Annotated in this window: 47 protein-coding genes (2 of these 47 running past the window's edge); 9 read left to right on the forward strand and 38 right to left on the reverse strand. The window is 42.3% G+C overall.

Annotation, left to right across the window (positions count from 1 at the left end; all coding sequences use genetic code 11):
* The 4 genes from GLV98_RS07105 to GLV98_RS07120 form a co-directional block, all read left to right on the forward strand.
* On the forward strand, positions 1 to 989 hold the 3' portion of the coding sequence (locus GLV98_RS07105; protein WP_160913504.1) for a PucR family transcriptional regulator. 262 nt of this gene lie to the left of the window's left edge; the window shows 989 of its 1,251 coding nt (coding positions 263-1,251); its start codon lies off the left edge, out of view; its stop codon occupies positions 987 to 989.
* Positions 990 to 1,094: 105 nt separating this feature from the next.
* A complete protein-coding gene (gene ald / locus GLV98_RS07110; protein WP_160913506.1) occupies positions 1,095 to 2,225 on the forward strand; it encodes an alanine dehydrogenase in 1,131 nt (376 codons plus the stop codon).
* Between the two features lie 307 nt (positions 2,226 to 2,532).
* Complete coding sequence (locus GLV98_RS07115) at positions 2,533 to 4,233, forward strand: M4 family metallopeptidase (RefSeq protein WP_160913508.1); 1,701 nt, start codon at positions 2,533 to 2,535, stop codon at positions 4,231 to 4,233.
* A 13-nt stretch (positions 4,234 to 4,246) separates the two neighbouring features.
* A complete protein-coding gene (locus tag GLV98_RS07120; RefSeq protein ID WP_160913510.1) occupies positions 4,247 to 5,446 on the forward strand; it encodes a M14 family zinc carboxypeptidase in 1,200 nt (399 codons plus the stop codon).
* Between the two features lie 19 nt (positions 5,447 to 5,465).
* Here GLV98_RS07120 and GLV98_RS20340 read toward each other — a convergent pair whose 3' ends face one another.
* The 7 genes from GLV98_RS20340 to GLV98_RS07155 form a co-directional block, all read right to left on the reverse strand.
* The gene (locus GLV98_RS20340; protein WP_160913512.1) at positions 5,466 to 5,615 is read right to left on the reverse strand and encodes a hypothetical protein; all 150 of its coding nucleotides are present in this window, start codon (positions 5,613 to 5,615) and stop codon (positions 5,466 to 5,468) included.
* A gap of 200 nt (positions 5,616 to 5,815) precedes the next feature.
* Positions 5,816 to 6,355, reverse strand: a complete 540-nt coding sequence (locus GLV98_RS07130; RefSeq protein WP_160913514.1) for a hypothetical protein — start codon at positions 6,353 to 6,355, stop codon at positions 5,816 to 5,818.
* 11 nt (positions 6,356 to 6,366) lie between these two features.
* Positions 6,367 to 7,992 (reverse strand): sodium:solute symporter, encoded by a 1,626-nt coding sequence (locus GLV98_RS07135; RefSeq protein ID WP_160913517.1) that lies wholly within the window; start codon positions 7,990 to 7,992, stop codon positions 6,367 to 6,369.
* The gene (locus GLV98_RS07140; RefSeq protein ID WP_202409952.1) at positions 7,985 to 9,145 is read right to left on the reverse strand and encodes a glycerate kinase; all 1,161 of its coding nucleotides are present in this window, start codon (positions 9,143 to 9,145) and stop codon (positions 7,985 to 7,987) included. The genes GLV98_RS07135 and GLV98_RS07140 overlap by 8 nt, the downstream gene beginning before the upstream one ends.
* A gap of 2 nt (positions 9,146 to 9,147) precedes the next feature.
* The gene (locus tag GLV98_RS07145; protein ID WP_202409953.1) at positions 9,148 to 10,872 is read right to left on the reverse strand and encodes a sugar phosphorylase; all 1,725 of its coding nucleotides are present in this window, start codon (positions 10,870 to 10,872) and stop codon (positions 9,148 to 9,150) included.
* A 139-nt stretch (positions 10,873 to 11,011) separates the two neighbouring features.
* Positions 11,012 to 12,202 carry a CdaR family transcriptional regulator gene (locus GLV98_RS07150; RefSeq protein ID WP_160913519.1) on the reverse strand — a complete coding sequence of 397 codons (1,191 nt, stop codon included), beginning with the start codon at positions 12,200 to 12,202 and terminating at the stop codon, positions 11,012 to 11,014.
* Between the two features lie 408 nt (positions 12,203 to 12,610).
* Positions 12,611 to 13,552: an LCP family protein gene (locus tag GLV98_RS07155; RefSeq protein WP_160913521.1), complete on the reverse strand. Its 942-nt coding sequence runs from the start codon at positions 13,550 to 13,552 to the stop codon at positions 12,611 to 12,613.
* Between the two features lie 231 nt (positions 13,553 to 13,783).
* Between GLV98_RS07155 and GLV98_RS07160 the strand changes: the two genes are divergently transcribed.
* On the forward strand, positions 13,784 to 14,122 hold the full coding sequence (locus GLV98_RS07160) for a VanZ family protein (protein ID WP_160913523.1): 339 nt from the start codon (positions 13,784 to 13,786) through the stop codon (positions 14,120 to 14,122).
* Between the two features lie 22 nt (positions 14,123 to 14,144).
* On the opposite strand, the gene GLV98_RS07165 is transcribed toward GLV98_RS07160, so the two are convergent.
* The 12 genes from GLV98_RS07165 to GLV98_RS07220 form a co-directional block, all read right to left on the reverse strand.
* The gene (locus tag GLV98_RS07165; protein WP_160913525.1) at positions 14,145 to 15,200 is read right to left on the reverse strand and encodes an acyltransferase family protein; all 1,056 of its coding nucleotides are present in this window, start codon (positions 15,198 to 15,200) and stop codon (positions 14,145 to 14,147) included.
* Between the two features lie 41 nt (positions 15,201 to 15,241).
* The gene (locus tag GLV98_RS07170) at positions 15,242 to 16,015 is read right to left on the reverse strand and encodes a glycosyltransferase family 2 protein (RefSeq protein ID WP_160913527.1); all 774 of its coding nucleotides are present in this window, start codon (positions 16,013 to 16,015) and stop codon (positions 15,242 to 15,244) included.
* 17 nt (positions 16,016 to 16,032) lie between these two features.
* Entirely contained in the window at positions 16,033 to 17,385 is a 1,353-nt protein-coding gene (locus GLV98_RS07175) for an exopolysaccharide biosynthesis polyprenyl glycosylphosphotransferase (protein ID WP_160913529.1), read from the reverse strand.
* Between the two features lie 49 nt (positions 17,386 to 17,434).
* Positions 17,435 to 19,078, reverse strand: a complete 1,644-nt coding sequence (locus GLV98_RS07180; RefSeq protein WP_160913532.1) for a glucosamine inositolphosphorylceramide transferase family protein — start codon at positions 19,076 to 19,078, stop codon at positions 17,435 to 17,437.
* A gap of 16 nt (positions 19,079 to 19,094) precedes the next feature.
* Entirely contained in the window at positions 19,095 to 20,156 is a 1,062-nt protein-coding gene (locus tag GLV98_RS07185) for a glycosyltransferase family 4 protein (protein WP_337193727.1), read from the reverse strand.
* 24 nt (positions 20,157 to 20,180) lie between these two features.
* Entirely contained in the window at positions 20,181 to 21,422 is a 1,242-nt protein-coding gene (locus tag GLV98_RS07190) for an O-antigen ligase family protein (RefSeq protein WP_160913536.1), read from the reverse strand.
* Positions 21,394 to 22,887, reverse strand: coding sequence for an oligosaccharide flippase family protein (locus GLV98_RS07195; protein WP_160913538.1), 1,494 nt, complete (start codon positions 22,885 to 22,887; stop codon positions 21,394 to 21,396). Before GLV98_RS07195 ends, GLV98_RS07190 begins: the two co-directional genes overlap by 29 nt.
* Before the next feature lie 30 nt (positions 22,888 to 22,917).
* Complete coding sequence (locus tag GLV98_RS07200) at positions 22,918 to 23,553, reverse strand: CpsD/CapB family tyrosine-protein kinase (RefSeq protein WP_160913540.1); 636 nt, start codon at positions 23,551 to 23,553, stop codon at positions 22,918 to 22,920.
* Positions 23,537 to 24,292, reverse strand: coding sequence for a YveK family protein (locus GLV98_RS07205; protein ID WP_160913542.1), 756 nt, complete (start codon positions 24,290 to 24,292; stop codon positions 23,537 to 23,539). Before GLV98_RS07205 ends, GLV98_RS07200 begins: the two co-directional genes overlap by 17 nt.
* A gap of 32 nt (positions 24,293 to 24,324) precedes the next feature.
* The gene (locus GLV98_RS07210; RefSeq protein WP_202409954.1) at positions 24,325 to 25,329 is read right to left on the reverse strand and encodes an NAD-dependent epimerase/dehydratase family protein; all 1,005 of its coding nucleotides are present in this window, start codon (positions 25,327 to 25,329) and stop codon (positions 24,325 to 24,327) included.
* A gap of 274 nt (positions 25,330 to 25,603) precedes the next feature.
* Positions 25,604 to 26,584, reverse strand: a complete 981-nt coding sequence (locus tag GLV98_RS07215) for a hypothetical protein (protein WP_160913545.1) — start codon at positions 26,582 to 26,584, stop codon at positions 25,604 to 25,606.
* Between the two features lie 280 nt (positions 26,585 to 26,864).
* On the reverse strand, positions 26,865 to 27,629 hold the full coding sequence (locus tag GLV98_RS07220; protein ID WP_202409955.1) for a tyrosine-protein phosphatase: 765 nt from the start codon (positions 27,627 to 27,629) through the stop codon (positions 26,865 to 26,867).
* A 675-nt stretch (positions 27,630 to 28,304) separates the two neighbouring features.
* Between GLV98_RS07220 and GLV98_RS07225 the strand changes: the two genes are divergently transcribed.
* Positions 28,305 to 29,417 carry a hypothetical protein gene (locus tag GLV98_RS07225; protein WP_160913549.1) on the forward strand — a complete coding sequence of 371 codons (1,113 nt, stop codon included), beginning with the start codon at positions 28,305 to 28,307 and terminating at the stop codon, positions 29,415 to 29,417.
* A gap of 233 nt (positions 29,418 to 29,650) precedes the next feature.
* Positions 29,651 to 32,044 (forward strand): immune inhibitor A domain-containing protein, encoded by a 2,394-nt coding sequence (locus tag GLV98_RS07230; protein WP_237417063.1) that lies wholly within the window; start codon positions 29,651 to 29,653, stop codon positions 32,042 to 32,044.
* A gap of 59 nt (positions 32,045 to 32,103) precedes the next feature.
* On the opposite strand, the gene GLV98_RS07235 is transcribed toward GLV98_RS07230, so the two are convergent.
* From GLV98_RS07235 to GLV98_RS07280, 10 genes are read right to left on the reverse strand one after another with little or no spacing between them, the layout of a single operon-like run.
* Entirely contained in the window at positions 32,104 to 33,105 is a 1,002-nt protein-coding gene (locus GLV98_RS07235; RefSeq protein ID WP_160913551.1) for a sugar kinase, read from the reverse strand.
* Complete coding sequence (locus GLV98_RS07240; RefSeq protein WP_160913553.1) at positions 33,102 to 33,734, reverse strand: bifunctional 2-keto-4-hydroxyglutarate aldolase/2-keto-3-deoxy-6-phosphogluconate aldolase; 633 nt, start codon at positions 33,732 to 33,734, stop codon at positions 33,102 to 33,104. The genes GLV98_RS07235 and GLV98_RS07240 overlap by 4 nt, the downstream gene beginning before the upstream one ends.
* 12 nt (positions 33,735 to 33,746) lie before the next feature.
* Complete coding sequence (locus GLV98_RS07245) at positions 33,747 to 34,589, reverse strand: SDR family oxidoreductase (protein ID WP_160913555.1); 843 nt, start codon at positions 34,587 to 34,589, stop codon at positions 33,747 to 33,749.
* Positions 34,555 to 35,640, reverse strand: a complete 1,086-nt coding sequence (locus tag GLV98_RS07250) for a mannonate dehydratase (RefSeq protein WP_160913557.1) — start codon at positions 35,638 to 35,640, stop codon at positions 34,555 to 34,557. The genes GLV98_RS07245 and GLV98_RS07250 overlap by 35 nt, the downstream gene beginning before the upstream one ends.
* Positions 35,637 to 37,052 (reverse strand): glucuronate isomerase, encoded by a 1,416-nt coding sequence (uxaC, locus tag GLV98_RS07255; protein WP_160913560.1) that lies wholly within the window; start codon positions 37,050 to 37,052, stop codon positions 35,637 to 35,639. Before uxaC ends, GLV98_RS07250 begins: the two co-directional genes overlap by 4 nt.
* Positions 37,045 to 39,462 carry a TIM-barrel domain-containing protein gene (locus GLV98_RS07260; protein WP_160913562.1) on the reverse strand — a complete coding sequence of 806 codons (2,418 nt, stop codon included), beginning with the start codon at positions 39,460 to 39,462 and terminating at the stop codon, positions 37,045 to 37,047. Before GLV98_RS07260 ends, uxaC begins: the two co-directional genes overlap by 8 nt.
* 18 nt (positions 39,463 to 39,480) lie before the next feature.
* On the reverse strand, positions 39,481 to 40,779 hold the full coding sequence (locus GLV98_RS07265; protein ID WP_160914482.1) for a TRAP transporter large permease: 1,299 nt from the start codon (positions 40,777 to 40,779) through the stop codon (positions 39,481 to 39,483).
* A 9-nt stretch (positions 40,780 to 40,788) separates the two neighbouring features.
* Positions 40,789 to 41,277, reverse strand: a complete 489-nt coding sequence (locus GLV98_RS07270) for a TRAP transporter small permease (RefSeq protein ID WP_202409956.1) — start codon at positions 41,275 to 41,277, stop codon at positions 40,789 to 40,791.
* On the reverse strand, positions 41,278 to 43,074 hold the full coding sequence (gene uidA / locus GLV98_RS07275; RefSeq protein ID WP_160913564.1) for a beta-glucuronidase: 1,797 nt from the start codon (positions 43,072 to 43,074) through the stop codon (positions 41,278 to 41,280).
* Between the two features lie 54 nt (positions 43,075 to 43,128).
* Positions 43,129 to 44,148 carry a TRAP transporter substrate-binding protein gene (locus GLV98_RS07280; protein ID WP_337193728.1) on the reverse strand — a complete coding sequence of 340 codons (1,020 nt, stop codon included), beginning with the start codon at positions 44,146 to 44,148 and terminating at the stop codon, positions 43,129 to 43,131.
* 124 nt (positions 44,149 to 44,272) lie between these two features.
* On the opposite strand from GLV98_RS07280, the gene GLV98_RS07285 reads away from it, so the two are divergent.
* Positions 44,273 to 45,457, forward strand: a complete 1,185-nt coding sequence (locus GLV98_RS07285; RefSeq protein ID WP_160913566.1) for an ROK family transcriptional regulator — start codon at positions 44,273 to 44,275, stop codon at positions 45,455 to 45,457.
* Positions 45,458 to 45,729: 272 nt separating this feature from the next.
* Here GLV98_RS07285 and gndA read toward each other — a convergent pair whose 3' ends face one another.
* The 8 genes from gndA to GLV98_RS07325 form a co-directional block, all read right to left on the reverse strand.
* Positions 45,730 to 47,142, reverse strand: coding sequence for an NADP-dependent phosphogluconate dehydrogenase (gene gndA / locus GLV98_RS07290; RefSeq protein ID WP_160913568.1), 1,413 nt, complete (start codon positions 47,140 to 47,142; stop codon positions 45,730 to 45,732).
* Between the two features lie 40 nt (positions 47,143 to 47,182).
* Complete coding sequence (zwf, locus tag GLV98_RS07295; RefSeq protein ID WP_160914488.1) at positions 47,183 to 48,628, reverse strand: glucose-6-phosphate dehydrogenase; 1,446 nt, start codon at positions 48,626 to 48,628, stop codon at positions 47,183 to 47,185.
* Between the two features lie 504 nt (positions 48,629 to 49,132).
* Positions 49,133 to 50,650: a tripartite tricarboxylate transporter permease gene (locus tag GLV98_RS07300; RefSeq protein ID WP_160913571.1), complete on the reverse strand. Its 1,518-nt coding sequence runs from the start codon at positions 50,648 to 50,650 to the stop codon at positions 49,133 to 49,135.
* Positions 50,651 to 50,666: 16 nt separating this feature from the next.
* Entirely contained in the window at positions 50,667 to 51,125 is a 459-nt protein-coding gene (locus GLV98_RS07305; protein WP_160913573.1) for a tripartite tricarboxylate transporter TctB family protein, read from the reverse strand.
* Between the two features lie 55 nt (positions 51,126 to 51,180).
* Complete coding sequence (locus tag GLV98_RS07310) at positions 51,181 to 52,188, reverse strand: tripartite tricarboxylate transporter substrate-binding protein (protein WP_160913575.1); 1,008 nt, start codon at positions 52,186 to 52,188, stop codon at positions 51,181 to 51,183.
* 264 nt (positions 52,189 to 52,452) lie between these two features.
* Positions 52,453 to 53,130: a response regulator gene (locus GLV98_RS07315; RefSeq protein WP_202409957.1), complete on the reverse strand. Its 678-nt coding sequence runs from the start codon at positions 53,128 to 53,130 to the stop codon at positions 52,453 to 52,455.
* Positions 53,114 to 54,715 (reverse strand): ATP-binding protein, encoded by a 1,602-nt coding sequence (locus tag GLV98_RS07320; RefSeq protein WP_160913579.1) that lies wholly within the window; start codon positions 54,713 to 54,715, stop codon positions 53,114 to 53,116. Before GLV98_RS07320 ends, GLV98_RS07315 begins: the two co-directional genes overlap by 17 nt.
* A 171-nt stretch (positions 54,716 to 54,886) precedes the next feature.
* Positions 54,887 to 55,309 (reverse strand): hypothetical protein, encoded by a 423-nt coding sequence (locus GLV98_RS07325; RefSeq protein WP_160913589.1) that lies wholly within the window; start codon positions 55,307 to 55,309, stop codon positions 54,887 to 54,889.
* A 125-nt stretch (positions 55,310 to 55,434) separates the two neighbouring features.
* Here GLV98_RS07325 and GLV98_RS07330 point away from each other — a divergent pair, with 125 nt between their 5' ends.
* On the forward strand, positions 55,435 to 56,304 hold the full coding sequence (locus GLV98_RS07330; protein WP_160913591.1) for an immunoglobulin-like domain-containing protein: 870 nt from the start codon (positions 55,435 to 55,437) through the stop codon (positions 56,302 to 56,304).
* Between the two features lie 62 nt (positions 56,305 to 56,366).
* On the opposite strand, the gene GLV98_RS07335 is transcribed toward GLV98_RS07330, so the two are convergent.
* Positions 56,367 to 57,671 carry the 3' portion of an S-layer homology domain-containing protein gene (locus tag GLV98_RS07335; protein ID WP_160913593.1) on the reverse strand. 681 nt of this gene lie beyond the right edge of the window, so 1,305 of the gene's 1,986 nt are visible here — the last part of the coding sequence; its start codon lies off the right edge, out of view — the gene reads right to left on this strand; it ends in the stop codon at positions 56,367 to 56,369.

The following is a 57,671-nucleotide window of genomic DNA, read 5'->3' on the forward strand; positions in this document are numbered from 1 at the left end:
CGATCATTGTCAAAACCATTGATTCCATTGGTCTTGGGCACAGGTTAGCTGTCTCTGTCCGCAAAAACAATGAGATTCTTGGGTTTATATGGGCACAGACAAATGATCTCTCCGTAACAGCGGAACACTTGGAAGAGATGAAAGAAGCCGCCCAGTGGGTCAGCCATCATCTACTAAGGCAGCAGGCGAAAAAGAAAAAAACTGATGAAAACCGAAAAGAATTCTTCTGGCAGCTGCTGACAGGATCCCTCCAAAATCCAGCAGAGGTCAAACGGCTTGCCAAAAAATTTCATATGAATTTACAAGGACAGCTTTGTGTAGCCGTGTTCGAGTTCACGGAAGATATGAGTCAGGCGGTTGAGCGCCATGCCTATTACTTAACAGAAACGCTCCACCAAACCCGGATTGTGAACCGGATCTTTGATGACCAGCAGCTCATTCTCCTTGTCCGTACCGATAATAAGGAAGATGCGAATGAAATGAATCAGGCTTTCATTCGTGAATTCACACAAAAGATGAAGGAGCGTCTGGACTTTGAGGATTTAAAAGGGGCGTTCGGGCTGATTTATGACTCACCGACTTTAATCAGTGATAGTTACAAGCAAGCGTTGAAAGTTCTGGAATTGAAAGAGCAATATTCCGCAGGCCTTCAGCACGTCGACAATTACCAGGATCTTGGTGTCTACCAATTCCTCAATGAACTGTCCTCCCTTCAAAAACGGGAGAATTATAAAAACGATGCCTTGACCAATATCCGAATATACGATGAACGTCATAACTCCATGCTCTTGGAAACGTTGAAAGTTTTCCTTGAGAAGAACAGCAATGTCCACCAGGCAGCATCCCATATGCACATTCATACGAATACATTGAACTACCGCTTGAAGCGGATCAAAGAAATCGGGAACATTGACTTCAAGGATATGAACCAGAAGACAATGCTTTACCTTGATTTACTGATCTATGAGAACGAACAGGAGGATTTGTGATTTTACACAAATCCTCCTGTTTATTTTTTCACTTTCAACTAAACAAAAAGTCAGGATTGCGAGCTATACTTTGGTTACATTCAATTTGAAAGGTGGACGTTCCCCATGATTATCGGAATTCCAAAAGAAATTAAAAATAATGAAAACCGCGTTGCGATTACGCCTTCAGGTGTCATCAATCTCATGAAAGCCGGACACACGATCCGCATCGAAACCCAGGCCGGAACGGGAAGTAATTTTACCGACGAAGAATATCGTGATGCTGGCGCTGAGATTGTTGAAACCGCTTCCGATATTTGGTCGAATTCAGAAATGGTTATGAAAGTAAAAGAACCGCTTCCATCTGAATATGGTTACTTCCGCAAAGGACTTATTCTTTTCACATACCTTCACCTTGCAGCGGAACCTGAACTGACAAAAGCTTTAGTAGAAAACGAAGTAACTGCGATTGCCTATGAAACAGTTGCTGTCGATAACAAACTTCCTCTTCTAACTCCAATGAGTGAAGTAGCCGGGCGTATGGCGACACAAGTAGGAGCTCAATATCTTGAAAAATCCTTTGGCGGAAAAGGAATCCTGCTTAGCGGAGTTCCTGGTGTATCCCGTGGAAAAGTCGTCATCATCGGTGGAGGCATCGTTGGTACGAACGCAGCGAAGATTGCCATCGGCCTTGGTGCTCACGTAACTGTATTGGACTTGAACCCGAATCGCCTGCGTGAACTGGATGACCAGTTCGGCAAAGACATCCAAACGATGATGTCCAATCCGTTCAACATTGCGGAAGCGGTCAAAGAAGCCGATCTAGTCATCGGAGCAGTCCTGATTCCAGGAGCAAAAGCACCTAAACTTGTGACAGAAGACATGGTTAAAGAAATGAAAGACGGCTCTGTCATCGTAGATGTCGCGATCGACCAGGGCGGAAACTTCGAAACGGTCGATCACATTACGACACACGATGATCCGATTTATGAAAAACACGGCGTCCTTCATTATGCGGTTGCAAACATCCCAGGAGCTGTCCCACGTACATCGACGATCGCTCTTACAAACGTAACGATTCCATACGCTTTGCAAATCGCTTCCAAAGGCGTAAACAAAGCGGTGGAAGATAATAAAGCGATTGAAGCAGGTGTAAACACAGCGAATGGTCACCTGACTTATGAAGCGGTAGCTCGTGATCTTGGTTACGAGTACAAACCAGTAAAAGAAGCTCTTCAAACTCCAGCACACGTATAATACAACAAGCTCCCCCACAATCGTGGAGGAGCTTTTTTATTGAGAAAGAAAACACTTCCAAATATTTACGTACCAAGTCATACAAATAATCCCATTTAATCCCTCCGTAATTTAGTCCTATAGTTGGAATCTATTTCGTTACTCGAAATGTTCGTATGACGGTGATTATGTCTAATAACCGTGATTAAAGTCTTAGGCTAATCTTCCATTCGACATTATTTTCAGAATATACAAACAGTTCAATCTACTCTGTATACTTTATCCTCCATTACCTATAATTGGTTACATTATTACGAGGAGGTTGGTTATGAAGAGAAAACACGTAATTCCAATGGCCGTCTTATCATCTGCTCTTTTGATGGGAACGGTCGCTCCGACACAGTCACATGCGATCAGTGAGAACGCAAATCCAAAAGCCCATGCACAAATCCAGCAAAACAGTGTACATAAGGATAAAGACAATCGTCCATTCTTTGTACAGGAAAAACAGAAAGAAAAGTACGCAAAAGCCAACGAAGCCTCTGCTAAAGCACACCTGAACAAGAATAAGGAAAATTATAAAATGAATGATCCTGAACATAGCTTAGGACAAGCAGAAGTGACGAAGGATGACCTAGGGATGACTCACGTCAAACTTCAGCAAGAAAAGAATGGCGTACCTGTAGAAGGCCACCAAGTGACCGTCCACTATGATAAGGACAACAAAGTCCAAGCCGTAAACGGGCAGTTCAACGAGGCGATAGAACAACAAGACCTTTCTACGAACGCTTCCCTAAGCAAAACAAGTGGGTTGGAAATCGCCAAGGAGTCGGTAGATGCACCAGAACAACTCGTGGAGTCTCCGTCATCCACTCTTGTCATCTATCCGATTCAAGATGAAAATTACCTTGCTTATAAAGTGAATGTGAACTTCCTTGGGGAAGACCCAGGAAACTGGTTCGTTTATGTTGACGCCAACACTGGAGAAGTGATTGATAAATATAACGCGCTCATGCACGCCGATGGATATCAATCTTCTAAAGGATCCGGAACAGGTGTCCTCGGTGACCACCGTAACCTACACATTACTCACACCAATGAAAAAGGTGTGGAAGCGAACGGAACCGACTTTTACCTGTATGATAAATCACATGAAAATTTAGACGGCATTTACACATACGATGCACAAAACAGCTGGGACTACGCTGCCTTGCCGGGCAAGCTGTTCTCTTCTCCAAATGCTTCATTTAATGATGATTACGAGCAGCCTGCCGTCGATGCCCATTACAACTCTGAACAAGTGTACGAGTACTATTTAGAAGAACACGACCGCAACTCGATCGATGGAGAAGGAATGGCCATCAAGTCTACGGTCCACTATGGTGAAGATTACAACAACGCCTTCTGGAACGGCCGGCAAATGACGTATGGCGACGGAGATGGTGAATTCTTCATCCCTCTATCTGCAGGGCTCGATGTCGCTGCACACGAAATGGCACACGGTGTAACCACTTACTCAGCAGGTCTTAAATACCGCTTCCAATCCGGGGCTTTGAATGAAGCTTTCTCTGATATTTTCGGAGCACTCGTCGATGAGGACGATTGGGAAATCGGTGAAGATATCATGGCAGAGGAAGCAGTTGCTTCCGGACGGACATCCTTAAGAAGCCTGAGTAATCCTAGCAAATTCCCTGTAGGAGCAGACTATGTACCGTATGGAGACGGCAACGGCATGTATCCTTCCCACATGGATGAATACTATGACCTTCCTTTGGATTTAGATAACGGTGGTGTCCATATTAACTCTTCCATCATCAACCATGCGGCTTACATCACGGGTGAACAGATTGGAAAAGAAAAACTTGGACAAGTCTATTACCGTGCTTTGACTGTCTACTTGCAGCCGGAATCTGACTTCAGTCATGCAAGAGAATCGGTCATCCAATCAGCTGCCGACCTCTATGGTGAAAATAGTGAAGAAGCTCTAGCTACTGAAGATGGATTCAATCAAGTTGGAATTACAGAATAAGGAGGAATAGTTTATGAAAAAACAAGTATTTGCTGTCGCTAGTTCCATTGTATTGGCTTCCAGTGTGGCCATCCCTACATTTGCAGCCGGAAATCACCCTGGTACACCCGAGCAGCAAACCTATAACAGCTCCGGTTGGACAGACTATGCTCAACTGACCAAAAAATTAGAGCAGATTGAAAAATCCAGCCAAGGGACCGTGCAAGTCGATGTTGTCGGTCAATCCAATCAAGGACTTGATATCTATCAAGCCCGTGTCGGTCACGGCGATAAAGTCATTCTTATCGAAAGTGAAATCCACGGCAATGAAAAAACAGGAACCGAAGCCATTCTGAATCTATTAAGCTATTTAGGCTCAAGTAATTCCCCTCACGCACAAAAAATCAGAGAAGAGGTAACACTTGTTACTCTTCCAAAAATGAATCCTGATGCTTCGGAGCTCGACAGGCGCGGAAATGACATGTCCTGGTCAGAAGTCGTCGAAGACTTCCCTCAGCTGGCTGAGGCCGGTGGTCCAACATGGAATTACTATACCGCCCCCAACATTCAGGGGGACAATTACGCAGCTAATCCAGGATTTGATGTGAACCGTGACTTTAATCCTGATTTGGATTATGTTCCCGAAGCAGAAGATGTGCCGGGTTCTTCTTCAGAGCCAGGCTGGTACATTACACCGGAAGCCCAAACCGTCCGTGATGTATATAAAAACTTGCAGGATGAATTCGGAACGGTCGATGTTTTCATAGACCTCCACCACCAGGGACTCTATTATGTAGATGGCACAAGTGACCCCGTCACCTTGTCTCTATCCGGCCAGTTCGTCCCTGATCCAAACTCAGAAGATGGAGCGAAATACTCCGAGTACGCAGACAACTACGATTATGATTACTCCCGCCAGTTGAATGTCGCTGCCTATGATGCGCTTCAAGAAATGGGGAACTCGCCATTCGATAACATTACTCTCTACAGCCAGGGACTGGACCTTCCAGGCACAGCACTAGGTTCATTTGCCCTTAACGGCAGTGGCACGGTCCTTTTCGAAGTGACGGGCCAAACGCAGAGTCTCGGCCAGAAGAAAAAAGGGATGCTCGTAAAAGCCGTAGAAACAGGACTCAGGGGGATTATTGACGGTGTAGCTGAAAACACGGTTGAAGATTTAAACCCTGAAGACTACGAAGAGATTCCTGAAACAGCTTACCGTCCAAGTCTATAACCATAAAAGCGAGGAGTTTTTAAATTCCTCGCTTTTTATCGTCTATTAAATCAAGCGGATCAGTTCTCTCACAGATCGTCTCATTGTCCAGAGCACGTACAATTCTTTGTGTAGAATTGATGTTGTAATGTAAAAAAGGTTCAAAACCTGTAAGCAATAATTTCATCATGTTTCAAATCTCCTCCTGCGGTTAAAAAACTTCCTCTCTCTCCTTTCATGATAGCAGAAGAAATGACCTGGCCGCACACTTGTGCACCATGAACGGAGATGTAAGGGCACCACTATGGCGGATTCTTTTTTTCCACCACTCCGAATTTCCTAAAGAATGAGAAGAGACAGCCCAAATTAAGAGCTGCCTTTTCTCTATCACTATCCTATCTCTTGTTCTTCTTCACACAAATAAGTAAGAACGGTTTCTTTCATCGGTAGATCGACTTTTCCATTCAATCCATCCAAAGCAATGACATCATATCTCTGATTCCGATCCTTTATATATCCTATCCAGTAAGGCACATACAGCAAAGTACGGCCTGTGATTGTGACATCAATTTTTTCTCTTCTCTTTTCCTTTGAAAAAAGTTCCCAATAAAGGACCTTTCGAGCATGTTCATCCTCCAGTGTCTTTTTGACAGGTATAAATTGCTCACAGGATTCTTCCCTCTCATAATCTACCGGAAGAATCGCACTCATTTCACTCAAAGGTTCGATTGCGATCCTCCCCTCCAAACCATCAGGCAGTGCATGAGAGACGACTCTGTAATCGAAACACCAGAATGGAAGGAAGACTTGCTCCATAGAAAGGAGTCGTTTCGTTTTCTTCATTTTCTTCCACCAATTTGAATAGAGGTGGTCAGACATTTTTCCAATTGCCTCGTCACGCTCAACAACTGATTTCAAATAATAAGTCACAAAACATCCTCCTATAGATTTTGCAAGTAAAGTAGGAAAGCGAAAACGACAAAGAAGTAGAGAACAAGATAAAGCGGCCACATTTTCGTTTTCTTCTCTTCTTTGATCTCTTCCACTGAACTTGCAGCCTCAGCTCTAGCTTCAAGAGATTTTTGAACGTCTTCCTGCTCTCGACCTATTGTTAATCCGGCTATTTTCTCTTTAGATGGAGCCTTCGTAAATAGACTCACGGCGTACCCGATTCCAACGGCAACCGCCGCACCTACAAGGTTATTGTACAACCAAGAAATTTCAGCAAAAACGGTAACGGCCCAAACAGCGACCATGCCAGCAATAACCCCCGCGAAAGCACCTGTTCCACTGACTCTCTTAGTGAAAATGGCCAAGATAAACACACCTAGTAACGCCCCGTAGAAGTAAGAACCGATCTGGTTGACAGCCTCAATGACAGGTCCAAGATTCCCAGCAAAGAAAGCGAAAATCGTTGCATAAATTCCCCAGAAGACTGTGGCATAACGGGAAGCTTTCAAGTAGTGCTCTTCCGATGCATTCTTCTTCATGAACTTACTATAAAAGTCCCGCACACTTACAGCGGACAACGAATTCAATGCTGAATCCAGACTGGACATCGCTGCAGCAAATACCCCTGCAATGATCAGACCAGAAATACCCACCGGCAGCTCATTTACAACGAATCGTGGGAATAACTCATTCAAGTTCTCAACGTTCGGATCGCCGGCATATTGATAAAAGATGTACAGCAGGACACCAATCAATAAGAATAATAGCATTTGCGGAATCATTAATACCCCGCTTAGTACTAAAGACAGCTTACTTTCACGAATGGATTTACTCGTCAAAACTCTTTGAATTTGACTTTGATCTGTTCCAAAATAAGCAGCATGCAAGAAGAAACCACCAATGACACCAGCCCATATGCTATATTCCACAGAAAGATCTGTAGAAAAGTCGATGGAGTTCAGCATTCCTGTTTGAGAGGCTGTAGACATAATCTCTCCCCAGCCGCCTGGAACATCTTGAAATATGATGAAAACACTAAGTCCAGCACCTATCCAAAGGACGAACATCTGGATAACGTCTGTCCAGATGACCGCACTGATGCCTCCAAGTACGGTATATGAAACAGCAATAACAGCCATCAAGATAATCATTAAGCTGACATCAAGGCCTGTCACAACAGATAAAACCAGTGCAGGTGCATACAATACAACCCCCGTCGCCAGTCCACGGGCAATGAGGAACAAACCGGCCGTCAACGTACGGGTCTTCACATCAAACCGTCGCTCTAAGTATTCGTATGCCGTATATACTTCTGTTTTATAGAAGAACGGTACAATGGTCGCAATTAGGAAAGCCATTGCTAATGGCACATTAATAAAAGTGATTATCCTTGTCAGACCACCATCATATCCCCAACCAGGAGCACCAATAAACGTAATGGCACTTGCCTGTGTAGCCATAACAGATAACCCAATCGCCCACCAAGGAATGCTACGTCCACCAAGAAAATAGTCTTTGGTAGATTTCTGATTCTTTCCGAACATCGCACCAATAGCTGCTGTTCCAAGTACATAAACAATAAAGATCACGTAATCAATCACTGTAAAACTACTCATGTATTTCCACCCCGATCGTTCGATTTAAGAAATAAACATCCAAAAAACGCTCCGTAGCTCTTCTAATTAACTCAGGTCCTTTTCCAACGGCTTCGTCAAGTTCCATCGGTCTATCAACAATAGGAAGAATCGCAAGCAATCCTTCTTCTTTCGCCCCGCTTATTTCTCCGTCGTACATACCAGTAAAAGCAATACATGGAACCCGATGTTTTTTAGCTAAACGGGCCAAGCCAACAGGTCCTTTTCCATATAAGGACTGACGATCCAGCTTACCTTCACCTGTGATCACAAGATCTGCTTTTTGGATATGCTTCTCTAACTCTCCAAGCCTCGCAATCAATTCAAAGCCGCTTTCCACCTTAAGGTTGTCCAGTAAACTGAACAATGTGAATCCGAAACCACCCGCAGCCCCGCTACCTTCTTTGTCCCTAACCAACCTTCCTGTATGGCCCTCCAGCACGGAGGCATAATGAGACATTCCCTCTTCAAATCTTTCCACCCGGGATTTTGTCACGCCTTTTTGTGGACCAAAAACCTCTACCGCTCCTTCTTGACCTAAAAGAGGATTGGAAACATCAGACGCAATGAGCCATTCCACATCAGATGTCATTGAATAGGAGTAATCGCTTTCAATTTGAGAAACTTTAGATAAGTTCCCTCCAGTCATTTTCAACTCCTTACCTTCGGCATCATAAAAATTAACACCCAAGGCTTGGAAGCATCCTGCCCCTGCATCAACGGTAGCACTTCCCCCTAAACCTAAAATAATCCGTTTCGCACCAAGGTCGAGAGCTGATTTAATCAGCTCTCCTGTGCCGAAGGTAGAGGCTCTTAAAGGATCCAACTCCTCCCTTTTAAGCCTTGGTAACCCGGAGGCTTGTGCTGTTTCAATGATGGCCGTTTTCGTTTCTGGAACCCACCCATATGCGGCAGTCACTTTTCTACCCAAAGGATCTTCCACTTGCTCTTCAATCCAATCCCCATGGAGAATTTTCACTAAAGCTTCAACGGTTCCTTCTCCTCCATCTGCAATCGGCATGGACTGCGTTTGAATCGCAGGATTGAATTTGGAAATGCCTTCACAAATGGCATCACATGCTTCCGCACTGCTCATAGACCCTTTAAAAGAGTCCGGAGCAACTAATACATTCATCCTTATGCCTCCTTCAGCCACATCGCTTGATAAGGTTCAATAACGATTTCACCTTGTGATGATGTGTAAGCTTTCCCACTTATAATATCTACGATTTGATCACTGTCTAACGTACGATAAATCTCTCCCGCGTCTACGGCTACTTGTTCTCCCGATACATTAACAAGTGAAACGAGTCTTTCACCATGATCTTTTGCTGTTCGTACGATTGTGAATAAACGATCATCCATGAAAAGCACGTCTTGTTCAGCATTCGGATGGAAAGCCTTTTCTTTCTTCCTTTTTTCAATTCGGTCCATGAACGTTGAAAAGACCCGCTCTCTAAGACTTCCTTTATCGTCCAGATCTTTTTTCAAGCGTTTGTAGTCTAGTTTTTCTCTATTGATGGAACGATTACGCCCAGTTTCTTTCACTCCGTCTAAGTCATTCAAGGAACCTAGCAAGCTATGGATATAGATGCCTGGTACTCCTTTAACCGATAAGAGGATCGTTTGGGCAGCAAGGAAGCGCTTGACGGCCTCATTCGGAGATTCTTCAGGCTCTGTCAAGGCGCTTAAGTAATTGATGTTCAACTCGTATGGACTCTTCGTCCCGTCTCCATTATCTTTATAGGAGACAAATCCTCCGTTATCTTTTGCGCGTTTTGCTAAACGTTCTACTTCTTCATCTGCCAATATTCCTTCAACTGGTCTTAGGCCTACGCCGTCATGGGAAGCTAGGAAGTTAAAAAAGGATGTATGTTCACTCGTAGCTTCTAACGAGTCCGCCCATTCAGACAAATGCTTCGCACTACCAGATACAAACGAATGTAACGTCAGAGGCGGCAGCGGAAATTGATAGACCATATGAGCTTCATTGTGTCCATCACCTAAGTAACTGATATTATCTTTGTGAGGTACGTTCGTTTCTGTAATAATGATCGTTCCAGGCGATATCTCTTCAAGTACATGTCTCATGACTTGAACAACTTTATGCGTTTCTTCTAAGTGAATACTTGTCGTACCTAATTGCTTCCAAAGGAAACCTATGGCATCCAACCGAAGGTATCGCGCTCCGTGCTGGACATATTCTGCTAAGACCTCCATCACCTTAGTAAAAAGCGCTTCGCTTTCATAATTCAAGTCGATTTGATCATCACTGAACGTTGTCCATACATACTTGATTCCATCCTTGTGGTCCACCTTTGTCAAAAGCGGAAGGGCACGAGGACGTACGACAGTACTATAGTCGAGGGAAGGATCTGACTCTACGAAATAATCCTGATATTCCGGATCCCCTTCCAAGTACTTTAAGAACCACTCACTCTTACTCGAAATATGGTTGATGACAGCATCAAACATCAAATCATAGTGCTCAGCAAGGTTGTGAACGCCCTCCCAATTCCCGACCTCAGGGTTTACTGCTAAGTAATCCTGAACAGAAAAACCATCATCTGAAGTAAAAGGATAAAAAGGAAGAATGTGGACGGAGTTGATTGTTTCACCCACATATTCATTTAAGAACTCTTTCAAAGTTGTCAAAGGAGTCTGGTGTGGATCCTTTATCGAATCTCCATATGTAATCATCATCACGTCACGCTCATCTACCCACTCTTTCTTTTGAGGTGACTGTTTATATTTATCGATGATTTGCTGGACAGCTTCGTAAAGACGGCTCCCTTTCTCTTCTCCATAAACGTCATAAAGGTTCTGTTGAATCGCTTCTTGTGCACTCATTGTACGGTTCATGAGTAACCCTCCTTAATATGTTAACGCTATCATAAAATAAATAGAAATAGCTTTCTATGTTACACAAGACAATAATATAAACGCTTTCAACTTTTAATTTTGTTACGCATAACAAAAGAGACTCCAGTAAGAAGTCTCTTTACGTAATTTTATGAAAGGCGAGAGCAATCTGAAGGAGGCTTGAATCGTTAATATCCCTGGGATCAAAGCCGGTTAAGTCCTTCACCTTCTTCAAACGATACTGCAAGGTGTTCTTATGAATGTGAAGGGTTTCAGCCGTAGCTTTGATGGAACCCTCTTCTTTATAAAAAGCCTCTAACGTATCAATACATTCAGGAATTTTTTCCAAAAGAGCAGGATTTAATTTACGTTTAATAAAATCTTCCCGTATTGATTCAGGTACGTCATACATGAAAGACTCTACTCCTAGATCTTCATAGTAGAAAAGTGATCGGCTATAATCAACACCAAACCGTAGTGCGCGATCGGCCTCATCCACAGACTTCCACATGAACCCTGGATTTATACAAATACTTCCAATACCAGCCACACTCTCTTGTTCGTACTTACTTTTTAGAGCTTGCTGGATTTCATCTATTCTTGCCGTAATTCTATCTTTCTGCTGAAAAGATTCACTCGTTTCATTTACAGCTAGTAGCATCGTATAACGGGAGCTACCATCGGGAATCAATACGTGTTCATGATCATCCGGAAAATGCATGGAGATTAACTTTTCTAAATCACGCCGATATCTTTGCAAATTTACTTCTTCTTGTACATTCCCTTTCGATTGACCAATTTTCCGATACCAATACTCTTGGAATCCGACCATTTCCAGCAAAACAGCTACCCGAGGCTTGTGAATATTAATACCGAACATCCACCCTCTTGAAGCAAAGAGCTTCTCATCCTGAAAGGAATTTCGAATCCATTCATTCACAAACGTTTCTCTTGCCTGGTTTTCCAATTCAACTTGTTCATCGAGGTAAGCTTCCTTAATTAAAATTTCGGTCATCCTTTTCAATAAATCCCCCAGTTGTTTCACATCAGCTGGATTACCGGTAATACCAATCACACCTACAATTTGTTCATGCAAACGGACAGGCAGGTTAATACCAGGCTTAGCCCCTTGATAAGTATTTTCCGAGGAAATAATTACAGGACGTTCCGTTTTCAATACATCAGCCGCCCCTGCATGGTAATCACCGACCCTCCCTACATCGAGGCTTGCGATTATCCTTGCTTCTTCATCCATGAAGTTAATATTCCGATCCATTATTTTCTCAGTCTCTTGTACAATCGACTGAGCGACTTCTTTTGGGATAAGCATTTATTTTCTCACACTCCATTATTTCCTCGTTTCATCTTTAGTAACTTACATACTACCATACCTTTAATTCTTTAAATTCCTCGACACATAATATCAAAAGCGGCATTTATTATCCTCTTCCATTTTTCAGAAAATCTATAATTCTTTACAAATAGACAATAATTTCCCGGGTAATATTTTGTTTGTCAATTTATGACATACCTATAAAAGAAGAAAAAACACCCAAGTGTAAATCTCATTAGTAAAACATGAGAAGACAAACACTTTTCCCTTTACACAGGCCCCTTTTCAATATGGTCATCACTTTTGGCCAGTACCCTGTGTCCTCGCTTCGTTTGAAGAATCTTTCTAAAGCTTGGAATATTATAATACCGAAGACATTGAAAAAAGCTACTCAAAAAGAGTAGCTTACGAATTAAAGTCAAGAATCATTTCACGTACATCCTGCACTTCCTGATCTGGAACTTCTAAATAGTAGATTCCATTAATTTTGGTACCAGTACCTGTCATCTGATAGGTAGACAGATTTTCTCTCGCCCCACTATAGTTCTTCATCAAATCCTGCATCGTACTGAAATCCATATTGGTAGACACATTCTTACCAAGAACGTCCATGACATTACCAATTTTATTAATGGATCCAACATTCATCCCTTTATCAACAATTCCCTGGATGACTTTACGTTGACGTTCGTTACGTCCGAGGTCACCCTGAGGATCGTCATAGCGCATACGAACATATCCTAGAGCTTCTTTCCCATCCATGGTCAGTTCACCTTTTTTATAATGGAAGTTATTCTTTCCATACCATTCGATATCGTTTTGGATGGTAATACCACCAACGGCATCCACCATTTCTTCCAAACCTTCCATGTTCACCTGGACATAGTAGTCAAGGTTAATATCAAGGAAATTTTCGACAGTTTGTATAGCCATATCTGCTCCACCAAAGGCGTAAGCATGATTAATTTTGTCCAGGTTGCCCGCCTGAGAAGAATCGCCGACCATCTCTGTACGTGTGTCACGAGGAATGCTGATGATTTGGCTTCGATTGTCATTCGGGTCGACAGACAATACCATCAAAGCATCGGAACGCCCGGAATCTCCGGCTCTTTCATCGACGCCCATGAGCAAAATGTTGAGCGATTCTTTTTCTTTTCGCTTCTTCTCTGTCAATTCATGATCGATGGATGAGACTTCTTTGTGCATCTTTGAATCCACCGTGTTCTTCGCTCCACTGTATAGAGAGTAACCATATACACCTGCTGGGACTAATAACAATACCAATAAAACAAGCGTGACTTTCCACCATCGAGTTTTTCTCTTCTTATGTTTATCCGAACGTTTCATTTACAATTCTCTCCACCTTATATCACTTTTTCCTTCTATTATATAGCGAGAAGGAAAGACTTACAATTCTACAATTATAAAAACATCTAAAATCTCCCATACTATTAAAAAGTTTATGGAAGGAGATTCATTGATGAAAAAAGCAGTGATAACAATACTACCCATTCTCTATATGATTCTTATTTGGATCCAGTCGAGCCTTTCTATAAAGACGATTAAGGAGTGGATGTTATGACACTAGGATTTTTTCTAGAAAGCCTACACCTCGTTGAGTTTGCATTTTTATACATTTTCATCGTCCTTGCACTCCAAGCTCATAACCGCTTTTCGAAAACAACTAATATGCTGGCGGCGATTTTTGCCTCTTTTTACGGATTGATTGACGAAATCCACCAGCTTTTTGTAGACGGTCGGTCGTTTACGGTTAATGATTTAATAAAAGATTGGTGTGGAGTATGGATCACTTATTTTGTGGTTCATCTAAAATATTTAAGATGGGCCAAACATTCTCATGGTACAACAGATGACTCCGTTGAAAGTGAATATGCTCTATTCAAGCAGAAACCTTAATTATATTTCATTAAATGAATTTCTATTTCGCAAGCAAATGAGGAACTGGTTGAGATACTTTCTTCTTACCAAGGACCTTTCTTCTCAAAGTCTCTACCAAAGGTTTTTCCACAATGTTATAAACCATACAGCACGAAGCAGTGACCAAAAAGATGATCATGATCAACCCGAAGAATGGATGAAAAATGTCAAAGAAATTCAACTCCACAAATATCATTAAATATCCTTTAATAAAAGGGCCATGAGCAATGTAAATGGAGTAAGATGCTCCACCTAGGTAAGATAAGAAATAAGGGACATTTCTCTTGGTCTTATCCTTTTCTGCTATCCCATACATAATTAACATAGAACAAAATCCGTAAGCTAGTGGTAATGGTATAAAGGTAAAGGAGTAAACATTATGGGTCCATACCAAGAAGTAGCCAGCCAACCCTAGTCCAATACAAAGTCCAGCATATCTATTTGTGAAGTGAATGGATAGGTAAGCTACGAGCGCTCCACAAAAGATTTCCACTATACTAATACTGAAGATGGAGCTTGGAAGGAAGGAAAATATATTCATTTCTCCAAGAAGAGTGAATCCAATCATTAAGCCTATCAAAGGTTTCATAATCACTGGTTTATACATATAAGCAAAGAATAAGAGATAAAAGAATACGATGTGTGTCAGTGACCACGCTGAACTTAAAATGGGCTCATTGGTTAATAAGAGAAACGACTTGAGGGTGACCTCCATACTATAACCTTCTTGCAGCATGGGAAACATAATGGGAACAATTAAAGCCAATGTGGTAAAAATCCAATATAAAGGAAAAATCCTCAAACTTCTTTTGATCAGAAACTGAATGGCTTTTTCCTTATTTCCAGCATGCTTGTTATAGAGGTAATAAATCATGAATCCTGTGACAATAAAAAAGAAATCTACGCCCCCTGTACGTTCCCATTGGGCTACATTAAACCAATCATACCCAATTTCCTGATAAAAGTTATTGTTCGCATGTCCGATAAGTACAAATAATATAGCAAGAGCTCTGGATATCTGGATGATCTCCAATTTACCGGAATTGGATGGTTTCATGATCTTCATCTCTCCTATGTTTACTTACTTATGATTTAGGTTCAAGAAGTTCGCGTATGTTTCCTCATCGCACGGACGGAGTAGTTCAAAAAATACCACATCGTCGAAGGAAGATTACTATGACCGACTTTCCTGTAAGTATTCCAAGTCTTCCGAGCTGACTTCCACTTGTTGCTGGATAGCGATTCATTGCATTTTCTATATAATGACAGTTCTTCATTCAATCCATAAGCAGTCACCCCTTGAGAGAGAATGGACATCCACAATCCATAATCTTCAGAACAATCTCTATAGAGGGGCATTTGCACCCTCCCTAACTTTTCTTGGTTCAGAACCACGGTCAGAGTTCCAATTGCTGTATTCTTAAGTAAATCTTTATACGTAATCTGACGAGGCACATGGAATACGATTTCTGTCAGTTTCCCTGCTTCCAGCATAATCCTATAGGCAGTATAAGAAAAAGAAAAATCATTTTTATGCATGAATGAAATTTGTTTTTCTAGTTTTTGAGGTAGCCAGCAATCATCACTGTCTAAAAAAGCTAGATATTTACCACCTGCAGCTAGGATCGCTTGATTCCTAGCATAAGCAGGTCCACGGTTTCTCGTTAGTTTGATAAGTTTAATACGTTTATCTTCCGATTGTTTGGCTTCAATAAGTTCTACTGAATGATCATTAGAGCAGTCATCAACGATAACCATTTCCCAATTTGTGTATGTTTGAGACTGAACAGATTCAATCGCCTCCAATATAAAATTTGCTGAATTATACGAAGGAGTAATGACGGAGACTTTCCCCATACTATTAAAATCCATTTGAACATCTCCCCTTTTTAATGAATCGCTCTTTTCTTACCTACGCTTTTCATAGAACCTTGCATATCCACACCTTGAGCCTGTTCGCGGTGGAAAACCACTTTCAACGTTAAAATTAATATTTTCCAATCTGAAGACAAGCTATAATTTTTCACATAAGCTAAATCAAACCGCAATTTATCTTCCGCTGACGTGGTGTATTTTGCGTGTACTTGAGCTAAACCTGTAATGCCTGGCTTAACTTCAAGTCGGTGATGGTAATCAGGAAATTGCTTATTGAACTGTTTTACAAAATATTCTCTCTCTGGTCTAGGACCAATCAAACTCATCTCACCTTTCAAAACATTAAACAATTGCGGAAGTTCGTCTAGTCTTGTCGCTCGAATAAATGAACCAATCGTAGTAATCCTTGGATCTTTAAAGGTTGCTAAAACAGGTCCTGTTTTATTCTCTGCATCAGCAACCATACTTCGAAATTTATAAATCCAGAAAGGTTTCCCTTTGATCCCTAACCTTTGCTGTTTATACAGGGCAGGGCCCGGAGATGTTAGAGGGATGAGCCCTGCTAATAATAGAAGGATTGGGCTTGTAAGTAAGATTAAACTTAAGGATCCAATCACATCCATCCCCCTTTTCAGTAATTGATGGATCGGATGAATATGAAAAGGTTGGATAGAGAAGACGATTGTATCTTCAAGCTGATAAGTTTCCGCCCCCTGAATACCTAATTCATAAAGTTCAGGTATCACCAATGTTTCCTTCCCATACTTAGTGGCAAGCTGTACCATTTCCACTTTTTCTTTTGCACTAAAACCAGAACCGATCAACAACGCATCCGTATCCTTCCCATATTCTTTTAATACATCTTCATCTATTGTTTGAGAAGAACCACAAATCCGATACCAGTCTTCATTATTTTCAAGAAAATGATCCATCTTTGAATCCTCGTCGCCAATTAACCAGATCCTCTTTACCGCTCTTTTCCTTATGAAAGACCAGGCAAGCGACCTTACGAGTAATAAAAGAAAAGTCTGGAGGCTGATCGAAACCATCAAATAGCTTATACCGAAAGTGAACCATGATGTGAAAACGATTCCCAAACTAATGCACACACCTACAATGGTCATTGAAAAAACGACGGAATACATAAGATCCTTGAGCGATTTTCTCTCCCAGTTCTTATAAGAGTTGGAAAATGTAAAGATCATATAGGCTATTCCTAATGCGAGAGGAAGTGATGCTGTGTGAAACGGAAAATCAATGATGGATCTAGCTCCAAAAAAATGATAGATTATCCAAAATCCACAAAAGAGCAGTGCCATATCTATAAAAATAAAGGGGGTAAAGTTTCCTTTAAACGACTGGTTCATCTGGTCCCTCTCCTCTCTTAACTATCCTGCACCCTCTCAATTAAGAATTTTAGTTCTTAATTGAGAATGAACGTATAAAATTCACTCTTTTATTACTAGATTTCACCACTTTTTCAAAAGGCTTTGACTTTAACAAATAAAGCTTTTTAAACAAATTTATTGGATGATAATCGATTCGCTTCCCATCAACTAAAGATAGATTCTCTCTTGCATATGACATCGTGTGTAATCCGTCTGGGTAAAGGCTTTCAGGTGACTGATGCAATTGCGATACTGGTTTTTCTTTGAATTCATCGGGACTTAACTTCTCTACCTTATTTAGAACAATACTCCCACCGTATGTGACCGAACAATCTTGCGCAGGCCTGTATAATACATCATTTAGAACAAAGGGGGTACCTGCTGGTCTTGCTGATCGAATATCATACTTGACCGGGTTTGCACCATGCTCTTTCCATTCACCGAGAAGGTGATCGGAATAAAAGATATGCAGCTCATAATTCTCGGTTTGGAAGGATGACGCTCTGGTACAAAACAGCCACCATCTTCCATTCCAATGGATAATAGTAGAATCTACAGCTGCCATGCCTTTCAAAATGGTTTTGACTTCCCGCCATTCTTTAGTCTCATTATTCCATTGGTGGAGCGTCACTTTTTTCGATTCTGATGTTTCAGGAATACAGTAGGAGTTATTCCCATCCTCTACAATATAAGGATAAGACATATGGGTGGGTAAGTTCATCGTTCCCTTTCTCAGAATGTACTTCCCCATATCTTCCCCATCGTCCCTTAAATGGAATTCACTAATAAAGCCTTTAACAACTCTATGATCCACTTCTTCGAAAATCAGACGCAACTCTCCATCTGCTTCATAAGCGAATGGATCTCCATAATATAGTTTTTTATGGGGGAATAGCCATTCAATTTCTAATGGATCTTCATTCAAGAATTCATGCAAGGATTGATTCACGATCCCTATATTCCAGTACTCGTATCCAAACAAGCGCTTATACCATCTTTTAGCTTGATGTTTTCCTATTCGCAGTGAATACCTTATTCGTTTCAATACTGAGAGAGGGGGGTTCTTTTCTATAACCCATTCATGTGAAGCAGGAGCGTTTGGGATACCTTTGTTTATTTTCCTACACATCTGTGCCGGCCATTCTAGTATGGCCTGTTCTAATTGTGTCTTGTGTTTTTTAGCCGAAAAAAGAATCGTCGGGAGTGAACCCTTCATCAAATTTTGAACTTTTCCGTTAGGGAGTAGCCGATCAAAAAACACTTCCGTATAGGATGATTCTTTCCATAACTCATAGAAAATTGGTTCTTTCTCTTTTAAGTGGCGGAAGGTCCACACCCCGTACGATGGTAGATTAAGAAATTCGCCTTCAAATCTTATATCACTTAAATCTAAATAAAAACTCAAAGGATAAGTTCTTAAATGTAAGAGGTCCCTTTGCTTTAGTACACCCTTATCAACTTTACATGTCTTGAGACTACTATACGGGAACAAGTCTTTTATATTTTGGTCTTGATTTTTATATGACTTGTGCTTATCCCTATCATGAACCTTAATAACTAACGAACATTCTAGATTTTCCATTTCTTTTAGCTTATGAAGCATTTCATATTTCCATTTTTCTCCTGAAAGTGAATCGATAATAATGCCAAACTTCATTTTTCCAGCCTTCAAAACACCCTCCCCCTCTCTAAACGACATCTTTCCGATCCAAATATTCCTGTATTGTCTCACCTACCATTTTATTTAACGAAAACTCCTCTTCCACCCGCTGCCGTGCCTTCATAGATAATTCACGATGCTTCGTAGAATCCGCGAATAACGTCAAAATCTTTTCATGGAACGCTTCGGTTGAATGTTCGGTAACGAGATAACCCGTTTGTCCTTCAAGGAGTGCTTCACTGATCCCACCCCGGTCTATGGAAATGATGGGAGTTCCTACAGCCATCGACTCCAAAATGACCATTGGAAAAACCTCTCGATTTGAAGTAAGCAGCATAACATCCATGTCTCCGATAAACTTTTCTGGATTCTTGATTGAACCAAGCATCTTTACGTTCCCAGATAACCCATACCGGTCAATTAAAGTTTCCAAGTTCTTTCTTTCCGGTCCGTCTCCACCAATAACAAAGTTTACATTTTTCATACCTTTGAACTTCCTGGCAATTTCAATAAAGAACTCAAGGTTTTTTTCTTTAGACAACCTAGCCAAAACCCCAACATTAAAAGTCTGATTTTCTCTTTTTTCTCTAAAAATAAATTGCTCCAGGTCTACTCCGTTATAAATCGTTTTAATGATTTCTTTTTGAACCCCGGATTCTAAGAGCGATTTTTTTTCGAAATTGCTCACGGTAATGATTCGATCCACAAACCTATTCATTAATGTGGAAAATATTTTTCTGCTTTTCAGTTCCAACCAGGTGATATTGTGCTTCGTATAAAGAAGTTTAATCGGCCTGCGTGTCACCATCTTCAGAGCAACTCCGTACAAAACCATCCGCAAACTATTCGCGTGAATTAAAGAAATTTCATGGAGCTTCATTACTTTTTTCAACTTTAACAAATTGCTAAAATGTTTCTCTCTTTTTAATTCAACGTAATGGTCCTTATTTGTAAGCCTATCTTGCAAATCACCTGGACCAGCAGCATAGTAGAAATTGAGGTCCGGATGCTCTAAATGATTTTCGAGCTTGCAGAAGTAAATCTCTGCTCCTCCGAAGCTCAATTTATCGGTTAGGAACAAAACATTCACTGTCACCACCTCCATTACTATCAGTCATGAAACTTTTTGTACCGTTGTCATAGAAAATGTACTTTCCTGCGTCCCAGACTTACATCGATTTAAATAGGTAGATAAGATCGCCAAGACCATAAAAAAGATGTCATTGATGATTACAGATAGAAACCCCATTTGAAGGACCATTCCAATAACTGTTAAAAAAAGATATGGTTTATGTTTGTAAATTTTATATTGATACAGTTGATAAACAACAAGGAATAAAAATAGGAGATAAAAGAATATCCCAAGCAGGCCAGATTCTGAAAGTACATCCAAGAAAGTGTTGTGTACGGAAAGGTTATCTCCATACTCAAAGGAGTTGTATTCCGCAAAGTTAAAGGCTCCAATTCCTACAACTTTATGCGTGGTGAAATATTCCCAAGCCCGCCCCCACAACTCGATCCGCCCGCTGCCTCCGTCATTGGTAAAGTCGTTCATTCTCGATTCTAATATGGAAAGCAAGTCAAACCTCAAATATACGATGGCTATATAGCAAGCGAAGGAAACGGAAAGAATGACCCCCATTGTCATTTTCAATTGTTTGAATGGGTGGTTGATCAATCCATATAAGACGAAGAGAGCCATCATAACAAGTAATCCCCCTCTGGAAAAAGTGAGGATATTCGTAGTAATACACAAGATTAACCCCGCTTTGTTCAACCAACCTTTTGAGTTACATAAGTAGTAGGCAAAGAATACAGTATTATAAAAAACGAAAAAGTTAGGATCTTGGAGTAAGCCAATTAATCTAGGGTAGTTTCGATCGATCATCAACCCGAATTGAGAAATCCGGATGCCCTCGGTATCAAAAAAATAACCGACACTTTTAAGGCCAATCACGTACAAAAGAAGACTTGCCGTATTAAAGATCAGACCTACATATCCAATACTCTTATCAATAATCGATTGATGGACGCCTTCTAATATAGATTTCATTACCAAGTAACAAGACAAATAGATAAGAGCACCAGCCATTATCCTTATACTTGATGCCGGATATAGCGAGAATGCACCCGTAAACGAGTAAATCAGATAGAATGCGAGCATCGCCACTTCATACAATTGCAGATGATAGAACCGGAACTGACTGATCATAATTACAAAATAGAGGAGGGAAAAAATCATATAAGGTTTTAATGAAAAACCTATGTGAACACCATAATTGGCTAAAGTGATCAGCAGGAATAGAAAAAACACAGTCCAATTTCTTCTAAGATCCGTTGGCTTTTGAAGGCCCATTTTCCACACCTCCTGATTGCTTTGGCACCTGTCCTTGTTTGTATTTCAAGAATAACTGTTGAGCATAAACATGGAGTTTTTGCCTTAATTCAGTGTCCAGCAAAGGAAGCAGCAGCACAAGGATTGAATGGAGGCTCAGCGCAAGCATGGCATGAAGAATACCCAGCCATTCTATAATAAGCAAACCAGCAAAAAAATAGGATAAATAAGGAAATAATGATCTTTTGAACAGTCCCCATCGATTTGGTGAACACAACCAAAAACCTATAAGAGCTAAAACTTCTATAGCCACTCCAGTAACGGCAGCCCCGATTACTCCATAAGAAAGACTTAAGGTTATATACAGACCTACACCGACGATAACTGTGACCAGTTGTATAAATGTACGGGAGTTTTGTTTTTCCATCGTTGTCAAACCGTCCGCTAATGCTATATTTATGGATTGAAGTAACAGCATAAGTGAAAGTACTTTAAGTGGAAAAGCGGCCCCTAACCACTCTGTCCCGAACAAGATCTTGATGACATATTCAGATAAGTAAAAAAAAGGAAGAACCATCATCATACCGACCAAAGACATGATTTTCGTCTGCGAAATTTGATGGTCAAGATGTTCTTTCAAGTTTTGGTGTTGGAAAGAACGGAATAAAACGGGATAGTAAGCCCCCGCTACAATAAAAGGGATTTGCTGTAAAGCTTGCGGGATTCGATAAGCCACCGCGAACAAACCCACTGCAGCAATTGGAATCGTTTTCTCAAGAATGATCGGCCCAATATGTGGCAGCATGACGAACAAAAGTCCACCTAATGTGAAGGAACCCAAGTTCCTGAATAGTCCTCTATGGAAAGGGTAGGAAAATCGAATAGATACGTCCTTCATCACTAAGATCAGACCAAAAATTCCTGCGGTTAAATAAGACAATCCATATAACGTACACATGATGAGAGGGTTTAACTGAAACCCCATCCCGATCACCATTGCTGTAACAAGGCAAAATGACGAGACCATACGAATCAAGCCGTAGTACTGCATTTTTTCTATAAGTTGATAGAAAGTCGTTCCTATACTTTGTAAAGCCACACCAGTGACCATAGGAATAATTAAATAGTAAGCTGTCCGAATCAACTCCCCGTTACTTGAGTTGAACAAGTGAATGACAGAGAAACCTATGAAAAAGGTGGCAACAAGAAGAGCCAACCTCATCTTTACGTAAGAAGAAATCAGGGCCGATAATTTCACGCCTGGCTTAGATCCTTCGCGAAGCGTGATATCGCTTAAACCTGCATCAGTAAGGTACCCCATAATCATGGCAAAGGCTAAAGCTACACTAAACGTTCCATAATGGTTGGATTGGAGGTAGGAAGCCAGGACAATAAGAGCAGCAGCATTCAAAATACTAGATAAAGCCGTACTGTAAAAAAGATGAAGGATATTTAATCCAATAGAATTTTTCTTTTCCTTGCTCATCTGCTGCTCCCCCTTCTTCCAGGTTTTCATTTATCCTGTTTGTAAAATAGTCCCCAAGACTTCTCTACCAGACCTTTCAATGGCATCTACTGTGGTTACTAACTTTTCTTTCTTACTCTTATTGGTACGGGCGACCAAAATAACACCTTCACAATAATCGGTTAACAATTGAGTATTGGCACTAGATAAAAAGGGTGGAGCTGTAAATAAAACGAGATCGAAGGCCTTCTTACATTCTTCAACAACCCCTTTAATTTTTTCAGGCATCCACATTTCGTGGGAAAACCTCTGTGTCATTCCAGTCGTTAAGAGGCATAGGTTAGGGACCATTGTTTCCCTGATCATATTTCGTACACCTCTCCTTTCCTGAACCGCATTAGCCCAGCCCCATTCATTCTTATTCTGAAAAAAAACATGGAGAGCAGGAGACGAGAGATCCGTATCGACCAATAACACCCTCTTACCTTGTTGAGCCATTGCCATAGCTAATTTCGCAGATACTAAAGAGTTTTCCGTATGTTCATCTACTGATGTAAGTATCAAAGCTGAAGGTTCGTGCCTGATGAAACGATTCAATCGTATTTGAATCATGCGTATCTGCTGAGTGCTCACATATTGTTCGTTGAGCATGAGTCTCTGTTTGACCTTCTCAGACACTGACCTCATTTTTTTTCTCCCCTTCTACAACTTCTATTTTTCTATCTTTCTGAATCGGTTTCTTCTCATGTTTCCTCTTTCCTGGTGTTCTCTTTTTCAAATGAATCTCACCAAGGACCAGAATCCCTAATTCTTTTTCTACTTGTGAAACAGTTCGGATTGAATCGTCTAAATGTTCCCTCAAAAAAGCGACTCCTATTCCAGCTAATAACCCAATCACTATACCAATTCCTAAGTTAAGTGCAGTGCTGCCTACTTTTTCGGCGGTGGTTCCATTAGGAGAATCGCTTAAGATATATATGTCTTGTACACCAAACAATTGATTCATCTTGTCTACAGTAGTAACAACGATTTTGTTCGCTATTTCTTCTGTATCATCCGCATTACTTCCTCTTACGACAACATTTACAATCTGGGAATTCCTTGTATTCTGTACGACCACCTGTTTTTCTATGTCTTCATAACGGATACTAAATTCATTACTGACTGAATTTAGTACACTTGGGCTTTTAATAAAATCGATGGTAGAGGCAAGCAACATGTTAAGTTCTCTCGATTCCGCATATTCCGTCGTTTGTTTATTCAAATCACCGACAACGATACTCTCCATTGATTCATACGTAGGCTTCATGACAAATATCGAAACAGCTCCGACCAAAATAAACACGAAAAAGGTGACGAGAAAGATTGTAAGGACTCTCTTCTTAAGAACAGAGAAAAAAGCTTTGATATCCATCTGATCTTGCATGACAACCTCCACCTATTCATTAAAGTTTATATCTAAAAAGTGTGCACTTGATGTCTTTCACAATATTTCACTGTTAATTGAATGCCGTCCGATAATGTATAAAACGGCTCCCAATGGAGGCATCGTTTAGCCTCCTGGTTGGAAAGTAGACTATGACGGATATCACCCTGACGTTCGTCCTGAAAAGAAGGCATCATGGGTTCACTTAAGTTAAAGTACAGTTCTTCAATGAGATCCAATATAGAAGTTTTAGTGCCTTGGCTGATATTAAACGTTTTTCGATCACCATAATGACAAGCAGCTACGTTCGCTTTGGCTACATCTTTAACAAAAATAAAATCTCTCGTTTGCAACCCATCTCCGAAAACAGATAATGCCTCCCCTCTCAGGGCTTGATCGATAAACAAGGCCACCACCCCTGCTTCTCCTTTTGTATTTTGCCTCATTCCATAAACATTGGAATAGCGAAGAATGGTGTAGTTCAGACCGAATATGTTAGAAAACATTTGAATGTAGGTTTCTGCATTTCTTTTTGACAATCCATAAAAAGATAAAGGATTTACAGGATGATCCTCACCTATAGGTAAATATTCAGGTGCTCCATAGACGGCAGCTGATGAAGCAAAAATAAACTTCTTCACGCCATATTTCACGCAGGCTTCTAAAAGGTTTACTGTTACTTTGATGTTTTCTTCCGCATCAAATCCGGGATTTTTCATTGAGTAAGATACTGAAACTTGAGCCGCTTGATGAATAACGATATCCGGCCTTTCCTTGGCAAACACTAAATCCAAGTTATCTTTAAGGTCCACATTATAGTGATCGACACGGTCAGACATGTTCTCTACCTTTCCTGTTGATAGGTTGTCTAGAACGATTACATCGAAATTATCTAAAAGTAACTCATCTACGATGTGCGATCCAATAAAACCAGCCCCACCTGTCACTAATACTTTCACTAATTCCACCTGCCCATCCGCGATTTCTTTATAAAGAACAAACAGATTCACGTTCTTTATAAAGTATATTACGTTCATTATAGAGTGCTAATCCTGAAATTCAAAACCTCAAATCCTCCTTTTTTGTTCTCGATAAGACACTTTTCGTGGAGAATACTTCCAATACCTCTCTTTTTTTATCTTTTTCGTTCTTTCTAAAGAACAAAAGAGTGATCAGTTTCTAAAGAACCAAACTGACCACTCTTTAATCTAAGGTTTAAATATCTCAACCCTCTGCTCAAACGTCTTGGGCGAAGAACAGTAAAAAGTTATTACATATATTAATAACCCCTTTTATAATTCGAAAAAACTGCTAAGGTCCAGGGACGGATTGCGACGGATAGTAGGAGTTGTTATCCCCTTGATCGACAATATTTGCTTCATTCACATTAGAAATCAGACTGTTCCTCATGGACTGAGCAGAGAAATTAACGATCTTACTTTCCGTGGCATATGATTCCACGTCCCATATCATCCCTTGAAAGCGATTATCTGATCCAGATACACGCAAGACCTCTTCTGTGGCATCTGACAATTGAATTTGAAAGTCAGTAAATTGATTCCCAGACACCTCATTAGGAATAGATTTTGAACTCTCTATAACAATGCATTGGACACAATCATCCAGCGTTAGATTGATAAAACGATTTCCATTAACAAAGTTATATTTTTCATTTGGAATTTCAGCTTTCATGAAAACTCCTGTTTGAAAACCTACAATCTTCAACGATAAAAAATCGACAAAACTAATAAACTCATTCGATTGATCAGCTACAAGAGCTATAGCTGTTCCCGTGTTTTCCTCACTCGTATTTATAATGTTCAACCCCTCAATGCGTGAAGTTTCCCACGACCAGAACTTTTGTCCACCATCAAAATAGAGGACTTCAGAAGAGAAGGTTTGATCAGACACCTCTATGATTCCATTTGTGATTGAGGCATTTTTCATAATTTCAAATACCTTAAAGTCACCTTGAACCTCTATAGTCGTATTTTTTCCCAGTTCCAGCTCAATGCCTTGTTTTAATACGATTCCTTTATGAAGGATGAAACGTTGATTCCCTGTCAACTTAACTTTGCCTACTCCATGTTTTACACCATATTCAATTGCTTCTTGGATAGCCGTTGAATCATCCTGATCGTCATTTCCTTTGGCACCAAAATCCTCAATATTCACTCCCTCTTTCAGTGAATCTTCCTCTAAGGATGGGTGTTGATTTTCATATTTTTCGTAAACAAATAGAACGCCGAGGATAAGTACTGCTAATGAAAGCATAAAAACCTTGTAATTCAACGCATACGCTCCTCAAAAATATATTTGGTAAGAAAGGCCCTAGCTTGAATGCTATAACTGATTAGAGAGAGAACTTGTATAAGGCAGAAATAACTCGCACCTAATATGCATCCACATGACATGGACTATTGTTTAAGAACAAATAAAGACTGAAAAAACGCAAGCTTCTCTAATAAGAGCTTGCGTTTTTTCATGACATGAACGACAGGCTTTGAGTGTATAATTTCTCTTAAACTGGACCATTGCTTCAGAAAATAGGTCATCTATGTCTTCCTTTTGCTTAAAAAATTCCCAGCCGTTTTTTTGTTCTAATGCGCTCAGGTGGATCCGTATAAACCATCTCTCCCTCAAGGACGACGTGAGCATTTTCCATGAATTGATACATGAGGTCCGTACCGAACTTCTTCTCAATTTTGCTGTAAGCTTCTTTCATGAAAAATCCACGTTTTTTGGAGTCATGGGCATTAGAGGCTACAAGGTGAGTCAGATTGAATTCAATCATTTGATAAGAAAATTTTTGGACTTCTTTCCCTAATTTTCCTGCTATACTTGCAGCGGTTACTTGAGTGATAGCACCATTTTTCACAAAGTTATAAAGTTCATTCGGTTGCTGTCGAATCATTTTATTGCGCTCTGGATGAACGAGAACAGGCTTGTAACCAAGCAATTGAATCTCATACATCATCTTTTTAGCATAATGAGGAATTTCATGATTTGGCAATTCGAGAAAAACATAACCACTGTTCTTATTGATAGAAAGCATTTCCTCCGATTCAAACGCTTCAAGTTCCCCATTGAGTCTTATCTCCTGCCCAGGGAGCACGGTCAATTCAATACCTTGTTGAAAGAGTTCATCATTCAACTGAGCGGTTTTTTGGATGACAAGCGACTTTGGATTCCTATACCGTGTATGAAGATGATGGGGAGTAGCAACGACCGTATCGATTCCTTGTTCAACAGCCAATCTGGCCATCTCGACACTTTCCTCCATCGTCTGTGCCCCATCATCTAATCCAGGTAAAATATGACAGTGCAAATCGATCATTTTCATTCCACCTCTTTAGTATTTTCAAACATAGATTAAACAGGTTGATATTTCCTAACACCTAAGATAATTAGCAAATGATTTCATGCACTTGTTAAGTAGTTACTAACCACCAAACAGCATCGTTAAACAAAAAAACCAATAATTCCCATTACATTTAACCTCGCGATTGAGAATTGCCCTGAGTGCATTGAACTATACACAACACTGGTATTGGTATATCGTTGGTATTTACTCCTTCACCTGTATTTTTTCAGAGTTTCTTCGTTGTTCTTTATTAAGAATGGTATAAATTGATTATATAACCTTAGGAGACATATGGAAAACCTCAAATACTCCCATATTTCACTTTAAAGAACAGATTTAACAATAAATCTTTAAAATACTCGATATAACACTATAATAAGTAAATTTTTTCCTTGTTTATTCTTATGAAAGAACATATTTCATTAAGACTCACTTTCAGCCAACATAGGAGGTTTTACACCTCACGACAAGAGTTTTAACATCGCTGTTCATGTAAGGTGAGACGTAAGAACCAATTGTATTTATTTTTCATATAATACAGTCTTAACTCTTGACGGATTTTTAAGGTAGGAATGAACATATCAAATTTTTGTTAAGAGAGCTTTTATAGTAAATAAGATGGAAAATTGAAAAGAAGAGGTGTACCAATTGGTATTTTCCAATGAAGAACTTCAGAAAGAGATTAACAATTTGACAAGTGCCATAAACGGGATCGTTTCACTTTTATCCTCACAGTATGGGGAAAGTAACACTGCGGTTTCCCCACCAGTCTATATTAGAGTATCTGACTTTTCAGGAGTAAGTGATGCTGATCGGTTACAGAAAGCGATTGACTATGCTGAGCAACATTCCATTAAAACCGTATTTTCTGATGATCTTAGTTTTTATCTAGAGAGCACAATTACTATAAAAAAAGGGGTACGACTTTTGTCTGCTTACTCAACGGTTTACATGTTGGGAGCAAATGTGGATGGCTTCATCATAGAACAAGATGCCTCTTTTTTAGGTGGAAAAGTCGCTATTGACGTATCTGGCTATACAAAAAAAGCCATTTCTTTGAATGGATCACAAAAGTTCTACAACACGTGGAACAATACACAGATTGATGATATTACGATCCTGAACTGGATGGGGGATAACGGAGGCACTGGGATTTACCTTTACTCAGGAGGAAACGAACACGAAATTTCGTTTGTAAACTTCAGCAACATTAAGGTCGTGGGCTTCGAAAAGGGAATTCATCTTCGCGCGACAAAACCTAGTACCGGCAGGGCTTGGGTAAACGCAAATAACTTTGATAATGTCGCCATCGAAGATTGTGTTCACATGATTGTGCTTGAAGGAAGCGAAACGGTCCCATTTGAAACAACAGGAAACATATTCTCAAATCTTCAAATCCAACCTTCCAATTCCACTAAAAAAATCATTACTGCTAGTGGTCAAGATAACAGATTCACAGGGATGGTTTGGGACTTATTTGAGATCCCCCATTCGGGGCCTGTCGTAGATTTCACGACTAGATCGTCTTATAATTTCGTTGACTTATCCAGAAATGTGCCACTGGATCGTGTTAGTGATAAAGGAAGAAAAAATCTTGTCATCAGTCATGATACAACTATAGTTGAAAAAAGAACGAGTGACCCCCAGAATCCTGTGGAAGGCCAAGTATGGTTAAGAACAGACCTTAACCCAACAACAGATGCTGTATATCGAATCATGACCAGCGCAGGAGTTATGTACCTCCCTTTAAAATCAGTATAATAGTGAATTTCTAAAATTCACTAGAAACTCATATATAGTATAAATATCTATATATGACATTTAAAATTAAATTGTGTCGAATGATGAACACCCAAGACTACAACTTATGACAATTGGTAGTCTTTTTTTCTTATTTTTCTGAATAATTAACAAATAATATTGATTATTCTCTCTTTTTTGCTAAATTAGAAAATGTAGGATAAAAAGGGTTTCTAAAGAAAGGGGTCATTTTATTGAAGAAAACGTCAAAGATTGTAACATCCGCTTTAGCCTTAGCGCTCGCTGTAGGGCCAATGAGCGCCAGTGCTTTCGAAATGCCGACGACCGGTCATGAGAACGTACATAAAACTCATTCACATTCTCAAGGAGGCATGCCTTTCGACGGAGCGATTGCGAATGACGAACGATTGATCGAGATGTTGAAGGAAAGTGGAAAAATCGCGAAAGACGCTTCACCTGCCGAAGCTGAGAAGGGCTTGAAGAAGTTCCTGGAATCTAAACAGGCTTCTGCTGAAAAAGCGAAAGGTCATTTCGCTGATGAAGAAGCAGACACTAAGGCAAAATTAAAAGAAGAGATGAGCAAGAACAGTTTGACGAAAGGGAAAGGAAATAAACTTGGACAAGCGAAGGCTGATGCTCCTGATAGCGTAGAGGAAGAGGCTTACGATGGTAAAATGCGAACAGACAAAGTTCTAGTTCTTCTCGTAGACTATCCTGATAAACCTCATAATTCCATGACTGCTGATGAAACAGATATGTATTATGATGGCGAAGGCGCTTATTCTCGTGAACATTACCAGGACATGCTGTTCGGTGATGGCGGCTGGACTGGTCCAGACGGGGAAAACTATGTATCTATGAAACAATATTATGAACAACAATCTGGTGGAAGTTATTCTGTTGAAGGAGATGTTGCTGGCTGGTACACGGCTAGCAAACCTGCTGCTGAATATGGCGGTAACGACCCTCAACCAGATGGCAGTGATGTAGATGCAAGGGGATTAGTAAAAGAAGCTCTTGCAGCCGCAGCCGCTGATCCATCTGTTGATATATCTGAATATGATCAATGGGATCGCTATGATCTGGATGGTGACGGAAACTATCTTGAAGCAGATGGACTTGTCGATCACTTGATGGTCATCCACTCTGGTGTGGGTGAAGAAGCTGGTGGAGGTTCCCTTGGTTCTGATGCGATTTGGTCTCACCGTTGGAGTTTATCGGAACCTACAGCACTTGAAGGTACAGAAGCAGAGGTTCCTTACTGGGGAGGTTCGATGGCTGCATTTGATTACACTATCGAGCCTGAAGACGGTGCGGTTGGAGTCATGGCCCACGAATTTGGACATGACCTTGGTCTTCCGGACGAATATGATACTCAGTACACAGGTGCTGGTGAGCCGGTCAGCTACTGGTCCATCATGTCTAGCGGAAGCTGGGCTGGTGATATTCCTGGTACAATGCCAACAGGGTTCAGTCCTTATGCGAAAGAAATGCTTCAAACTTCGGCAGTTGTAGACAACGAGGGGACACCAGGAAACTGGTTATCTGGTACAGAAATCAATTTAGATGACATTAATAAAACGGGCAAGGAGTTCCTTTTAGATGAAGCGAATACAAAAGGAACAAACAATGATGTCGTCAAGGTCAACTTGCCGCAAAAAGAAACAGTCATCAATGAACCTGCTAGTGGTGAATATGAGTACTTCTCTGGTAGTGCTGATGGCCTGAATACTAAACTATCAACCCCAGTAGACCTAACAAATGCTGAGAGTGCTGAATTCAACTTTAAGGCATGGTATGACATTGAAGTAGATTGGGATTATGCGTACGTTACAGTAAACGGGGACCCAATCGCGAGTGATATTACAACAGACACTAACCCGCATGGTTCTAACCTTGGTAATGGTATAACTGGAAGCTCGGATGGTTGGATTGATGCTTCATTCGACCTTTCTGCTTACGCAGGCCAAGAAGTTGAAGTGGCTATTGAATACGTGACAGATGCGGCCGTATCTAACCCTGGTCTTTATGCAGACGATCTTTCCATCGTAGTTGATGGAGAAGAAGTTTTGTTTGATGATGTGGAAGGCGAACCTAAATTCGTCCTTGATGGTTTCACGAAGAATGATGGAATTAAACGCTCTGACCACTACTACCTACTAGAATGGCGCAGTCATAACGGTGTAGATGAAGGATTAGCAAACATCCGCCGTGGAGATAGTCTCATGACATTTGATGATGGACTTGTCGTTTGGTACGTGGATAACCAATACTCTGAAAACTGGACTGGCATTCACCCTGGGGATGGTTTTGTCGGCGTTGTCGATGCAGACCAGCGTGTAAACAAATGGAGTGATGGAGCTGTAGCAGGCACACGTTACCAAGTGCACGATGCCGCATTCAGCTTGGATAAGTCAGAGAAAATGTATTTAGACTACACAGATCTTCTTGGTGTAACCTTGAAAGATAATTATACGAAGCGTACCCCTCTTTTCGATGACAGTGCAGACTACTCGAACAAAGGTCTTGTTGATGCAGGTCGTAACGTACCTGAGTATGGACTGAAGTTCAGAGTCACTGGTCAAAGTGAAGATGGTACAGTTGGTAAAGTGACGATTTTCAAATAATAGGTTGAACTAAAAAAAGTCATTGAAGAGTAAATCTTCAATGACTTGTTTATTCTACATTACCGAACCACATCATGCAGGTGAGCGTTCATAAATCCGAACACCTCATCTTCAGAAAATGAAGAATGATCTCCTTTCACCGTGTGCTTTAAGATACTCGAGGCCATTCCAAAATCGAGAACGGACGTCTCATTCAAATCTTCCACCATTCCATGCAGAATTCCTGCGGCAAAACTGTCTCCGCCACCGATTCTGTCCAGCACCTGAATGGAATGTTTCTGACTTTCAAAAAGCTGATCGTTCTTAAACAGAAAGCCCTGGAGCTGATGATTCTGTGAATCCCTCACTTCTCTGTTCGTACAGGCGAATAGAGAGATTCCGTATTCCAAGGCAGCTTTTCTGAAATACTTTTCCAAAAGTTGCGGATGGAAACTTTCCTCAGGACCTTCATTCATAATATTGGTGAAATCCTTTTGCCCAGCAAAGCAGACATCCACATAAGGAAGAATCTGTTCGAAAGCAAGCTTCGCTTCTACCTCACTCCACAATTTGCTTCGATAGTTACAATCAAAACTTACGAGGACATTCCTTTCCCTCGCTTCTTTAACAGCTTTCAAAGTTAACTCCTTCAAGGAAGGCGATAGGGCCGGCGTAATGCCGGACACATGGAACAACTGACAAGAATCAAAGATCGCCTCCCAGTCCCATTCTTGACTCGCGACTTGCAAAAAGGAAGAATAAGCGCGATCATACGTCACCTTTGCTGAACGGGGACCATATCCTTCTTCAACGTAATAGACACCGAGTCGTCCCTCTTCCCTTTTCACCCATTGATCGTCAATGTGACGCTCACGTAGGAAATTCCTCACATTCTCTCCTAGGTCATTGCCAGGAAGCGCTGATACGAACGCGACCTCATGTCCCAAGTTTGCTAGATTTACAGATGCATTGAGTTCTGCCCCACCGATGGTAGCTTTGAATTCCTTCGTTTCTTTGACTCTTTGAAAACCAGGGGGAGTCATTCGCATCAAAGGTTCACCCAGAGTGATGATTTTACTCATACGAACACCTCTTCAACCGCTTCGATAAACAACTTTGCATTCGCGGTCACCGTTTCAAAATTCCCTTGCTGAGCAGGTTTAGTAATCTCTCCCCCGACTCCTACGTGAACGGCACCGTTTCGGAACCAGTCTTGGATATTATCAAGATTCACACCGCCCGTAGGCATGATTTCTACTTGAGGGACAGGGCCTTTGACCGCTTTGATGTGGGAAGGGGAAAAGGCTTGCCCTGGAAACAGCTTCACGATGGATGAACCGAATTCAAGCGCTTCGATTGTTTCATTCACGGTCATGCATCCTGGAATATAAGGGACTTGATATCGATTACAAAGCCTGGCCGTCTCTTTACTGAAATTCGGCCCGACGATATATTCGGCACCTGAATGAATGGCTAATTTAGCGGTTTCAGAATCAAGGACAGATCCTGCTCCGATGATGATTCCTTCATGGTTTGAAAAATGCTGGATTACTTTTTCCGCCTGTGGAATCGTGAACGTGAACTCGAGACTTTTAATTCCGCCTCTAATACAGGCCTCTGCCGTTTCGATGGCCTGTTCGGGTGAGTTTCCACGAACGACCACGGTTAATTTACTGTTCAGCAATAGTTGATACACATCAAGTTTCTTCATCTTCTTTCCTCCTTATACTCCTGAATAAGCAGAAAAACCACCATCGACAGGAACTACGATTCCATTCACAAAACTGGATGCTTTTGAGTCGACCAGCCAGAGAATTGTCCCGGCCAACTCTCCCGCCTCTCCGAATCGATCCATCGGCGTCTGGGTCAGGATTTTATCGGCTCGCTCTGTGTAATCTCCCTCTTCATTAAGCAGAAGGTTCCGGTTTTGTTCGGTAAGAAAGAACCCCGGAGCTATGGCATTAACTCTGATCCCAACTTTAGAAAAGTGGACCGCCAGCCACTGGGTGAAATTGCTGACTGCCGCTTTAGCTCCGCTGTAAGCCGGAATTTTCGTTAGTGGAGTAAAAGCGTTCATGGATGACACATTAATGATTGTACTCCCGTCATTACCTGGCATATCTTTAGCAAACACCTGAGTCGGAACTAAAGTACCTGAAAAATTCAATCGAAAAAGATCATCAACTGCTTGAGGAGACAGTTCAAAAAAGGACTGCGACTCTTCGGCACCGCCTGTAAAATACTCACTGCTTGTTGTTGCCTTCGGATGGTTTCCGCCTGCACCGTTGATCAGGATATCGACCTTTCCCCATTCTTCATTAATGCTTTTTTTGACACCTTGGAGACTGTCCGGATCGAGAACATCTACACTGTACCCTCTAGCTGTACCTCCAGTTTCATTAATGGAACTAACGACCTCGTCGATCTTCTTCTGGTTTCGTGCAAGAACAGCGACCTTGGCGCCGCATTGAGCTAACGTTCGGCTGAGAACGGATCCTAAGACACCACTCCCACCCGTGACGACGGCGACTTTATGATTGAGATCTACTTGAAATGGCAGCTTCATCTTTATCCTCCGTTCTTTGATTCATTTTCCATGTATCGATGATTCCATTTAAATACGTCGCCCCGAGGGCTCGATCATACAATCCATATCCGGGACGTCCTTCTTCTCCCCAAATCATTCTGCCATGGTCAGGGCGTATCGGACCTTCATACCCGCAGTCGATAAGTTTCCCTATAATTTCTATCATTGGTAGAGACCCCTCATGAACCGAATGCGAAGTTTCCTGGAACGATCGATCGCCTGTCCATCGGATGTTCCGAGCATGGACAAAATGGATGCGTCCACGTGCAGCTTCTATGATTTGAAGCAGATCATTCTCCTCTTCAGCTCCGAAAGATCCTGAACAAAAAGTGAGTCCATGGTGTGTGCTTTCCACGCTTCCAAGAATACGTTCAATATTTTTACGATTCGTTACGACTCTTGGCAATCCGAAGATGTTCCATGGTGGATCGTCCGGGTGGATAGCCATATTTACATCGGCCTGTTCCGCTACTGGTATCACTTTTTCCAGGAAGTAGATAAGATTCTCCATGAGCTGCTCTTCATCAATGGTTTGATATTCATCCATAATAGCCTGCAATTCCGTAGACTGATAGGAGAGGTCCCAGCCTGGAAGCGTCAATGTTCCATCCAAAGGATTCAAGCTTCGAGCTGTAGATTCTTCATAGGCAAGAGCATGGGACCCATCTGGTAGAGGCTCAGTCAAATTGGTTCTCGTCCAGTCGAACACTGGCATGAAGTTGTAACACACCGTTGAAATGCCAGCATCACCGAGGTTTCTTAACGTTTGTTGATAGTTGGAAATGTAATGATCCCGCGTCGGTCGCCCTAACTTGATATCTTCATGTACGGGGACACTTTCAATAACAGTGAGCTCAAGCCCATTGGATTCTATCGTATTTTTCAGCTCTTTGATTCTCCCGAGCGGCCATACTTCCCCGGCAGGGATGTCATAGATAGCTGAAACGATTCCTTTCATTTGAGGAATCTGCTTGATCTGGTCCAAAGTGACAGGGTCATCCTCTCCATACCAGCGAAAACTCATTTTCATAGAATCACTCCATTCTTCAAACCGAAGTATTCTTTCGCATTATAATAAGAGATATCTTTCACGTAAGCTCCCAGCCATTCAACATCTGACGGCACTTTACCGTCTTGTGCCCATGTACCGAATAGGTTGCAGAGAATCCTTCTGAAATACTCATGTCTGGAGAAAGATAAGAAAGAACGGGAATCTGTAAGCATCCCGACGAAATGTTTAATCAACCCGACATTGGCAAGGATTTTCATCTGATTTTCCATGCCATCGATATGGTCGTTGAACCACCAGGCGGTTCCGAATTGAATTTTGCCTGCCGTGCTTCCGTCCTGATGGTTACCAGCAATCGTAGCCATTACATAATAATCCTTCGGGTTTAAGCAATAGAGAATCGTTTTAGGAAGACCGCTCCCATATTCAATGGAGTCGAGCATATGGGATAAAGGCTTTGCGAGCGACCGGTCCCCTGGTGAGTCATAGCCCGTATCTCTACCTATACGCTCGAGCATTTTCGTGTTGTTGTTTCGCATTGCCCCGATATGAAGCTGCATAATCCAGCCTTTTTGGTTGTAGAGGGAGGCGAGGAATTGGAGCGTAAATGTCTTATACTTCTCCACCTCAACATTTGTCAGGCTCTCTCCACGCATTTTTTTATCAAAAATCCCTGCGACTTCTTTTTCATCCGTTTGTGCGTAGAACATCTCATCAATGCCATGATCAGAGGCTTTGCATCCATGATTATCAAAATAATCGACCCGTTCAGCTAATCCATCCAGGAAGTCGGTGTACTTTTGAATATTCTTATTCGTCACTTCACTCAGTTTCTGTACCCAGGCATTGAAATCTTCTTTATCGATTTTCAAACCAGGATCCGGCCTGAATGATGGAGCGACTTGAAACGGGTGATTTTCATTCTGCAATTCTTTGTGAAACGTCAGTTCATCCGTAGGGTCATCGGTCGTGCCTACAAACTCGACGCGGTCTTTTTTCAATAGTTGTTGCGTGGACATTCCAACACTTTGAAGCTTTTCATTTGCCACGTCCCAAATGCGGTCCGCTGTCTTCGAATTGAGGTAGTCATCGATTCCGAAATACCTTTTCAGTTCCATGTGCGTCCAATGGAACAACGGGTTGCCGAGCGTGTTCGGAACCGTTTCTGCCCATGCTTTGAATTTTTCCTTTGCATCCGCATGGCCGGTTATATAATGTTCATCGATGCCATTCGCTCTCATCAGACGCCATTTGTAATGATCACCACCGAGCCAAATATCCGTAAGCGTCTCAAACGTGACATCCTTAGATATTTCATCCGGAGGCAGATGATTATGAAAATCAATGATTGGAAGGTCCTTGGCAAAATCATGATACAGCCTTTTCGCAACATCGTTAGTCAGTAAGAAATCGTCTGGAATAAAATTACTCATCTCTTTCACCTTCCTTTAAAGATTTCACATTCAAGTCTGTATAAGATTCATCAGACAAACGCACGCCGTTCACAACCACCGTACGTGTTTCATTTTCCGGGAAATAGATGCGCACCTTTTCATACACAGGTTGATAAGAACCTTCCATACGCACTTCCACCCTTACTTCTTGGTCATCCGTTACCGTTTTTACGGTCAGCCAGCTCGCCACACCCTTTTCATGATCGAGGGATTCTCCATCATCATCATAAAAGGATTTCACGATCGCAGCTTCACCTTTGGCCGGATAAAAGAGTAATCCACGTGAATCGTCTTCTTTATGACGGAAGGAAATTTCTCCATCCCGAATCGGGAAAACGGCGCCCCCTTGAGCAAATAGAGGAACTTGATGAAGGTCAGCGTCAACGGTCAACGTTTGACCACCCTCATGCCACGTTTCTGCGTTCATGTCATACCACCCACGCTCATTTGCAGGCAGATACACATTTCTCATTGTTTGCCCTTTCTCCATGACGTTCGCCACTAATAGATCGTCTCCGACCATGAACTCATCATTTTCCTCGAACGTCTTTTCATCCGTTTCAAAATGATAGAACGTCGGTGTCAGTACAGGCTGCTGCTGTTTATGGGCATTGTATAAGAGGTGATAGAAATAAGGCATCCATTTGACCCGCTCTTTCATCCAGTGGCGGATGGTTTCGATATATTCTGGATACATCCATGGAACATTGACCGTCTGATCTTCATTCCAAGAATGGATTGTAAAACGCGGGTGGAAAATGCCATTCTGGATCCACCTGATCAATAATTCAGGTTCCGGTGCTTTCCCTGAAAAGCCACCGACGTCGTGGCCGAAATTGTAAATGCCGGACAAGCTTAAACTGAGACCCATCTTCAAGTTATAACGAATCGTCTTCCACGCGGTGTAGTTGTCGCCGGACCATGTTTGTACATAGCGGTGCATCCCTGGACCACCGGAGCGGGATATGAGATACGGACGACGGTTTTTATCGTATTCCTGTTGAGCTTCCAAAGACGCTTTCATCATAAGGAGCGTTTGAATCGGTTTGATTTTTGATACAGGTAGTGGTTCACCGAAGCCATGAGCCATCGCCCGCTCATCCCACACTTCGTATTCGTTGTTATCATTCCAAGTGGAATCAATCCCATAGCGTAATAGGGCATCTTTCACCTCATCCTTCCACCATCGTATGGCGGTCGGGTTGGTGTAATCCACATAAGATCCGACAGCATCCCAAAATTGCGAAACCTCCGGGGAATCACCCGTGTGATCTTTAATGAACAGGTTCTCTTCGGCCGCTTTTTCATATTGTGGATGATCCGTAAGCAGAACGGGTTTGATATTGGCACACACTTGAATGCCATTCTCATGAAAATATTCGTTCATCCCTTCCGGATCTGGCACTTTGGACCGGTTCCAATGAAAGACATAACGCTTATCTCCGATGGATGTGTAACCGGAAGAGAGCTGGAAGGAATCACAGGGAATGTCGTATTGTTTACACGCATCCACAAATTTTTTAAGCTGCTCTTGAGCATCAGGCGCATCGGTATAAGTCATCGTAGAACCCGAGTATCCTAGACTCCATTTCGGTGGAAGGACCATCTTCCCTGTCATCCATGTGTACGTTTCGACGACGTTCTTCACCGATGGACCGAGAATGAAATAATAGTCGAGTGTCCCTGTCTTCGCCTGATAATAACGGTAAAAGCCATGGTAATTGTCCAATTCTGCTCCCATATCGAAAGTGCTGTCCGAATAGTTGTCGTAATATAAACCGTAAGCCGTACTTGTTTTCGGTGATTGAACGATATAGAAAGGGATATGCTTATACAATGGATCGGTGCGTTCTGCATCATAGCCCATCGCATCGATGGTCCTCATCTGGTAACGCTTGTGATGTCTGTTCATGTCTCCACTTTTTTCACCGAGTCCATAGTAACGATCCTCTTGATCACGCTCCATATAGTGGAACACGCCTTCACCAAGCTGATTTTCGAAATTATAACTTTGGGTCTTGCGGTCACCGGCGACTTTTAACCACTCTCCGTCCCTTTTTTCATACCAATCGATATAGAAGCCGTGAAGGTGGATCTTTGCCAGCAATTTTGAAGTAGAAACCAACACGTGACCATTTTCTTCGACTACTTCATAAGCAGGGAGAGAAAAAGCAGAAACATCTTCCCTGGGCCTTCCTTCAAAGGGGACATCGTCCATGCCGGGTGCAATGGCCCACGTTTTTCTTTCATCCAGGTCACTTCCAGAATGATGATGGACCCGGAATACAGTTTCTTCTAATACATGAAGTGAAATTTGATTATTTTCCGATTCAAAAGTGACCCGGTTGTTTCGACCATCTGTCCAAGTAAACGATAGCTGAGTAATCATAAGAACTCTCCTTTTTATTTACAAAAGTCCGAACAATTCTGGCAGGGCCAGACTGATCCATGGAATATATGTGACGAAAAGTAATGCGATAATCAGAGCAATGAACATGCGCGTCAGCGGTTTGAGTACAGACTCGATGGAGACGTCCGCCACACTACAACCGATGAATAACGCACTACCAACAGGTGGCGTCATAATTCCAATGCATAGATTGAAGACAAGCACGATTCCGAAATGGACCGGATCCATGCCCAACTGCATCGCAATCGGAAGGAAGATCGGTGTGAAAATCAGTACAGCCGGTGTCAAGTCCATAAACGTTCCGATAATCAGTAGAATAATGTTCATGATCAGAAGAATAATGATCGGATTCTCTGATGCCTGCAGAAGAAGGTCACTGATCGCTGTCGGGATTCCTGTGAACGCCATGACCCAAGACATGATTGACGAGGCTCCGACAAGGAATAGAACAATTCCTGTCATCACAACCGTTTCGCGAAGAATATCTGGAATGTCTTTCAATTTAATTTCACGATAGACAGCCGCCAAAATAATGGAATACAAGACCGCAACGGCCGCACCTTCTGTCGCCGTGAAAATCCCTGCCACAATTCCTCCGATGACGATGACAATCAGCAACAAGCTCGGAATCGCATCCAAAACGACTTTGAGACCTTGTTGGAAAGTCGGACGTTCAGCGACTGGATAAGACTGCTTCTTCGCGATAAAATAAGCGACGATCATGATGGCAAGTCCCATCAAAATCCCTGGCAAATATCCTGCCATAAATAACGCGGAAATGGACGTTCCACCACTGACCAATGAATAAAGGATCAATACACCACTAGGTGGAATCAATAGCCCGGCCGGTGCAGAAGCGATGTTCACCGCCGCAGAATAAGAACGGTCATATCCTTCCTTCGCTTGCAATGGCCCCATGACTCGACCGATGGCAGCCGCTGATGCTACGGCTGAACCAGAAATGGACCCGAAAAGCATGTTTCCGACGACATTCGTATGAGCGAGAGAGCCCGGCAGACGCCCGCCAAGCAACTTCGCCAAGTTGATCAGCCTGATCGCAATTCCACCGTTGTTCATGATGCTCCCGGACAGGATGAAGAAGATAACGGCGAGCAACGCAAAACTGTTGATGCCCTGGACCATTTTTTGTGCAGCGGTGAAAACAGCAACATCAAACGGCACGACACTTAAAGCGGTGACGAATGAAGAAACACCGATCCCCACGGATATCGGGACTCCGAGTGCCAGCAACAAAAAGAAAACACCGAACAATATGAGTGAAGCCTGTAATGCCATGTCCATTCGTTATCCCTCCTTTCCTGTACTAAGTTCTTCTTGATACTCTTTTACAAGCAATAACTTATAAATGACGACGAGTACCCCACAAATCGGCAGGATCGAATAAACTACGCCCATGGGGATATTCAGAATTGGTGTTGTTTGTGTCATCGTAATACTGACAACTTCCATTCCGCCTTTGATCATGATTAAAATGGCAAATGCGAAGATGAACACGTCATTCACAATCCTTACTCCAAGACGACTCTTTCCTTTAAACTTGTTTTTTAAGAAAGTGATAGCCAGATGCTGATTGGAACCGAACGCATAGGTCGCTCCCAAAATAGCTGTCCATACAAGCAAAAACCTTAGTAGTTCACCAGTCACTGTACTTGGCGCATTAAAGAAGTAACGGCTGACCACCTGCCAGATCGCTCCGGCGACAAGAACGGTTGTAAATACGGTAGTGATAGACATGATCGTTCTGTCTAACGCCTTTTTTATCTTTGTAACCATTTATTTTCCCTCCCTCAACGGGCTCTTCCATCTCTTTTGTAATGTGTATTGAGCCATCTTCGGCTGCCGGTCACGGGTGAAGACTCCTTTTTTATTTCCGTCCACCCGTACCGTATCCTGCTTCGTCATAAAATCAGCGAAGTTCCACACTTGTTCACCAATCACTTCTGCAAATTCATCAAAAACATCGTGGTACCTCTCTAAAAACTGCACTTGAAATTCCTCTGAAAACATGACGGAGGGGACCTTATGAAGTCCTGGCACCGTATCGACCCCATATTCCGTAATGACAATCGGCTGGTCGTGCGTCTTCGCCCATCTGTCGAGATAGTTTCTTAGGTCGGCTGTGCCTGCCTTCAGGTCTCCCGGTGTCGAATACCAGCCAAAATAAACATTCAAACCGATGATATCCACGAGTTTGGATACGACACATTTTTCCGGTTCGATCAGCATCAGGTTCACATTCATGATCGGCCTGTCATCAAGCTTTCTCACAACCTCCACCAGAGTCTTGTAATAGAATTCCGCTTCCGGTTCCATCGTCGAAGCTTCATTCGAGAGGGACCACATAATGACAGACGGATGGTTACGGTCCCGTTCAATCAACCTTTGAAGCGTGTCCAAATGATATTCCTTCAAGCGGCTGGAAATCTTCCCATTGCTGAAGACAGGCTCCAAATTCCCTGTCGCTGGAACCCCTTGACTCAACAGACCAACGGCAGACGTTTCATCGATGACTAAAAATCCAAGTTCATCTGCCGATTGTAAAACCTCTTCCGCATAAGGATAATGAGCTGTACGGAACGAATTGGCTCCTGTTTCCTTCATTAAGTACATGTCTCTCAAATTGGTGACAGGATCATAGCCTTTTCCTCTGAGAACAGCATCCTCATGCTTTCCAAACCCTTTTAAATAAATGGGGGAACCATTCAGCCACAACTGTTGGTTCTTCACTTCAATTTTCCTGATTCCGACGTTCAAGTAATAATGATCGAGCGTTGCCCCTTCCTCATCCTTTAGGTAGACATCCAACTTGTATAGATAAGGATGTTCAGGGCTCCAAGCTTCTGCTTCGGGGACTTGTAAATCTGTTTTCGTTCCTTTTCCTTCAGCTATGACCTCTCCCTGATGATTTTTAAGAGAATAATGGACAAAAGCAGATGGATGACTACCAGATTCCACCGCTACCCTTCCTGACTTTCCATTGAAATCGGTACCAACTTTAAGCGAATGAATAAACGTTTGTGGTGTCGTATAAAGAAATACAGACCTGTGAATACCTGCGTAATTGAAAAAATCGTGCTGCTGGTGCAAAGTCTTTTTGACTTCACCGTCTTCTATCACTTCTTCCATGACCTCCCCTGGAGGAAGCATGTCCCAAGACAATTCATTGTTCACCTTCACAACAATGCGGTTCATCTTTTCTTCATTTACAAAAGGAGTCACATCAGCCTCAAAAGGGAGAAAACCGTTATGACTTTCTACAACTAAGTGACCATTCACCCACACTTTTGCATGATGGGCGACCGCTCCGAATCTTAGCATGATTCTTTCTGTCATCCATTCCGAGGGCACATAGGTAAACGTTTCATACCACACATCTCCCAGGAAATCTCTGATTTCCTCTGAAGTCGTAATATCGTTAAAACTTGAAGGTACTGGCATATGTATCGGGGACGGAATCCCCTGAGCTGGCCACCCTTCTTCGGCCCCTTTTCCGTTTGGATCCAACTGGAACATCCAAACACCATCCAATGGTTTCTTTTGTCTTTTTTCTGTCATTCTTGGATATAACAAGGTTTCCGCCCCCTTATAAATGAAGGTGCCCACTTTGATGAGCACCTTTATGTTTTATTCAGTCAAACTCTTGATTTGTTCCATGATTTCTGCAATTCTATCGTCTTCCTTGAACTCTTCGTGCATCGGTTGAACCGCTTCGATGAATGGTTCTTTATCTACATCATTGAATTCGACACCCATTTCTTTTGCCTCTGCTACAGCATCTTCTATCGCTTTATTCCAGATTTCTGTATGATATTCTGTAGCTTCTGCAGCTGCTTCTTCGAATGCTGTTTTTTGTTCATCCGAAAGGCTGTCCCATGTTTGCTTACTGATTATCGCGATATCCGGAATCATCGTATGTTCGTTTCGAGAGAACGCTTTTGCTACTTCGCCATGTTTACCTGTCGTTAATGCAGTCGGGTTACTTTCCGCTCCATCAACCACTCCCTGTTGAAGCGCTGTGTAAATTTCCCCGTATGGCATTGGCGTCGGTGTTCCGCCCAATAGCTCTACCATTTGAATTGCTGTCGGACTGTCCATGACACGGATCTTCAAGCCATTTAGATCTGCAGGTGTTTGAATCGGCGTATCCTTCGTATAGAAGCTACGTGCACCTGAATCAAAGTAAGTAAGGCCGACAAACCCTTTATCTTCAGTAGATTGATAGATTTCCTTCACAACGTCTGATTCCATTACTTTTCGATAGTGATCTTTACTTTCAAAAATATAAGGTAAAGAGAAAACAGAATACTCATTAGAAAAGCTCTCAAGTGCTCCAGCACTAACTTTCGTCATATCAATCGCACCACTTTGAAGCTGTTCAAGAACTTCTTTCTCACTTCCTAGTACACCATTGGCAAAAATCTTAACGGTCACTTCACCATCCGTCTTTTCATCTACACCTGAAGCGAATTTTTCAAGAGCTTTGTGAACAGGGTGATCTTCACTCAAGTTGTGAGCAAGACGAAGTTCCTGACTATCTCCACCCGAACCCCCGTCACCTGAAGCTTCTGAATCAGAACTCCCACAACCAGCAAGCATAAGCAATGAACTAATCAACAACAACAACCATAAACCTGACTTTTGCACATGTACCTCTCCCCTCAAATATTTTAAGCGTTTTCAAAACTTTGTTTGTTTACACAACAAACTGTTAATCATATAATAAAGGTAACCAAAATAAATTTCAAGAGTTTTTTGAAAGGGGTTTCAAATGAGCACAGGAGATGCCACTTACATCAAAGCGTTAAACAAACGTATTTTAATTGAAAAAATTATTGAGCATCAATCCATATCAAGAATTGAACTTTCCAGATTAACCGGATTGAACCGTTCCACAGTTTCCTCGCAGATTAATCACATGATGGAAGAGCAATTGATTATCGAACGCCCTTCCGAGGTTTCTTATGGTGGAAGAAAACCGATCCTTCTTCAAATCAATGAAGCGGCAGGGTACACAATCGGAATCGACTTTGATATGCCCCAGACTCAAATTCAAATCGCCAACCTCCTTGGTAAGCCACTTGCCAATTACCAGGTCCAAACCGATGATGAGGATGTATGTAAAAATATCTCCAATGTTGTTGAAAAAGTCCATGATGTTCTTAAAGAGCACCGTGTGTCCGAGTCGCCTAAAGGGTTAACAGGAATCGGAATAGGCATACACGGCATCGTTAATAACGATCACAACATTGTTTTCACACCAAAGCTCCAGTGGAACAACATCAACATGAAGGAAGCATTTGAGAAGCATTTCGATGTCCCTATTCACATCGACAACAACGCGAATCTGACCGTCTATGCTGAACAAGTGTATCACTATCCGATGGAAGACCTTTTTAGCATTACTATGTACTCTGGCATCGGACTTGGAATATTAGAAGGAAATGATATATATAAAGGAAGTCAGGGCTTCGCAGGAGAGATTGGTCATATGATCGTCGAAAGAAATGGCCTACAGTGCAGTTGTGGGAACAAGGGCTGTTGGGAACTTTACGCCTCAGAACATGCATTAAAGAAAACCCTGAAAGCGAAAGGCTACATCAAGCAATCAAGCGAGGAATTTGACCTGACGGAGATTAAAGATACCACCATCATTGAAGAATACCTTGATTACATGGCTGTCGGGTTGAACAATATCATCAACATATTCAATCCGGAAATCATCATCATTAACAGTGAATTCATGCACCAGAACAGACACTTGCTTACCTCTTTGAAAAAGCGTCTGAACTCGAGAATGAACAACTACCAGGAAATTGTGACCTCTTCTTTAGGAAAAGAAGCCTGCTCACTAGGCGGCGTAGCGATTTCATTAAAAGAATATTACGGAATCAATTCTTTAAACCTCAGTCACTATCCTTATTTTAACGAGGTGGGAAAAGCTTCTATTAGTTGAGCAAAACCAGAACATGCAAGTAGCGTATGTTCTGGTTTTTATTTTTATTTTGACATATAGATGTGAAGGTCGAGAAGTTGGGTTACTTGGGCAGGATTCAGTATATTCTGCGTGCCATTTAAAATTCTTATGCGCGCCCCACTCTTCCTGCGCGCGTTTCACACCTTCTCGCGTGCGTTCCTTACCTTCTCGCGCGCGTTCCTCACTTTCTTACTTCCAGCTGAAATCAAAAAAGCGCAAGCCGTTTTATAGGCTCGCGCTCTTCATTGCTATTAACCGTTAATCCAATCCGTATGGAACGTACCTTCTTTATCCACACGCTGATACGTGTGCGCACCAAAGTAGTCACGTTGTGCTTGTAGCAGGTTCGCTGGAAGCTTGGCTGTACGGTAGCTGTCGTAATAAGCAAGTGCGCTTGAGAAGGCAGGTACCGGTACACCGTTTTGAATCGCAAGAGCGAGTGTTTTACGAAGCTCTTTTTGATAAGAAACAGCGATATCCTGGAAATAAGGATCGAGAAGCAGGTTCGTCAGGTTCTCGTCTTTGTCGTACGCGTCTTTGATCTTCTGCAGGAACTGGGCACGGATGATGCAGCCGCCGCGGAAGTTCATGGCAATGTCGCCGTACTGAAGGTCCCAGCCTTTTTCTTCAGACTGTGCACGCATCTGTGCAAAACCTTGCGCGTAGGAGCAGATTTTACTCATATACAACGCTTTGCGTAGAGACTCGATGACTTCTTCTTTGTTTCCGTCAAAAGTAACTTCTGGACCAGTCAAGTATTGGCTCGCTTTCTCGCGCTCTTCCTTCATCGCAGAGATGAAGCGAGAGAACACAGATTCTGTGATGATTGGAAGTGGAACACCAAGGTCCAGGGCACTCTTACTTGTCCATTTTCCTGTTCCTTTTTGACCGGCTGTATCAAGGATTACTTCAACAAGCGGCTTGCCTGTTTCTTCGTCCACTTTTGTGAAAATGTCTGCCGTAATCTCGATCAAGTAGCTGTCGAGTTCACCTTCGTTCCATTCTTTGAAGACTTCATGAAGTTCTTGAGCAGAGAGGCCAAGGACATTTTTCATGATGAAGTACGCTTCACAGATCAACTGCATGTCGCCGTATTCGATACCGTTGTGAACCATTTTCACATAGTGACCGGCACCGCCGCGTCCCATGTAGGCCGCACATGGTGTACCTTCAACGTTCGCTGCGATCGCGTCGAAGATCGGTTTAACTTCTGCGTAAGCTTCACCCGGTCCACCTGGCATGATGGAAGGTCCCTTACGAGCACCTTCTTCCCCGCCGGAGAATCCTGTTCCGATGAAATGGACGCCTTTTTCTTCTAAGTAAGAGGCACGGCGTTCTGTATCTTCATAGTACGTGTTTCCGCCGTCGATCAGCATGTCGCCTTCTTCCAAATGAGGGACAAGGCTTTCGATGACTTTATCAGTCGTTTCGCCCGCTTTGACCATCATCAAGATTTTGCGTGGTTTCTCAAGAGAACCAACGAATTCTTCAGCGCTGTACGCTCCAAAAATGTTACCTGTGTTTTCATCATTTCCGACCAGTTCGTCCACTCGGTCTGTCCAGTAATCATAGACAGATACTGTGTAACCATTATCCTGAATGTTCAGGGCAAGATTCGCCCCCATCACTCCTAAACCGATGACTCCAATATTCTGCTTATCCATGTTCCGATCAAATCCTTTCCATTCTATCTGTAAAAGTTTTTTACCACCATGTATAGCCGTCTTCGTTCAAGAGCTTCTCAGCCGCTTCCGGTCCTTCAGATCCTGCTTGATAACCGTGAAGAGGGAGAGCGTCATTTTCAAAAGCTTCTAAGATCGGCTGGACCCACTTCCAGGAAAGCTCCACTTCACTCCAGTGAGCGAAATAAGTAGAATGACCCAACATGGCATCATTCAACAGATTTTCATAAGCCTCCGGCTGGGCATCCAGATTTTTAGAAAAGTTGATATAGGCGGGTTCGAATTTTTCATTCGAATCATCCTTCAAGTTGATGCGCAGTCCGACACTCTCGTTCGGATTGATTTCAATCATCAACAAATTGGATACCGCACCTGCCGCATCTTCATCCGCGTCAACTTCGTTCTTGAACTCAATGATAATGCGCGTTGATTTTTTCTCAAGACGCTTCCCTGTACGGATGTAAAAAGGAATGCCTTTCCAGTAGTCGTTGTCGATATACAAACGAGCAGCGAAGTACGTATCGTTGTTGGAGTTTTCCTCAACACCGTCTTCTTCCAGGTAACCTGGGATTGGTTCAGCGTTCATTTCACCCGCTTCATACTGTCCACGCACGACATGTTTGGAAATTTCCTCTTCTTCTACAGGGCGTAACGATTCCATGATCGCTTTTTTCTTTTCTTCAATCTGTTTCGGCGTCAGTTTTGCCGGATGGTGAAGCGCGGTCATCATCACTAACTGTAGCAAGTGGTTCTGCACCATATCACGAATCGCTCCAGCTTTATCATAGTACCCCGCTCTCGTTCCAACACCGACGGTCTCGCTTGCTGTAATTTGGACATTCGCAATCTGCTCATGACTCCAGAGTGCCTTCAAAATCGGGTTCGGACGGATCAACGATTCAAGATTCTGCACCATCGGTTTTCCAAGATAGTGATCGATACGGAAAATCTCTTCTTCCTGGAACACTTTTGTCAGTTCAGCATTTAAATGACGCGCCGAGTGTAAATCACTTCCGAAAGGTTTTTCAACGATCAGACGCTTCCACCCGCTCGTGTCCGTGATTCCATTTTCATGAAGAGAGGCCGCGATCGGTTCAATCAACTTCGGTGCAACCGAAAGGTAGAACAGACGGTTTTCTGGAATCGAAAGCTCGCTTTCCCTTTCTTCAATAAAGGCTTTCAAACCTTGATACGATTCATTCTTCATCGCATCGAAAATGAAATAGCGGAAAGAAGCAAGGAACTCGTCCAAATTCGATTCGTCTACATCTCTTCTTGAGAAAGATTCCAGTGATTCTTTAATGATGTTGTGGAAATCTTCCTGTGTATAAGGTCTACGTCCAAGGCCTACGACGGAAAGGGAATTTGGCATTTTTCCCTCGATATATAAGTTATAGAGAGCTGGATAGATTTTACGTTTCGCCAAATCACCGCTTGCTCCGAATAAAACAAAGGTCATGTCGTCCATCACTTCTGCGGTATCGATTCCATGACTTTTCGTGTTGTGTAGATCCATAATTCGTGTTACCTCCTGTACTTTTCAGCTTTTTTCAGTATATAGCATGAGCACCAAATATGTAAGTGAACAAACTTGAAAGATGAACACTGTTTTATTGTTTGCCTTCTTCATAACATTTATGAAATGTGTCTAAAATGTGTAGTTTGCCATGAAAATTATTTTACTGAAAGTTCGGCTGTTTTTAAAGAGGCAACAGGAGGCGTACAGTCCGCATCAGACTTAATTTCAGCGATGTGAGAAACGTGACGCTTTGTATGTCGGCTATACTTCTAGTGTGAGCGTTTTCACTCTTATTTGCAATAGATTGAAAAAAATTTTCATATTTCATTTGATTATTAGAAGGATTCGGCCTTTACATGAGTATTATTTCTCGTCTTTGTATCGTTTGATTCCCGGTTTTTATGAAGCGATTTTTTTATGATTCGAACGATAAAAAAAGTCGAACGCCTCCTCTTAGGATGCGTTCGACTCTTTATCTGCCTGATCGGCTTGTGCACTTTTCCGATTACGAATGATTGGAACAATGAAAGATAAGATACTTACGATGTAAAGTCCGATGGATACAGGATCAGAGATGAGGATCATCATGTCTCCACCTGCGGCCGTAAGCGACTGTCTTAGTGACTGCTCCATCATGCCTCCGAGAATGAAAGCTAAGATGAAGGGAGCTGCTGGGAAACTGAACAGTCTCATCAAATAACCAACGAAACCGAAGATTAGCAATAGATACAAATCAAAGGTACTGAAGCTGATGGCATAAACACCAATCAAGCTGAAAATCGCAACTAAAGAGATCAGCATAGGACGTGCGATTTTCAATATTTTTGCGATGTATGGAATGAGTGGTAAGTTTAGAATCAATAAAAAGATATTTCCGATATACATACTAGCAATGATGCCCCAGAAAACTTCCGGACGATCGGCCATCAGGAGTGGACCCGGCTGAATACCAAGGACGAGGAATGCGCCTAACATGACAGCTGTTGTTCCAGACCCTGGTATACCAAGGCTCAGTAAAGGAACAAAGGCACCACTGGTCGCTGCATTGTTGGCCGTTTCCGGTGCAGATAACCCTTTGATCGATCCCTTTCCGAACTCTTTCGGATTTTTAGCGATTTTCTTTTCTGAAATATAACCGATAAATGAAGCGATTGTCGCGCCTGCACCTGGCAAAACACCAAGAATGAAACCGAGGAACGACTGCCTGCTCATCGGTCCGCGCATTTCTTTAAAATCAGCTTTGCTGAGCTTCAAACTTCCGATGTCGCCCTGATTTTGCAGCGATTGATCTTTCCGCTTTTTCACAAGAAAACAAATTTCAGCGAGAGCAAATAGTCCGAGAGCGATGACGAGGAAATCGATTCCTTCCAATAAGTTCGGATTTCCAAACGTAAAACGGCTCGTTCCCGTCTGACCGTCAATTCCGATGGTCGCAACCATAAAGCCGACAGTAGCTGTAATCAAAGCTTTGATGGTGGATCCATCCGATAAACTTGCAATGGCCGTCAGACCTAAGAACATAAGGGCAAAATACTGAGGCGGACCGAATGAAACGGCGACTGCTGATAGAGCAGGAGCGAATAACATCAAAAGAACGACGGAAACCGTCCCTCCGACGAAAGAGGAAATCGCAGCAATCGCCAAGGCTTTTCCTGCTTCTCCCCGCTGCGCCATCGGATAGCCGTCGAATGATGTGGCGACGGTTCCGGATATCCCTGGTGCGTTCAAGAGAATTGAGGATGTCGATCCACCGAATACGGCTCCGTAATAGACACCCGCCATCATCACTAAGGCGACAGAGGGGTCCATTCCATATGTGATCGGAATCATGATCGCAATTGCACTGATCGGACCAAGCCCCGGCATCATCCCGATTAGTGTTCCAGCGACGACGCCGATCAAAACGAACAAAATCCCCTGCCAGCTGAATGCGACCTGAATTCCTTGCATTAATCCATCCATTGCACCCATGGTGACTTACCTCCTCTTAAAATGGTAGTACTCCTTGTGGTAGTCGGATTTGTAGTAAATAATTGAACGAAAGGTACATAATTAGTGGAAAGAGAACCGCTACGAGGATGGTCGTGACAAGCTTCCTGTACCCAAGGAACCAGGAACAGGCAAAAATGAATAGCATGGAACTCAAAACGAAACCGATAATTTCAAGTAAGAAGATATAAAGAAAAATCATGCCACCCACTGCAAGTAAAACGAGCATTTCTTTTTTCGGTACCTGACGTTTATCTTTTTCCTCTTCTGTTTCTGAAGATTTATCAAAGAATAAAAAGATTGCCAAAATAATCAATAAATAGCCCAGGATCTTTGGTACAAAATCCGAATCGACCGGCACATAAGGGTATTCCTTTAAGTTATAACTCAAATAAAGATAACCAGCAGCGAACAAAATCAGGAAGATACTCACTTTCTGGTTCAACGTTTTCAGCAAGAACATCACCTTCCATCTAATAGAAAAGGGCCTGCGTACAGACCCTTTCTATCTATTATTGATTCAAGCCAAGCTCTTCCATTAAGCTTCCAAGTTCCTCTCTTTGTTCATCAAGGAACTGGCTGTATTCTTCACTATCCATGTACATCTCGTCCCAACCATAGTTGTCACGGATTTCCGCAAAGGCTTCTGACTCACTGACTTCTTTCAGTTTTTCTTCATAGTAAGCGACTTGTCCTTCCGTCATATCTCCAGGTCCGAAAAAGCCTCTCCAGTTTACAAATGTTGCATCGATGCCCTGCTCTTTTGCAGTCGGGAAGTCTTCAATAACTTCTCCTTCCAGACGTTCTTCTGCTGTAATTCCTAGTACACGAACTTTTCCTGCCTTCACTTGTTCGACCGTTTCAGCAATTCCAGTTGAATAAACGTCTGCACTACCGTTCAGAATCTGTGTCATCCCTCCGCCATCTTGGGCAGAAACGTACTTGATTTTTTGAATATCGACACCAGCTTTTTTAGCGATGGTAACGAATTGCATGTGGTCCATAGAACCAGGAGAAGATGTTCCTACGACCGTTACGCTGGAAGGATCGTTTTTCATATCTTCAAATAGTTCATTCAAATCCTGCCATTTTGCGTCATCTGCGACAGCGAAGGCTGCATAGTCCGCAATCATGTTGGAAAGTGGTGTGAAATCTTCATGAGACAAATCCGACTGTCCGTTCAATGGAACGAAGATCATTGGAGGTGAAGAAACGAAGATGTTGTGTGGGTTGTTCGTACTGTTGATGTAAGACCAACCAACAGCTCCTCCACCACCTTCTTTGTTTACGACACCGACGTTCTGCTCGGTGATTCCTTCTTCCTCAAGGATTTTCCCGACAGAGCGTGCGGTCGTATCCCAACCACCGCCTGCCCCAGCAGGAGCGACGATTTCAATATTCTTGCTTGGCGTCCATTCACCATCGCCTCCATCTCCACTCGTTTCCGAAGAGTCGCCGCCACAAGCAGCTAAGAATAAAACAATCAATAAACTACCCATCATCCATAAATGCTTTTTCATAAGTATGAATCCCCTCTCTTCTTGCTATTTGATGATAGTTTATAAGATAGAAAGTCACTTGTAACCGTTTTCAAAATAATCGAAATTAAAAGCATAAAATTAATTAACCAAATAAAATTCACGAGAGTAATATGGATAAAACTGTAAGACCTGGTCACCCAATTCTTGGATGACCAGGTCTTACAGTTTCTGCCTTTTTCCATCTTCCCTTTCCTCCGTTCCAGCTAAAAAAGACTCGTCATTTCGACGAGTCTTCTCCGTGCTCTACCCTTTATAATATTTTCTCTGAGGCCGACCGACTTTGCCGTAGTTCATCTCCGCTCTGCCTTTCCCTATACTGATCAAATATTCCAGGTATCTGCGAGCTGTGGTTTTTGAAGCTCCCATCTTACCGCTTGCCTGTTCGGCAGTCAATCCTTTATCCCCCGCATCTGAAAGCATCCTCTCCACTTTCTCAAGCGTCAACGGATCGATGCCTTTAGGAACAGATATAGTAGTGGTCGCAGCCGCTTCATTTGAAGACTTTATCAACTGATCGACAGCTTCCTGATCGAATGTCTCAATTTGAGCCATGCGTTTTTTCCGTTCCTGATAGCTTTCAATCGTCTCCTGAAAACGCTCCATCGTAATCGGCTTGATAATATAATCAAACACGCCATATTTCAGCGCTTTTTCCACGACTTCTTTTTCCTGCGCGGCCGTAATCATGATCACATCCGTCTTGGGTGCAATGGAACGAATATCATGCAGAAGGTCGACGCCGAGCTGGTCAGGCATATACACATCCAACAAAAGCAGATCTGGCTGTTGTTCCTCAAGCATCTCTAAAGTCTCTTCACCATTCAAAGCCTTACCGACAACTTCCACACCATCAACCACTCGCAAGAATTGCGCATGCAGTTCAGCCACCCTGAAATCATCTTCACTAATCATCACCTTCATCAGGTCCACCTCCTGTCTGTTTTGGTAAAAAGATGGAAAACACAGCACCGCCTTCGTCACTATGATCCACTTCCATCGTTCCTGAAAGCTGCTCAACAATCTCCCTCACATTATGAAGACCATACCCCCGATAATCTCCTTCTTTCGTAGAGAAACCTCGAACAAACAGCGAACTGTACACGTCTTCGGGAATGCCAGGCCCGTTATCTGACACTTCAAAAACGATATCATGCCCTACATCCGTCACAAAAAACTCGACTCTCTTCTCCTTCTGTCGACTCACCGCTTCAAAAGCATTATCAATCAAGTTGCCTAACATAGTGACTAACTCCGTTCTTGTGATATGTGAGGGTACGTGCCGCAACTCCGAATCTTCCTGAATCGTGAAGTCCAATCGCTGTTCAGAGGCCATACTCATTTTCCCGGTCAGAATCGCCTGTACCGTTTCATCCTGGATCCTGTCAAAGATCAAAGCTTGATGCTTTTGCGACATATGGAAATCTTCTTCGATCATCCCCATCGCCTCTTCCTGTTTCCCTAACTGCAAAAGCCCAAGAAGCACATACATCTTGTTGGCATGCTCATGCGTCTGGGAGCGAAGACTTTCCGAGTGCCTCTTCACTTCCGACAACGTCTGGACCATGTTCCTGACTTCTGTCTTATCACGAAAACTGGAAACGACTCCGGCCACCTGTCCTTCATGCATAATCGGAGTTCGATTGACGATGACGACCTTATCCATCAAAATCATCTCCTCGTCCCTGGTCGCATCACCTGTTTCGAGCACCTTCAACATTTGCGTATTGGGAAAGACTTCAGAAATTAAATGCCCCTCGGCTCCCTCCGACAAGTTTAAGAGATCGATCGCCGACTGATTGATCATCGTCACCCGGCCCGCTGCATCAATGGATATGATCCCTTCTTTTATAGAAGAAAGAATGGCTTCACGCGTTTGATAAAAGGACGTGATTTCATAAGGTTCAAGACCAAGCGTATCTTTTCTTATACTCCGCGCCAGTAAAAGGCTTCCGACAGCCCCGACCACTAATACAAGGACTGCGACACCAAAGACGTTCTCAAGCTTATTCCACACAATCGACCGAACATCCTCCAGCAAGAATCCGACCGAGACGATACCGATAATATCCCCGTTCTCACCAATAATCGGCGCTTTGCCTCTCAAGGAGGGACCAAGCGTACCTTCTGCTTTCGATATGTAATATTCTCCATTGCTAAGTGCACGTTCGTTGTCTCCACCAACCATCCGCTTCCCTATTTTCCATTCATCAGGATGGGCATAGCGGATGCTGTCCTTATTCCCTATAACTACGAACTCAGCACCCGACTCCTCCTGCACACTTAGAGCGATCGGCTGAATGATTTCAGATGGGTTCTCTGTCTCGAACGCTTCTTTGATCGAAGGCATAAAAGAAACCGTACTTGCGACTTGGAGGGCGAGCTGTCCCATATGCTCTTCAACGTCTCTTTTTTCCATATACGCAAAAACTCCGGCTAATAGCCCGATTACCAACATAAGTAACGATAGGATCAACACCATAATCTTCGTGCGCAGGGAAACTTTCATTGACATCTCCACCTATGAAAACGTTATCTCAATCTATCGTAACATAGGAGAAGATTCTAGAGATTGCTAAATTCTGAATTTTTCATCTTCTGAAAACTCCCATTCTCATATTTCCTCATAAAAAAAGGATAAAGAAACGCCCAGACGTTTCTTTATCCGCTCCCGTATTTATTAAACGGTCCGCTCACTCCTTAATGGAAGGCTCGCCACCATGATGTATAATAATAGACTGATCATTCCACCAATGAATATATAAAAAGGTGTGTAATAAGGCAATCCAATCGACCAAACAGGCTCTCTCGGTCCAACATCACGCAGGACATAAGTAAATCCGATAAGATACACAGCCAACCTTTCCATTACGATGACAAAGAGACCTAGACGAATCACACTTTTCAACGAACTTTTTTCTCCAAGAATGACACTTGAAAACACTCCTAACAGGACATAGGGAAAAATCACCGTGAGTGCACCAATAAAAACACTTGATACCTCCGTCCCGCCCAAGAACCTTGAGTCCATGAAGTACCCGAACATCAGAACAAGAACGTAAAAAAATGCGGCCATCCCTATTCCTTCCAAGTATTTCTTCATATAAGCCTCCATTCTTAATTAACGATGCCTTACATTTAAATTTATTTTAACATAAGATCCCCAAACAAACTCCAAACCTAGTAATATATTCCATGTGATACAATTAAAGCAAAGGGGGTGTCTCTGTGCTAAAAACCCTGCTAAGCATCATAACCATTTGCACCATTGCCATATTTGGGTTATGGATCTATGAAAGTATGACAACTAAAGAAACCTCGGGCAATCCATATAGTGATACGATCCCCAGTAAAATGGGAAAACCTGATTCCAGTGAGTATATGTTCACGGAACGCTTTCCTTACACAGAAGAAGAAATCCTAGAAAAAACAGGATATGGTCCTAAAACAGGGGAAGGGTTTAACAGCAGCAATATGATCGCCTCTATTGCTGATTTCCAAATCAACCAACCTGGAGAAGAACAAGGGACATACATTGAAGGGATCCCAGAAGGTCATACAGTCAAAGTAGAACTAATTGAACGGACGAAAGAATTAGAGGAAATAGATAAGATAAATGAAGTGACATATGAAGAAGGCGAAAAAGGACTCGTCGCCACCCTTCCGGATAAAAGAGACCAACTTTATTCCCTTAGTGCCGAGATGATCAACGGGAATGGAAAGGTCATCGATACTTATGTCGGTATTGTCTATGTACCACCGGAGCCTGAAGTGAATGCAGAAGTTTCTACCGACAAGACTTCCTACTCTCCCACCGACACGATGGATTTCAGAATCACCAATTTCGGTCCTTCCAGGTTAAGTTATGGGGCCAGGTTCATCATTCAATCTTATGGGAATAAGGCTTGGAAGACTGTCGAAGGACCAGAAGCAGTCGTAGCTATGGAATATATTCTGCTTCCAAAGGAATCAACCATCCATACTGTCAAACTAGAATCCTATGATCTTGAAAAAGGAAAACACCGAATTATTAAGCGTCTGGGTGTTTCTGATACAGAAGTGGAAGAAGAATTGGCGGCTACCTTTATCGTGGAGTAGATGATGAAGTTCATGCTTCCAAACTTAAATAAAACGGCTGCCCCGGAGGACAGCCGTTTTATTTATCTAATCGTTGAAACGTATTCAAATGTCTCTTCACCGTCATTAATCTGGTAAACGACTTTGTTATCACTAGTCGTCCATAGTCCACCGTACTTAAAGGAAATGCTGATTCCGAATTGTTCCCCATAACTAATGACAGGATCGATTCCACTATTCTTAAGTTCCGCTTCCGTATAAGAACTGCGACGGGAATTATCTTCAAAGATTTCTATTTTCTCTACCGTCACATCTGTACGGGTGAGGTTATAAAAAGAAGTAGAAACCCTTTGGATTACGTTATTTACAGTAACAGAACCGTAGCTGTTAAATTGAAGCGAAGGTTTAATCCAAACGCTGACGCGGCTAGTCGCTTTTTTCCCATCTTGAGTTTCTACGGTAATCGTCGCAGAGCCTTCTCCTACAGCGGTAACAAGTCCTCCATCAGTAACCGTGGCTACTGAAGAGTCACTCGAACTCCATGTATAATCATCGTATGGGACTTCATGACTTAAGGAAGCTTCAAGCTGAATTTCTTTCCCTTTTTTCATACTATAAGAAGTATGATTCACGGATACACTCCCATTTCGATAATAGGAAAGGAGATATTCCGCAGCTTTAAGTTTATTCAAGCCTTGAATCGCGGCCGATTCATCAATGGCTAATGCTTGATTCACAAGTGAACGAGCTTCTTCTACTAGAGCAGCATCCTCTTGAGCAACTGGATCTGGCAATTCATTAATCGCTTTTTCTGCTGCTTCAATAGTTGGAGTCAGCGCATCATAAACTACTGTGAATTGATAAGATTCACGTTCAGTTGTGTAACTCAGGACATTCTCTCCATGTGTCAAAACTTCTTCAAGGTTCATCTCTTTTGTATTTCCACCAGGCAATGTAAGGCTTAGAGTCTCTTCATCAACCACTTCTACATCCAAAACACTCTCTGCAATTTCTACAGAAACCTCGGCTTTTTCCGCTTTGTTCCCTGCCTGGTCTTCAGCAGTATAAGTCAATGTGTATTTTCCAACCATGTCAGTGTCTACTTGACCTACAGGTTCACCATCTCTTGTAATCTGCATATCGACAGTCACTTCCCCATCGACATCATCCGTCGCTGAAACAATGGGCTGGTTAAAACTTAACCCTTTTTGAATGAAGTACTCTTTGAAACCATCGATAGTGATGACAGGTGGTTCTGTATCTGGAACTTCATATTGAACAAGGATATCTTCAAAGACCTTCCCTTTATATTCAAAAGAAACATTGTTCTCCCCGTCGACCAGCTCTTCATCAAGGTCGATTGTAACTGTCTCATTGTCCGTAAAATT

The sequence above is a fragment of the Halobacillus litoralis genome (assembly GCF_009856415.1).
Lineage (GTDB): Bacteria > Bacillota > Bacilli > Bacillales > Halobacillaceae > Halobacillus > Halobacillus litoralis_C.

Coding starts and splice junctions, on each gene's coding strand:
- GLV98_RS07260 (WP_160913562.1), bottom strand. CDS start 39,462: ATGATTACTCAGCTATCGTTTACTTGGACAGATGGTCGAAACAACCGG.
- GLV98_RS07325 (WP_160913589.1), bottom strand. CDS start 55,309: ATGAAGAAATACTTGGAAGGAATAGGGATGGCCGCATTTTTTTACGTT.
- GLV98_RS07240 (WP_160913553.1), bottom strand. CDS start 33,734: ATGAAGAAACTTGATGTGTATCAACTATTGCTGAACAGTAAATTAACC.
- GLV98_RS07140 (WP_202409952.1), bottom strand. CDS start 9,145: ATGAATGTATTAGTTGCTCCGGACTCTTTTAAAGGGTCTATGAGCAGT.
- gndA (WP_160913568.1), bottom strand. CDS start 47,142: ATGGATAAGCAGAATATTGGAGTCATCGGTTTAGGAGTGATGGGGGCG.
- GLV98_RS07150 (WP_160913519.1), bottom strand. CDS start 12,202: ATGCTTATCCCAAAAGAAGTCGCTCAGTCGATTGTACAAGAGACTGAG.
- GLV98_RS07190 (WP_160913536.1), bottom strand. CDS start 21,422: ATGGGCCTTCAAAAGCCAACGGATCTTAGAAGAAATTGGACTGTGTTT.
- GLV98_RS07300 (WP_160913571.1), bottom strand. CDS start 50,650: ATGGGTGCAATGGATGGATTAATGCAAGGAATTCAGGTCGCATTCAGC.
- GLV98_RS07220 (WP_202409955.1), bottom strand. CDS start 27,629: ATGATCGATTTGCACTGTCATATTTTACCTGGATTAGATGATGGGGCA.
- GLV98_RS07160 (WP_160913523.1), top strand. CDS start 13,784: ATGACACTAGGATTTTTTCTAGAAAGCCTACACCTCGTTGAGTTTGCA.
- GLV98_RS07245 (WP_160913555.1), bottom strand. CDS start 34,589: ATGAAGCTGCCATTTCAAGTAGATCTCAATCATAAAGTCGCCGTCGTC.
- GLV98_RS07135 (WP_160913517.1), bottom strand. CDS start 7,992: ATGAGTAGTTTTACAGTGATTGATTACGTGATCTTTATTGTTTATGTA.
- GLV98_RS07285 (WP_160913566.1), top strand. CDS start 44,273: ATGAGCACAGGAGATGCCACTTACATCAAAGCGTTAAACAAACGTATT.
- GLV98_RS07115 (WP_160913508.1), top strand. CDS start 2,533: ATGAAGAGAAAACACGTAATTCCAATGGCCGTCTTATCATCTGCTCTT.
- GLV98_RS20340 (WP_160913512.1), bottom strand. CDS start 5,615: ATGATGAAATTATTGCTTACAGGTTTTGAACCTTTTTTACATTACAAC.
- GLV98_RS07155 (WP_160913521.1), bottom strand. CDS start 13,552: ATGAAACGTTCGGATAAACATAAGAAGAGAAAAACTCGATGGTGGAAA.
- ald (WP_160913506.1), top strand. CDS start 1,095: ATGATTATCGGAATTCCAAAAGAAATTAAAAATAATGAAAACCGCGTT.
- GLV98_RS07145 (WP_202409953.1), bottom strand. CDS start 10,872: ATGAACCGTACAATGAGTGCACAAGAAGCGATTCAACAGAACCTTTAT.
- GLV98_RS07310 (WP_160913575.1), bottom strand. CDS start 52,188: ATGAAAAAGCATTTATGGATGATGGGTAGTTTATTGATTGTTTTATTC.
- GLV98_RS07195 (WP_160913538.1), bottom strand. CDS start 22,887: ATGAGCAAGGAAAAGAAAAATTCTATTGGATTAAATATCCTTCATCTT.
- GLV98_RS07315 (WP_202409957.1), bottom strand. CDS start 53,130: ATGAAGGTGATGATTAGTGAAGATGATTTCAGGGTGGCTGAACTGCAT.
- GLV98_RS07200 (WP_160913540.1), bottom strand. CDS start 23,553: ATGAGGTCAGTGTCTGAGAAGGTCAAACAGAGACTCATGCTCAACGAA.
- zwf (WP_160914488.1), bottom strand. CDS start 48,628: ATGGACGACATGACCTTTGTTTTATTCGGAGCAAGCGGTGATTTGGCG.
- uxaC (WP_160913560.1), bottom strand. CDS start 37,052: ATGAGTAATTTTATTCCAGACGATTTCTTACTGACTAACGATGTTGCG.
- GLV98_RS07175 (WP_160913529.1), bottom strand. CDS start 17,385: ATGAACCAGTCGTTTAAAGGAAACTTTACCCCCTTTATTTTTATAGAT.
- GLV98_RS07235 (WP_160913551.1), bottom strand. CDS start 33,105: ATGAGTAAAATCATCACTCTGGGTGAACCTTTGATGCGAATGACTCCC.
- GLV98_RS07250 (WP_160913557.1), bottom strand. CDS start 35,640: ATGAAAATGAGTTTTCGCTGGTATGGAGAGGATGACCCTGTCACTTTG.
- GLV98_RS07205 (WP_160913542.1), bottom strand. CDS start 24,292: ATGCAAGATCAGATGGATATCAAAGCTTTTTTCTCTGTTCTTAAGAAG.
- GLV98_RS07170 (WP_160913527.1), bottom strand. CDS start 16,015: ATGGATTTTAATAGTATGGGGAAAGTCTCCGTCATTACTCCTTCGTAT.
- GLV98_RS07270 (WP_202409956.1), bottom strand. CDS start 41,277: ATGGTTACAAAGATAAAAAAGGCGTTAGACAGAACGATCATGTCTATC.
- GLV98_RS07120 (WP_160913510.1), top strand. CDS start 4,247: ATGAAAAAACAAGTATTTGCTGTCGCTAGTTCCATTGTATTGGCTTCC.
- GLV98_RS07265 (WP_160914482.1), bottom strand. CDS start 40,779: ATGGCATTACAGGCTTCACTCATATTGTTCGGTGTTTTCTTTTTGTTG.
- GLV98_RS07320 (WP_160913579.1), bottom strand. CDS start 54,715: ATGAAAGTTTCCCTGCGCACGAAGATTATGGTGTTGATCCTATCGTTA.
- GLV98_RS07210 (WP_202409954.1), bottom strand. CDS start 25,329: ATGAACGTAATATACTTTATAAAGAACGTGAATCTGTTTGTTCTTTAT.
- GLV98_RS07165 (WP_160913525.1), bottom strand. CDS start 15,200: ATGAAACCATCCAATTCCGGTAAATTGGAGATCATCCAGATATCCAGA.